At 60.7% G+C, this 57,671-nt stretch carries 50 protein-coding genes and 1 tRNA gene (1 of these 51 running past the window's edge); 24 read left to right on the top strand and 27 right to left on the bottom strand.

Going from position 1 to position 57,671, the window contains the following annotated elements; genetic code table 11:
• Positions 1-463: 463 nt before the first annotated feature.
• Both A6A03_RS00025 and nifJ read right to left on the bottom strand, forming a co-directional pair.
• Positions 464-1,531, bottom strand: a complete 1,068-nt coding sequence (locus A6A03_RS00025; RefSeq protein ID WP_066782345.1) for a dihydroorotate dehydrogenase-like protein — start codon at positions 1,529-1,531, stop codon at positions 464-466.
• A complete protein-coding gene (nifJ, locus tag A6A03_RS00030; protein ID WP_066782347.1) occupies positions 1,528-5,106 on the bottom strand; it encodes a pyruvate:ferredoxin (flavodoxin) oxidoreductase in 3,579 nt (1,192 codons plus the stop codon). Before nifJ ends, A6A03_RS00025 begins: the two co-directional genes overlap by 4 nt.
• 240 nt (positions 5,107-5,346) lie before the next feature.
• Here nifJ and A6A03_RS00035 point away from each other — a divergent pair, with 240 nt between their 5' ends.
• From A6A03_RS00035 to A6A03_RS00080, 11 genes are all read left to right on the top strand, one after another.
• Complete coding sequence (locus A6A03_RS00035) at positions 5,347-5,904, top strand: DUF2064 domain-containing protein (RefSeq protein ID WP_066782348.1); 558 nt, start codon at positions 5,347-5,349, stop codon at positions 5,902-5,904.
• A gap of 136 nt (positions 5,905-6,040) precedes the next feature.
• Positions 6,041-7,171: a heat-inducible transcriptional repressor HrcA gene (hrcA, locus tag A6A03_RS00040; protein ID WP_066782350.1), complete on the top strand. Its 1,131-nt coding sequence runs from the start codon at positions 6,041-6,043 to the stop codon at positions 7,169-7,171.
• Positions 7,172-7,196: 25 nt separating this feature from the next.
• A complete protein-coding gene (gene grpE, locus A6A03_RS00045; RefSeq protein WP_066782352.1) occupies positions 7,197-7,772 on the top strand; it encodes a nucleotide exchange factor GrpE in 576 nt (191 codons plus the stop codon).
• A 182-nt stretch (positions 7,773-7,954) separates the two neighbouring features.
• Entirely contained in the window at positions 7,955-9,796 is a 1,842-nt protein-coding gene (dnaK, locus tag A6A03_RS00050; RefSeq protein WP_066782354.1) for a molecular chaperone DnaK, read from the top strand.
• Between the two features lie 63 nt (positions 9,797-9,859).
• Positions 9,860-10,978 carry a molecular chaperone DnaJ gene (gene dnaJ / locus A6A03_RS00055; protein WP_066782356.1) on the top strand — a complete coding sequence of 373 codons (1,119 nt, stop codon included), beginning with the start codon at positions 9,860-9,862 and terminating at the stop codon, positions 10,976-10,978.
• A gap of 58 nt (positions 10,979-11,036) precedes the next feature.
• Entirely contained in the window at positions 11,037-11,798 is a 762-nt protein-coding gene (gene rlmB, locus A6A03_RS00060) for a 23S rRNA (guanosine(2251)-2'-O)-methyltransferase RlmB (RefSeq protein ID WP_066782358.1), read from the top strand.
• Between the two features lie 84 nt (positions 11,799-11,882).
• Positions 11,883-12,035 carry a hypothetical protein gene (locus tag A6A03_RS20555; RefSeq protein ID WP_172812265.1) on the top strand — a complete coding sequence of 51 codons (153 nt, stop codon included), beginning with the start codon at positions 11,883-11,885 and terminating at the stop codon, positions 12,033-12,035.
• Between the two features lie 12 nt (positions 12,036-12,047).
• Positions 12,048-12,698: a GNAT family N-acetyltransferase gene (locus A6A03_RS00065; RefSeq protein WP_066782360.1), complete on the top strand. Its 651-nt coding sequence runs from the start codon at positions 12,048-12,050 to the stop codon at positions 12,696-12,698.
• 44 nt (positions 12,699-12,742) lie between these two features.
• Complete coding sequence (locus tag A6A03_RS00070) at positions 12,743-14,008, top strand: Glu/Leu/Phe/Val family dehydrogenase (RefSeq protein WP_066782361.1); 1,266 nt, start codon at positions 12,743-12,745, stop codon at positions 14,006-14,008.
• A 109-nt stretch (positions 14,009-14,117) separates the two neighbouring features.
• On the top strand, positions 14,118-14,486 hold the full coding sequence (locus A6A03_RS00075) for a response regulator (RefSeq protein WP_066782362.1): 369 nt from the start codon (positions 14,118-14,120) through the stop codon (positions 14,484-14,486).
• Positions 14,487-14,509: 23 nt separating this feature from the next.
• A complete protein-coding gene (locus tag A6A03_RS00080; protein ID WP_066782363.1) occupies positions 14,510-15,196 on the top strand; it encodes an HAD family hydrolase in 687 nt (228 codons plus the stop codon).
• Between the two features lie 85 nt (positions 15,197-15,281).
• Here the strand turns inward: A6A03_RS00080 and A6A03_RS00085 are convergent, their stop codons facing one another.
• The 4 genes from A6A03_RS00085 to A6A03_RS00100 all read right to left on the bottom strand — a co-directional run bounded on the left by A6A03_RS00085 (position 15,282) and on the right by A6A03_RS00100 (position 21,072).
• Positions 15,282-15,611 carry a hypothetical protein gene (locus tag A6A03_RS00085; RefSeq protein WP_245668734.1) on the bottom strand — a complete coding sequence of 110 codons (330 nt, stop codon included), beginning with the start codon at positions 15,609-15,611 and terminating at the stop codon, positions 15,282-15,284.
• Between the two features lie 56 nt (positions 15,612-15,667).
• Complete coding sequence (gene trxB / locus A6A03_RS00090) at positions 15,668-16,624, bottom strand: thioredoxin-disulfide reductase (RefSeq protein ID WP_066782366.1); 957 nt, start codon at positions 16,622-16,624, stop codon at positions 15,668-15,670.
• A 1,520-nt stretch (positions 16,625-18,144) separates the two neighbouring features.
• Positions 18,145-19,320, bottom strand: coding sequence for a DUF58 domain-containing protein (locus tag A6A03_RS00095; protein ID WP_066782367.1), 1,176 nt, complete (start codon positions 19,318-19,320; stop codon positions 18,145-18,147).
• A gap of 171 nt (positions 19,321-19,491) precedes the next feature.
• A complete protein-coding gene (locus A6A03_RS00100) occupies positions 19,492-21,072 on the bottom strand; it encodes an ATP-binding protein (RefSeq protein WP_245668736.1) in 1,581 nt (526 codons plus the stop codon).
• 635 nt (positions 21,073-21,707) lie between these two features.
• Here A6A03_RS00100 and A6A03_RS00105 point away from each other — a divergent pair.
• The 8 genes from A6A03_RS00105 (at position 21,708) to A6A03_RS00140 (ending at position 29,017) form a co-directional block, all read left to right on the top strand.
• Positions 21,708-21,998, top strand: a complete 291-nt coding sequence (locus tag A6A03_RS00105) for a helix-turn-helix domain-containing protein (protein WP_066782369.1) — start codon at positions 21,708-21,710, stop codon at positions 21,996-21,998.
• A gap of 88 nt (positions 21,999-22,086) precedes the next feature.
• Positions 22,087-22,452 carry a roadblock/LC7 domain-containing protein gene (locus A6A03_RS00110; protein ID WP_066782371.1) on the top strand — a complete coding sequence of 122 codons (366 nt, stop codon included), beginning with the start codon at positions 22,087-22,089 and terminating at the stop codon, positions 22,450-22,452.
• 72 nt (positions 22,453-22,524) lie between these two features.
• Entirely contained in the window at positions 22,525-23,019 is a 495-nt protein-coding gene (locus tag A6A03_RS00115; RefSeq protein ID WP_066782372.1) for a roadblock/LC7 domain-containing protein, read from the top strand.
• Between the two features lie 66 nt (positions 23,020-23,085).
• The gene (locus A6A03_RS00120) at positions 23,086-23,673 is read left to right on the top strand and encodes a GTP-binding protein (RefSeq protein ID WP_066782374.1); all 588 of its coding nucleotides are present in this window, start codon (positions 23,086-23,088) and stop codon (positions 23,671-23,673) included.
• Positions 23,674-23,721: 48 nt separating this feature from the next.
• Complete coding sequence (locus tag A6A03_RS00125; RefSeq protein WP_066782376.1) at positions 23,722-24,522, top strand: DUF4388 domain-containing protein; 801 nt, start codon at positions 23,722-23,724, stop codon at positions 24,520-24,522.
• Between the two features lie 91 nt (positions 24,523-24,613).
• Positions 24,614-26,131, top strand: coding sequence for a bifunctional phosphoribosylaminoimidazolecarboxamide formyltransferase/IMP cyclohydrolase (gene purH / locus A6A03_RS00130; protein ID WP_066782378.1), 1,518 nt, complete (start codon positions 24,614-24,616; stop codon positions 26,129-26,131).
• Positions 26,132-26,373: 242 nt separating this feature from the next.
• Entirely contained in the window at positions 26,374-26,991 is a 618-nt protein-coding gene (hisIE, locus tag A6A03_RS00135; protein WP_066782379.1) for a bifunctional phosphoribosyl-AMP cyclohydrolase/phosphoribosyl-ATP diphosphatase HisIE, read from the top strand.
• 25 nt (positions 26,992-27,016) lie between these two features.
• Positions 27,017-29,017, top strand: coding sequence for a hybrid sensor histidine kinase/response regulator (locus tag A6A03_RS00140; protein WP_066782381.1), 2,001 nt, complete (start codon positions 27,017-27,019; stop codon positions 29,015-29,017).
• 7 nt (positions 29,018-29,024) lie between these two features.
• Here the strand turns inward: A6A03_RS00140 and rimM are convergent, their stop codons facing one another.
• The 4 genes from rimM to ffh all read right to left on the bottom strand — a co-directional run bounded on the left by rimM (position 29,025) and on the right by ffh (position 31,576).
• Positions 29,025-29,534: a ribosome maturation factor RimM gene (rimM, locus tag A6A03_RS00145; protein ID WP_066782383.1), complete on the bottom strand. Its 510-nt coding sequence runs from the start codon at positions 29,532-29,534 to the stop codon at positions 29,025-29,027.
• Between the two features lie 62 nt (positions 29,535-29,596).
• The gene (locus A6A03_RS00150) at positions 29,597-29,824 is read right to left on the bottom strand and encodes a KH domain-containing protein (protein WP_066782385.1); all 228 of its coding nucleotides are present in this window, start codon (positions 29,822-29,824) and stop codon (positions 29,597-29,599) included.
• A gap of 21 nt (positions 29,825-29,845) precedes the next feature.
• Positions 29,846-30,115, bottom strand: a complete 270-nt coding sequence (gene rpsP, locus A6A03_RS00155) for a 30S ribosomal protein S16 (RefSeq protein ID WP_066782387.1) — start codon at positions 30,113-30,115, stop codon at positions 29,846-29,848.
• Positions 30,116-30,223: 108 nt separating this feature from the next.
• Positions 30,224-31,576 carry a signal recognition particle protein gene (gene ffh / locus A6A03_RS00160; protein ID WP_066782389.1) on the bottom strand — a complete coding sequence of 451 codons (1,353 nt, stop codon included), beginning with the start codon at positions 31,574-31,576 and terminating at the stop codon, positions 30,224-30,226.
• Between the two features lie 295 nt (positions 31,577-31,871).
• Between ffh and A6A03_RS00165 the strand changes: the two genes are divergently transcribed.
• Genes A6A03_RS00165 through A6A03_RS00175 form a run of 3 tightly spaced genes read left to right on the top strand, consistent with a single transcriptional unit; the run spans position 31,872 to position 36,926 of the window.
• Positions 31,872-33,821 (top strand): PAS domain S-box protein, encoded by a 1,950-nt coding sequence (locus A6A03_RS00165; protein ID WP_082908877.1) that lies wholly within the window; start codon positions 31,872-31,874, stop codon positions 33,819-33,821.
• A 58-nt stretch (positions 33,822-33,879) separates the two neighbouring features.
• Positions 33,880-36,324 (top strand): hypothetical protein, encoded by a 2,445-nt coding sequence (locus tag A6A03_RS00170; RefSeq protein ID WP_066782391.1) that lies wholly within the window; start codon positions 33,880-33,882, stop codon positions 36,322-36,324.
• 41 nt (positions 36,325-36,365) lie between these two features.
• Complete coding sequence (locus tag A6A03_RS00175) at positions 36,366-36,926, top strand: hypothetical protein (protein WP_245668738.1); 561 nt, start codon at positions 36,366-36,368, stop codon at positions 36,924-36,926.
• A gap of 81 nt (positions 36,927-37,007) precedes the next feature.
• On the opposite strand, the gene ftsH is transcribed toward A6A03_RS00175, so the two are convergent.
• The 7 genes from ftsH to A6A03_RS00210 all read right to left on the bottom strand — a co-directional run bounded on the left by ftsH (position 37,008) and on the right by A6A03_RS00210 (position 45,406).
• On the bottom strand, positions 37,008-38,978 hold the full coding sequence (ftsH, locus tag A6A03_RS00180; protein WP_066782394.1) for an ATP-dependent zinc metalloprotease FtsH: 1,971 nt from the start codon (positions 38,976-38,978) through the stop codon (positions 37,008-37,010).
• Between the two features lie 339 nt (positions 38,979-39,317).
• The gene (hpt, locus tag A6A03_RS00185; RefSeq protein WP_066782396.1) at positions 39,318-39,860 is read right to left on the bottom strand and encodes a hypoxanthine phosphoribosyltransferase; all 543 of its coding nucleotides are present in this window, start codon (positions 39,858-39,860) and stop codon (positions 39,318-39,320) included.
• A gap of 2 nt (positions 39,861-39,862) precedes the next feature.
• A complete protein-coding gene (tilS, locus tag A6A03_RS00190) occupies positions 39,863-41,284 on the bottom strand; it encodes a tRNA lysidine(34) synthetase TilS (protein ID WP_066782398.1) in 1,422 nt (473 codons plus the stop codon).
• 130 nt (positions 41,285-41,414) lie between these two features.
• Positions 41,415-41,489, bottom strand: a tRNA-Met gene (locus A6A03_RS00195).
• 71 nt (positions 41,490-41,560) lie between these two features.
• Positions 41,561-42,658 carry an STAS domain-containing protein gene (locus A6A03_RS00200; RefSeq protein WP_066782400.1) on the bottom strand — a complete coding sequence of 366 codons (1,098 nt, stop codon included), beginning with the start codon at positions 42,656-42,658 and terminating at the stop codon, positions 41,561-41,563.
• 120 nt (positions 42,659-42,778) lie between these two features.
• Positions 42,779-44,296, bottom strand: coding sequence for a hypothetical protein (locus A6A03_RS00205; RefSeq protein WP_156525224.1), 1,518 nt, complete (start codon positions 44,294-44,296; stop codon positions 42,779-42,781).
• 81 nt (positions 44,297-44,377) lie between these two features.
• Positions 44,378-45,406 (bottom strand): STAS domain-containing protein, encoded by a 1,029-nt coding sequence (locus A6A03_RS00210; RefSeq protein ID WP_066782405.1) that lies wholly within the window; start codon positions 45,404-45,406, stop codon positions 44,378-44,380.
• A 362-nt stretch (positions 45,407-45,768) separates the two neighbouring features.
• Between A6A03_RS00210 and A6A03_RS00215 the strand changes: the two genes are divergently transcribed.
• Complete coding sequence (locus A6A03_RS00215) at positions 45,769-46,674, top strand: UbiA family prenyltransferase (RefSeq protein WP_066782407.1); 906 nt, start codon at positions 45,769-45,771, stop codon at positions 46,672-46,674.
• A 109-nt stretch (positions 46,675-46,783) separates the two neighbouring features.
• Positions 46,784-47,389, top strand: a complete 606-nt coding sequence (locus tag A6A03_RS00220; RefSeq protein ID WP_066782409.1) for a Uma2 family endonuclease — start codon at positions 46,784-46,786, stop codon at positions 47,387-47,389.
• Positions 47,390-47,450: 61 nt separating this feature from the next.
• On the opposite strand, the gene A6A03_RS00225 is transcribed toward A6A03_RS00220, so the two are convergent.
• The 10 genes from A6A03_RS00225 to A6A03_RS00275 all read right to left on the bottom strand — a co-directional run.
• Complete coding sequence (locus A6A03_RS00225; RefSeq protein WP_066782414.1) at positions 47,451-48,875, bottom strand: glutamine synthetase family protein; 1,425 nt, start codon at positions 48,873-48,875, stop codon at positions 47,451-47,453.
• Positions 48,876-48,985: 110 nt separating this feature from the next.
• Entirely contained in the window at positions 48,986-49,426 is a 441-nt protein-coding gene (locus A6A03_RS00230) for a hypothetical protein (RefSeq protein ID WP_066782416.1), read from the bottom strand.
• Positions 49,427-49,488: 62 nt separating this feature from the next.
• Positions 49,489-49,926, bottom strand: a complete 438-nt coding sequence (locus A6A03_RS00235) for a c-type cytochrome (protein ID WP_066782418.1) — start codon at positions 49,924-49,926, stop codon at positions 49,489-49,491.
• A gap of 84 nt (positions 49,927-50,010) precedes the next feature.
• Positions 50,011-50,394 carry a hypothetical protein gene (locus tag A6A03_RS00240; protein WP_066782420.1) on the bottom strand — a complete coding sequence of 128 codons (384 nt, stop codon included), beginning with the start codon at positions 50,392-50,394 and terminating at the stop codon, positions 50,011-50,013.
• A gap of 1,291 nt (positions 50,395-51,685) precedes the next feature.
• On the bottom strand, positions 51,686-52,060 hold the full coding sequence (locus A6A03_RS00250) for a 2Fe-2S iron-sulfur cluster-binding protein (RefSeq protein WP_066782424.1): 375 nt from the start codon (positions 52,058-52,060) through the stop codon (positions 51,686-51,688).
• A 152-nt stretch (positions 52,061-52,212) separates the two neighbouring features.
• Entirely contained in the window at positions 52,213-53,568 is a 1,356-nt protein-coding gene (locus A6A03_RS00255) for a CheR family methyltransferase (RefSeq protein WP_066782427.1), read from the bottom strand.
• 2 nt (positions 53,569-53,570) lie between these two features.
• Entirely contained in the window at positions 53,571-54,623 is a 1,053-nt protein-coding gene (cheB, locus tag A6A03_RS00260; RefSeq protein WP_066782429.1) for a chemotaxis-specific protein-glutamate methyltransferase CheB, read from the bottom strand.
• Between the two features lie 7 nt (positions 54,624-54,630).
• Complete coding sequence (locus tag A6A03_RS00265) at positions 54,631-55,074, bottom strand: chemotaxis protein CheW (RefSeq protein WP_066782431.1); 444 nt, start codon at positions 55,072-55,074, stop codon at positions 54,631-54,633.
• A 3-nt stretch (positions 55,075-55,077) separates the two neighbouring features.
• Positions 55,078-55,446, bottom strand: coding sequence for a condensation domain-containing protein (locus A6A03_RS00270; RefSeq protein WP_066782433.1), 369 nt, complete (start codon positions 55,444-55,446; stop codon positions 55,078-55,080).
• A gap of 8 nt (positions 55,447-55,454) precedes the next feature.
• Positions 55,455-57,671, bottom strand: the 3' portion of a protein-coding gene (locus A6A03_RS00275; RefSeq protein WP_066782435.1) for a hybrid sensor histidine kinase/response regulator. The gene runs 39 nt beyond the window's last position; only the last 2,217 of its 2,256 coding nucleotides appear in the window; its start codon lies off the right edge, out of view — the gene reads right to left on this strand; it ends in the stop codon at positions 55,455-55,457.

Below are 57,671 nucleotides of genomic sequence, written 5' to 3' on the forward strand. Positions count from 1 at the left end.
GCGAGAACGATACCTGAGAGGAGGGCGCCCGGCCCTGAAGGGCCGGGCTAGGCTTACGAAGCCCGCTGCGCGGGCTGGCCCTCACCCCCCGCCCCCCTCTCCCACCTGACGGTGGGAGAGGGGGAGCTGCGCGATGGCGGGCAAGGCATGGCAGGAGTGGGGGATAGGGGTCTGTCATCGCGAGGGCGCGCAGTGCCCGCAGCAATCTCCTGCGTCAGCGAGAACGATACCTGAGAGGATTGCTTTTCGTCCTCGCAGGAGATTGCTTCGCTACGGGGCAGCGCTGCGCGCTGCCCCTTCGCTCGCAGTGACATACGGGGAGAGCGGGAGAGCGGCGCTGCCCCTTCGCTCGCAATGACATACGGGGAGAGCGGGGATGCACGCTGGCAGAGGGCAAAGACAAGAGCGCAACGCCACGGATAACCTCCGTGGCGTTGCACTCTGCCCGTTTACCGGATCAGCGCTACGACTCATCACCAAGGAAGGGGTACAACATACGCCCGGTCAGGTCGTTATGGCTACCGATGGCGTAGGGTGGCCGGTAATCTTCCAGCACGCGGATGTAGTTCGCCCGCTCGAAGGCTGCCGGTTCGGCGACCGCGCGCTGGCTCATACTGCCGCGCAACTGCTCGATCGATTCGTATTCGTGTTCGGTCAGCCACAACTCCATATCGCGCAGCACGTTGCGCACAATATCGGGAGCGCGCCCACGCAGCAGCGCCGAAGCCATTGTCGCGACGCTTGCCCCCGCCATCAACCCTTTGAGCGCATCAATGGCGCTATGCACGCCGCTGCTGATAGCGAACTCAACCGGAATGCGCCCATAGAGCAGCGCAATCCAGCGCAACGGCAAGCGTAGATCGCCTGAGGTGCTCAGTTGCAGGTTAGGTCGCACCGAAAGCTGTTCGAGATCGAGATCGGGCTGGTAGAAGCGATTGAACAGTACCAGCGCGTTCGCCCCGGCCTCCATCAAGCGCCACGCAAAATTGGGCAGGGCAGTGAAGTAGGGGCCAATCTTCACCGCCAGGGGGATACTGATTTCGGCACGCACGGCGCGCACCAGCTCGACGTAGATGTTTTCGAGTTCGGTGCTGGTGAGATTGGTATCAATCGGCACAAAATAGATATTCAGTTCAATGGCATCAGCCCCGGCGTCTTGGATGAGCCGCGCGTAATGCACCCATCCGCCTGCCGAGACACCGTTGAGACTGCCGATCACCGGAATGCTCAGCGCCTTCTTCAAGGCTGTGACCTGCTCGAGATAGCGTTCAGGGCCAACGCTATATGCGCCGTGTTCGGGCAAATAGCTGAGCGCCTCGGCGAAGCTCTCGGCCCCATGGCTGAGCATGCGATCGAGTTCGAGACTGTTGTGAATGATCTGCTCTTCAAAGAGCGAGTACATCACGATCGCGCCCAACCCAGCCTCTTCAAGCTGGCGGGCCAGCTCGACGTTACGGCTAATGGGTGATGCGGCAGCGACCAGCGGCGATCGGAGCCGCATTCCCAGATACGTGGTACTCAGATCAATCATCGCAGCCCCTCCTTCGTCTCGGCAGTCAGCTCATTGGCCATCCATTGCAAATGCGCCCACTTCAACGCCACTTGCCGGCGCAAGCTATTGAGCAATTGCTCGTAGCGAGCCGGGTTGGCCTGTTGCAGCATCTGGAAGCGACCCTCGCCGCGCACATAGACTTCGGGATCGATGCTAGGGGCTTTCGAGTCGATGGTCAGCGGCGAACCTTCGTGAATCGCCGGGTTGTAGCGATAGAGTGGCCAGATGCCCGATTCAACCGCCAGCCGCTGCTGTTCAAGCCCGCGGCGCAGGTCGTAGCCATGGGCAATGCAGTGGCTATAGGCGATGATCAGCGAAACGCCGGGGTAGGCTTCGGCCTCTTGGAAGGCGCGCAAGGTTTGTACGTCATCGGCCCCGAACGCAACCCGCGCCACGTACACATCACCATAGGTCATCGCGATCTGGGCCAAATCTTTCTTGACCCCGCCTTTGCCGCTGGCGGCAAACTTGGCCACGGCGCCGGTCGGGGTTGATTTGCTGGCCTGACCGCCGGTGTTCGAGTAAACCTCGGTATCAAGTACGAGAATATTGACATCGCGGCCAGAAGCAAACACGTGGTCGAGACCGCCAAAGCCGATGTCGTAGGCCCAGCCGTCGCCACCGACGATCCAGATGCTGCGCTTGATCAGCACATCGGCTAGCGCCAGCAGGTCGCGCATCTGGGCCGCTTCGGGCGGGTTATCGGCCAGCAGTTCACGTAGGCGCTGCTTGAGGATCGCCACCCGCTCGCGCTGCTCGCGAATACCGGCTTCAGTATGTTGATCGGCGCGGAGCAGGTCTTCGACGAATTCAGCGCCGAGGATGGGGCGCAACCGGTTGAGCAGCATCTGGGCATGTTCAAGCTGCTGGTCAATGCTCAGGCGCATCCCCAGACCAAACTCGGCGTTATCCTCGAACAGCGAGTTGCACCACGCCGGCCCGCGCCCATCGGCGTTGGTCGTCCACGGCGTGGTCGGCAAGTTACCGCCGTAGATCGACGAACAACCGGTGGCGTTAGCGATAATCGCCCGGTCGCCAAAGAGCTGGCTGAGCAACTTGAGGTAGGGCGTTTCGCCGCAGCCGGCGCACGCGCCAGAGAATTCCATCAACGGCACGAACAACTGGGTGTGCTTGACGCTGCCCGCCGGGATGAGGGTGCGATCGACATCGGGCAGGCTGAGGAAGAAGTCCCAGTATTCGGCTTCGCGGGCGCGAATGGGCGGTTGCGGCTGCATATTGATCGCCTTGCGCCCCACCGCACGCTTGTCTTTGACCGGGCAAGCCTCAACGCAGAGACCGCAGCCGGTGCAGTCTTCGGGCGCGACTTGCAGCGTATAGCGCTGCTCAGGAAACTCCTTGAAGCGAGCCGGCGCGCTGCGGAAGCCTTCAGGAGCGCCAGCCAGCGCCTCTTCGGGGTAGACCTTGGCCCGGATGGTAGCATGCGGGCAGACAAAGACACACTTATTGCATTGGATGCAGATATTCGGATCCCAGACCGGTATTTCAAGCGCGATATTGCGCTTCTCCCACTTGGTGGTACCGGTGGGGAAGGAGCCATCGAGCGGGATGGCGCTCACCGGCAAATCATCACCGCGACCGGCGATCATCGTGCCGAGCACGTCCCGCACAAACTCCGGCGCGTTGGGCGCAACTGGCGGACGCATCGGCAAGCCGTTGTCTTCGCTCGGCGGCGGAATCGGCACCTCGTAGAGCCGGTCGAGGGTGCGATCGACGGCGGCCCAATTCTGCTTGACCACGGCTTCGCCGCGGCGGCCATACGTCTTCTTGATCGACTGCTTGATCGCCGCAATCGCGTCTTCGCGCGGCAACACGCCGCTGATGGCGAAGAAGCAGGTCTGCATCACGGTATTAATGCGCCCGCGCATGCCAACTTCGTTCGCTACTGCGGTAGCATCGATCACATAGACGCGCAGATTGAGTTCGCGGATCTTGCGCTGCACAACGGTCGGCAACTGATGCCAAACCTGATCGGGGCCATAGGGGCTATTGAGCAAGAAGACGCCATTCGGCGCAGCGTACTGCAAGACATCGAACCGCTCGAGGAAGCTGAAGTGGTGGCAAGCAACAAACTGGGCTTGACCCTTGCCGATCAGGTATGGCGTCGCCAACGGCGACGGGCCGAAACGCAAGTGCGAGATCGTCACCGACCCCGACTTCTTTGAGTCGTACACGAAGTAGCCTTGGGCGTAGCGTTCGGCCTCGCCTTCGCTGCTATCGCCGATAATCTTGATGCTATTCTTGTTCGCGCCGACGGTGCCATCAGCGCCGAGCCCCCAGAAGACACAGCGCACTGTACCGGGAGGATCGATGCAGAGATCGGGATCGTAGCTCAGGCTGCTGTTGGTCACATCATCGTTGATGCCAACGGTAAAGCGCTCTTTGGGATGCTCTTTAGCCAGCTCGGCGAAGACGGCGGCTGCCATGCCCGGCGTAAACTCCTTCGACGACAACCCGTACCGTCCGCCGATAATCGTGATCGGCTGCCCGCGCAGCGCATGCACCACATCAAGGAAGAGCGGCTCGCCGGAAGCGCCGGGTTCTTTGGTGCGATCGAGTACGGCAATCGCCTTCACGCTCGGCGGCAACACGGCGCGGAACGCCTCGACGGCGAAGGGCCGGAAGAGGCGCACCTGCACCACACCCACCTTCTCGCCCTGTTGGTTGAGATAGAAGGCGGTCTCACGCGCGGTTTCGCCGCCCGAACCCATGATCACGATTACCCGCTCGGCATCGGGCGCGCCGAAGTAGTCGAACAGGTGGTAGCGGCGGCCAGTGATTTCGGCGAAGCGATCCATTTGCGCCTGTACCACGCTGGGGAAAGCGTCGATAATCGGCTGGATGCGCTCGCGGGCCTGAAACGCGACATCGGGGTTCTGGGCCGTGCCGCGGATCACCGGATGTTCGGGCGAGAGGGCATGGGCGCGGTGCTCATGCACCCATTCGTCTTTGATCATCGCGCGAATTTCTTCTTCTTCGAGCAGCGTAATCGAGTTGACCTCGTGCGAGGTACGGAAGCCGTCGAAGAAGTGGATCACCGGCAACTTGCCGGCCAGCGAGCTAGCATGGGCAATCAACGCCAAATCTTGCGCCTCTTGCACCGAAGCCGAGGCCAGCATACCAAGGCCAGTTGCGCGGGCCGCCATCACATCCGAGTGATCGCCGAAGATCGACAGACCCTGCGTGGCAAGAGCGCGAGCGGCCACATGAAACACACCGGGGTTCAACTCGGCGGCCATCTTAAACCAGTTCGGAATCATCAACAGCAGCCCTTGCGAGGCGGTAAACGTCGTGATCAGCGCACCCGTCTGCATCGCGCCGTGTAACGCGCCGGCAGCGCCGCCTTCGGACTGCATCTCATATACGGTTGGCACGACTCCCCACAGATTAGTCTTGCCGGCGGCGGCCATCGCATCGGCCTGCTCGCCCATTGGGGTCGAAGGGGTAATCGGATAGATCGCTATCACTTCACTCAGTTGATAGGCAACGTTAGCAACCGCTTCATTGCCATCAAGCGTTACACGCCGTGATCCCATCGCTGCCTCCTTGGCTGTATGCAGGAAAACCACTGCCTGCTCCACTCAGTATAGAAGCAGAGCGGCAGCGCTTCAGATGCAACTCAGGCAACCTTCAGTGATAATTGCTTCATTCTGAGACCATTCCGACCGGAAAAGATTCATCGAATTTTTAACTTCAGGGCGTCGTTTCTGCCGTTCAAACCGATACGACGTTCTATAATAGGTGCAATTTCGCGCACTGCAAAAACGGAGCAGCGCATGCAGCGCACAACCCTGATCCTTGAGCGAACCGCCGCTCTGCGAGAGACATTCGGCATTGAAGCGAGTTGGTGGTCAAGCGCGTTTCTGGCCGATACACAGGCATTAGTGATGCGCATCACTGGCGCTGTCGCCATTGTCACTTCAACCATCCATATCACCGCCGAGAACATTGAGGGGCCATTTGTCATCATCAGCGGCGACACGCCACACATCCCGGAAACGCGGATTCGCGATGCTTTTACCTTGCTCGAGAGCGGATATGATGCGGTGGTCGGGCCATGCGATCGGGGCAGTTGGTACATCTTGGGCCTGCGCCAAGCGAGCTTGGCGGCCTCCATCCCGCTCGGCGGCGGCGGGTTGCTGCCATGGATGGAACAGATGCACCAACGCGATGTGCGCGTGATCCAGTTACCACTCTGGTTCCGGATCATGCACCCAACCGATCTGGCGACGCTCGCGATCGCGTTACGCACGATGCCGGCTTGGTATGCGCCAGCCACCCGCCATCTGCTCGGCGATAACGAGGGGTCGCTGGCACGGGAGTGGGGGGCATAGGGGGGTGACAACCGCCATAACTTATGGTATACTCTTTATCGGCGTGCATCAGATGCACGCCAACCTTTTACGTTACAAGCCTTAGCACTCTCGCCTCACGAGTGCTAACCATCGACCAGCGAGGCAGGACACAGCGATGAGCGGACCTCTGACCGAACGCCGGCAGACGATACTCAAGCTGGTCATTCAGGAGTTTGTTGACACGGCCACGCCGGTCGCATCCGAGACGCTGGTGCGCAAATATCGCCTGCCCGTCTCACCGGCGACGGTGCGCAACGATATGGCCGCGCTCGAGGAATTGGGCTTTCTCACCCACCCGCACACGTCGGGCGGGCGGATCCCGACCGACGCCGGCTATCGCTTTTTTGTCGAAAATCTCATGGAGCGCACGTCGCTGTCACCCGCCGAGCAGCGTATGATCCGCCACCAATTTTATCAAGTGCGCGGCGAGCTGGATCAGTGGGTGCAACTCGCTTGTGCGGTGCTGGCTCGCACCGCGCACAACGCCTCGGTGGCAACTGCGCCGCGGGCCGAGCAGCTCCGCTTCAAGAGCCTTGAGCTGATCGCGATCCACGAGACGATGGCGTTGGCGGTGATGGTCTTCCACGGCGGGATTGTCAAGCAGCAGACGCTGCCGATCGAGCCGGGCCGCACGCCAGAGGATCTGCGCCGCGCCGCCGGCATTGTGAGCGATCTGCTGGCTGACACGACCCTGAGCCGGGCCGAAGAGCTCGCGGCGACGGCAACCTTTAACGGCATTCCGCTCAGCGATTTCGAGCGCGGGCTGGTCGATCTGGTGGTGCGGGCGATGCAGGCGTTTGAAGAGCAAGCGCAAGAGCAAATCTATTCTGACGGCTTGCTCGAAATGCTTAGCCAACCGGAATTTTTGCCGGCGAGCGGGCGTGATGACGCCGAACGCGCGATTGAACGCATGCGCCGCACCCTCGAAATCCTGAAGAGCGGGCGCGGCCTGAGCCCGTTGATCCCGCAGGCGCTGGCGTCAGGCGGGGTACAGGTGATTATCGGCGGCGAGCACGGCGAAGATGCGATGCGCGACTACAGCGTGATCCTTGCCCGCTATGGCGTTGAAGGCGCGATTGCCGGCGTGCTCGGCGTGATTGGCCCCACCCGAATGGCCTATCCGCGCTCGATCTCGACCGTGCGCTATATCGCGTCACTGATGAGCAATTTGTTGGCCGAACTCTATAATGTCAATGCGCGCCCCTCTGAGGTCGAGACCGATCCCAACGGTGATCAGCGCGCGTAACATATTGTCTATGAACGAGGAAATTATGTCGAACCCAGAAGAAGTCAAACCTGACACCACCACCACCACCGGCAACGGCGCTGCTGCGACGACGCCAGACACGGCAACCGTCGAGACGCCGGCTGATCCGGCGGCGGTGATTGCCGATCTGCAAAATCGATTGGCACAGGCTGAGGCGCAGGCGGCTGAATATAAGGATCAGTGGATGCGGGCGGTGGCCGATTATCGTAATTTCAAGCGCCGCACCGATACCGAACGGGCCGAACTGATCCGCAACGCCGGCGCGGCGCTGATTCTCAAGCTGCTGCCGGTGCTCGATGATTTCGAGCGCGCCATCGCCAACATTCCGCCTGAGATCGCCAGCACGCCGTGGTGGCAGGGAACGCAACTGATTGCCCAGAAGTTGCGTACTATTCTCGAAAGTGAAGGGGTGAAGCCGATCGAGGCGTTGGGGCAAGATTTTGACCCCAATCTGCACGAGGCGGTGATCTACGAAGAGGCGGAAGGGCAAGAGGGCAAGGTGATCGCCGAATTGCAGCGCGGCTACCTGCTGCACGATCGCGTCATCCGGCCAAGCATGGTCAAGGTCGGGCGCGGGTAAGGGCAGCATTGGGATGAGCGGGGTGGTATAGCGGTATATAGGTAAGGGCGGGTTTGAAACCCGCCCGTCTATCCCGTCCGTCCAACCATCCGTGCCGGCGGGTTTGAAACACGCCGCTTCCTGTGCGGTAACGAGAATCGCGATAACAGTCTGGGTCATCGCATATTGTCAAAGGTTTTTCCATGCCAAAGGTTATTGGGATTGATTTAGGCACAACCAACTCAGTCGTAGCAGTCGTCGAAGGCGGCGATGTGGTGGTCATCCCCAACGCCGAAGGCGCGCGCCTCACCCCCTCGGTCGTGGCGATCACGAAGTCAGGCGAACGGGTGGTCGGCCAAGTCGCTCGCCGGCAGGCCGTCACCAACCCCGAAAATACGGTCTTCTCGGTCAAGCGCTTTATCGGGCGCAAATTCGCCGAGCCGTCGGTGCAGCGCGATAAAGATCTGGTGCCGTACCAGCTTACCGCGGCGCCGAATGGTGATGTGCGGGTCTTGATGGCAGGCCGCGAGTATGCCCCGCCGGAGATTTCGGCGATGGTGCTGCAAAAACTCAAGGCTGATGCTGAAGCCTATCTTGGCGAGCCGGTCACGCAGGCAGTGATTACGGTACCGGCCTATTTCAACGATAGCCAACGGCAGGCCACCAAAGATGCCGGCAAGATCGCCGGCCTTGAAGTGCTGCGCATTGTCAATGAGCCGACTGCCAGCGCGCTGGCCTACGGCCTTGACAAGAAGGGCCAAGATGAATTGGTGGTCGTCTATGATATGGGTGGCGGCACCTTCGACGTGAGCATTCTTGAACTCAGCGAAGGCGTCGTTGAGGTCAAGGCGACCAGTGGCGATACCCATCTCGGCGGTGATGATTTCGACCAGCGGATTATTGATTGGCTGGCCGAAGGATTTAAAAAAGAGCACGGCATTGATTTGCGCGATGACCGGGTAGCCCTGCAACGTTTGAAAGAAGCGGCTGAGAAGGCAAAGATGGAGCTCAGCTCGCTGATGCAGACTGAGATTAGTTTGCCCTTTATCACCGCCGATTCCAGCGGTCCCAAGCACCTGAGCGCAACCCTGACCCGCGCCAAGCTCGAACAGCTCTGCGCCGATCTGATCGAGCGCAGTATGGGGCCGGTGCGGCAAGCCCTGCGCGATGCCGGTCTGCAACCAAACCAGATCGATGAGATTATTCTGGTCGGCGGCCAAACCCGGATGCCGGCCATTCAGGCGGCGGTGCGCAATTTCTTTGGCAAAGAACCGAACCGCAGTGTCAATCCCGACGAGGTGGTCGCGATTGGCGCGGCCATCCAAGCCGGCGTGCTCGGCGGCGAGGTGAAGGATGTGCTGCTGCTCGATGTCACGCCGCTGACACTCGGCATTGAGACGCTCGGCGGCGTGATGACGCCGATCATCGAGCGCAATACCACCATCCCCACCCGCAAGAGCCAAGTCTTTTCGACTGCCAGCGATAATCAGAGCAGCGTCGAGATTCATGTCTTGCAGGGTGAGCGGGCCGAAGCGCGCTACAACAAGAGCCTTGGTCGCTTTGAGCTGTCAGGCATTCCACCCGCGCCGCGCGGTGTGCCCCAGATCGAGGTGACGTTCGATATCGACGCCAATGGCATCGTGAGCGTGAGCGCGCGCGATAAGGCCACCGGCAAAGAACAGCGGATCACGATCACCGCTTCGTCGGGCCTCTCGCAAGACGAGATCGAGCAGATGGTGCGCGACGCCGAGCTGCACGCCGAAGAGGATCGCCGGCGGCGCGAGTTGATCGCGGCCCGCAATCAGGCCGACAGCGTGTTATACGCTGCCGAAAAAGCCCTGCGTGAAGCCGGCGAAAATCTTGACCCGGCGCTCCGCAGCAATGTGGAAGAGAAGGCGATGGCCTTGCGCAGCGTGCTCGCTGACGATGATGAGCAGGCAATTCGCAATCGGATTGCTGAATTGGCCGTTGCATTGCAACATGTGACGGCCGCCGCACCTAATGGCGCTGCCGGCGTCGTTGATGGCGAAAAGGTCGAAGAATAGGTCCGATGGCGGGCCGGTAGCGATCGGGACACCGGCCGGCAGTGTGCGTAACGAGGAAACCGTATGACAGCGGGAGCCAAACGTGACTACTACGAGGTGCTCGGGGTGAGTCGCAGTGCGACGCCCGACGAGATCAAGAAGGCATTTCGCCGGCTGGCCCGCCAGTATCACCCCGATGTCAATAAATCGCCTGAGGCTGAGGCGAAGTTTAAAGAGATCAACGAAGCCTACGAGGTGCTCTCTGATGAGCAGAAGCGGGCGATGTACGACCGCTTCGGCCACAACCCGCCCGGTTTCGGCGGGATGGGTGGCGACCCATTTAGCGGCGTTGATCCGTTCAGCTCGATCTTCGACGCCTTTTTTGGGGGGGCCAGCGCGGGGCGCAGCACCCGCGGCCCATTGCGCGGCGCCGATCTGCGTTACACGCTGCGCCTGACCTTTGAAGAAGCGGTGTTCGGCGCCGAAAAAGAGATCGAGTTCCGCCGATTGGAAACTTGCAGCGCGTGCCAAGGTTCCGGCGCCGAACCGGGTACCGAGCCGGCGCGCTGCCCGCGCTGCGGCGGCACCGGCGAGATCCGCCAGCGCGCGCCGATTTTCAATATGGTGACGGTGACGACATGCGATACCTGCGGCGGCACCGGCTATGTCATTCCCATTCCCTGCCGCGAATGCCGCGGCGAGGGTCGGGTGCGCAAGTCGCGTAAGATTACCGTCCGTGTACCCGCTGGCGTTGATGGGTCGCAACAGATCCGGATCAGCGGCGAGGGTGAAGCCGGGCCGCGCGGCGGCCCACCCGGCAATCTCTACGTGGCGCTCGATATTCAACCACATCCGATCTTCGAGCGCGACGGCAATGACATTATCTTGCCGTTGACGATCAACGTCGCCCAAGCGGCACTGGGAAGTGATGTCAGCGTTCCCACTCTCGAAGGAACCGAAAAGCTGCGCCTGCCACCCGGCACCCAGCACGGCCAAACCTTCCGCATCCGCGGCAAAGGAGTGCCTTACCTGCGCCAACAGGGTCGCGGCGATCTGATCGTGGTCATCCGGATCGAGGTGCCAACCAAACTCACCGATCAACAGCGCCGCCTGTTCCAAGAACTGGCGCAAACCTTCTCGCCTGATGGCGACCACGGTGACAAAGGGTTGTTCGGCCATATCAAAGACGCGCTAGGGTTGTAGCTGGATGGAAACGACCCAGCCACGGTTGCGACCGTCTGTAACAGCGAGTGAGTAGATTATGACGACCGAGTTGCTCTATGGGCGCAACGCGGTGCGCGAGGCTCTCCGCGCTCGCCGCCGCGCGTTGCGCCGTTTAGTTATCTCGCGCAGCGTGCAAGAGAGCGGCATTATCGCCGATATCATCCGGCTGGCCGAACAGGCCGGCGTGCCGGTGGAGCGGATTGAGCGGCAGGCGCTCGACCGCCAGTTGCGCGACGCGAACCATCAGGGGGTTATGCTCGAAACCGGCCCCTATCCGTATGTCGAACTCGAGGAATGCTTGCAAGCAGCGGCTGACCGGCGCGAGCCTGCGCTCCTCTTGTTGCTGGATCATCTGCAAGACCCGCAAAACATCGGCACCCTGTTACGTACCGCCGAAGCGGTCGGCTGCCACGGTGTCGTCATTCCGGGACGGCGCGCCGCCGACATTACGCCGGCAGTGGTCAATGCTAGCAGCGGCGCAGTAGAACATCTGCGGGTGGCGATGGTGACGAATTTGGCTCAAACGATCGAAGCATTGCAGCGCACCGGCATTTGGGTGGCCGGGCTTGAGCAAGATGAAGCGGCCAAAGATATCGACACGGTCGATCTTGATCTGCCGCTCGCCCTCGTCATTGGCGCCGAGGGAACTGGTATGGCCCGCTTGGTGCGTGAACGGTGCGATTTTCTCGTGCGGTTGCCGATCGTTGGCCAAGTGGGATCGCTCAACGCCGCCGTGGCCGGCAGCATTGCGCTGTACCACGCATGGCGGCAACGCTTCCGTTCAGTGCCGGAAGAATGATAACGTCCACGAACTTCATCGCCGCTTACTTGAAGCATCATTGGGCATGCGCTAGAATACAGTGCGGTAGCGCAAGGAGGAACTATGCGTTGGGTAACACTGGTGGCGCTGTTGGCAGCTCTTGGCTATATCGTCTTTTTGCAGCGAAAGTTGGCCGTCGCCGAGCGGCGCGGTGATATGTACCGTGATATTGCCAGCCGGCTAGAATTGCGCGTGGCCGAGCTGACGGCGCGCTAAGCAGGCGTAGCAATGTACGCCGTCGCAGCTCCTCCAATTGGCGTGCCGGCCGATGATGTGGTGATTCGACCGGCCCGCCTGAGCGACATTGAAGCGATCGTCGCCCTCCACCGCGAAGCATTTGCCGACACCTTCGGCGCAGCGTTTGGCCCGCGCGATCGGGAACGCGGCGCGCAAGCGTTGGCGACCGGCTGGCGGCGGCAAGGGCCAGCGGCGCTGCGCGGCATGCTGGTGGCGGAATACGCCGGCCAGCTCATCGGTACGACCAGCTTGCGCACCCGCGATATGATCGGCGATGGCGGCGGGTTTGCCGAGGCGGCCTTTTTTGAGACATTAGGCGTCTGGGGAGCGTTGCGTTCGCTCTTTGCCCTCTCGCTGCTCGACCATCAGATCGAACGTGGTGAAGGGTTTATCGCCGATGTCGCCGTTGCCCCGGAATGGCGGCGGCGCGGTATCGCACGCGCACTGTTGCAACGCGCCGAAGACGATGCCCGCGCCCGCTCCCTCACCTATTTAGGGTTGTACGTGCGCGAGAGCAATCACGGCGCCCGCGCGCTTTATGAGCGGCTTGGCTTTCAGGCAATGTATATCCGCCGCTCACTGTTCGCCCGGTTGTTCTTCGGTCAGGACGGTTGGATCTATATGCGCAAGGATCTGGCCTGATCGAGAGGAGATACAGCTTGAAGATCAATGAAGAGGGGAAGACAATGACGTCTCACCAGATCAACCCGTTTCACGTCGCTCAACAGCAGTTCGATCAGGCTGCCGATATGTTGCGCCTGCCCGATGATGTGCGGGCGATTCTGCGCGTGCCTCAGCGCGAATTGACGGTTAACTTTCCAGTGCAGATGGACGACGGCTCGACCCGCGTCTTTACCGGCTATCGCGTGCAGCACAATCTCAGCCGGGGGCCGGTGAAGGGCGGCATCCGCTATCACCCCAGCGTTGACATTGACGAAGTGCGCGCGCTGGCGATGTGGATGACATGGAAGTGCGCGCTAGTCAATATTCCCTACGGCGGCGCCAAGGGCGGCGTGATCGTCGATCCCAAGCAACTCTCACCGGGAGAGCTTGAGCGGCTGACACGGCGCTTCGCCACCGAAATCAGCATCCTGCTCGGCCCCGAAAAGGATATTCCCGCGCCCGATGTCGGCACCAACGCCCAAACCATGGCGTGGATTATGGATACCATCTCGATGCATCGCGGCTACACGGTGCCGGCGGTAATCACTGGCAAACCGGTGAACGTCGGCGGATCGCTGGGTCGCGTCGAGGCAACCGGCCGCGGGGTGATGCTGATGGTGCGCGAGATGGCGCGTAAGCTCAATTGGCCGCTGGCGGGGTTGCGCGTCGTGGTGCAAGGGTTCGGCAATGTCGGCAGCACGGCAGCGCATCTGCTCCATCAGCTCGGTTGTACGATCATCGGCGTGGCTGATGCGTCAGGCGGCTACTACTGCGCGCATGGGCTTGATATTCCGGCCATGCGCGCCTATGCCGACCGCCATCCGTTCCACCTGCTGGAAGGCTATAGCGCACCCGGCGTTGAACGGATCAGCGGCAGCGAATTGTTGGAACTCGAATGCGATGTCTTGATTCCGGCGGCGCTGGAAAACCAGCTCACCGGAGCGAACGCTGAACGCATCCGCGCCAAGTTGATTGTCGAAGGCGCTAACGGGCCAACGACGCCGGAAGCGGATGCGATTCTGGGTGAACGCGGCATTCTTATCGTGCCTGATATTCTCGCCAACGCCGGCGGCGTGATCGTCTCGTACTTTGAATGGGTGCAGGGCCTGCAAGAGTTTTTCTGGGACGAACAAGACATCAATGATAAGCTGGAACGCATTATCGTCGGCGCCTTCCAGCAGGTGACAACTATGGCCGAGCAGCGCCGGGTCCCGCTGCGCCTTGCGGCCTATTTGCTGGCCGTGCAGCGGGTGGCCGATGCAAATACGACCCGTGGGGTGTATCCGTGATGAACGCCAAGCCGCCGCGATGCTCAGCGAAGACCGGCGCTGGCGCGCAAAGTCGTTGCTAACGACGCTGAGCATCGTAGCGGAGTGAGCTGATAGCGCAGGAGACCGTATGCACATTGTGCTCGTTGAGGATAATCCGCTGATGCAACAATTGTTTGCGATCTTCCTGCGCGGGCAGGGCTTTGAGGTGACAGTCGCCGCCACCGGTGCGGCTGCATTGGCCGCACCGGTAGCATCACCAGCCCTTTTTCTCATCGATCTGCGGTTGCCCGATTGTGATGGGTTTGATCTCTTGCGCCAATTGCGCGCCCGGCCTGAGCTGCGCCACTGCCCGGCCATCGCGCTCAGCGGCCTTGGCGAAAGCGACCGGCGCTCGGCGCTGGCGGCTGGTTTCGATCGCTTTCTCACCAAACCGACCGATCTCGATGAATTGATCCTGACGATCACCGAGTTGTTGGGAGGCGCGCCGGAACGTTAGGCTGCGCCTCAGCAGGAGTAACGATGAAGCGGTTAGTGTTGTGGGATGTTGATGGCACCTTGCTCTCGACCGACGGGATCGCCGCGAACGCGATGCGCACCGCGTTGCGGCAGTTGGTTGGGCCAGAGGTGCGGATCGAGCGCACCTCGTATGCCGGTAAGACCGATTGGCAAATTGTGCGCGATAGTTTACCTTCGTTGGATGAAGCAACGATTCAAGCCCGGTTGCGCGAGTTTATTGACCTGTACGTCTCCGAACTCAGCGCGCAACGCGAGGCGCTGATCGCGCGTTCGACCGTCTTTGCCGGCGTGATGGCCGCACTCAGCGCGCTGACCGACTATGCGTACCAAGCCCCGCTTACTGGCAACGTCGCCGCCGCGGCCCGGATCAAGCTCGAATGCACCGGCTTATTGCCGTGGCTCGATATCGAAGCCGGCGCGTATGGCGATGACCACTTCGACCGGCTGGCCTTGCCGCCCATCGCAGCGCGCCGCGCCGAATCCCGCTACCGGCGCGCCTTTACCCCCGCTGAAGTGGTGATTATCGGCGATACGCCGCGCGATATCGCCTGCGGCAAGGCGTTTGGCGCGCGCACAGTCGCAGTAGCCACCGGCCCCTTCTCGATGGCCGAATTGGCCGATCACCGTCCTGACGCGCTCTTGCCCGACCTCAGCAATACTGACGCCGTGTTAGCGGCGGTGTTGGGCTGAGGGCATAGGGTTGGCGGTAAAACACGAAGGGAGGGCGTTAATAGCAAACGTGCCCTCCCTTTCGCTGCGGACCGGCAATCACACCTTACAATGCGCGCGGCCCGCCATGGAGTTCCTCAACCAGATGCGCGCGCGCCTCGACCGTGGCCATCTGGGTCGAAGCGTAAAGTGAAGCGGCGCGCATGATCTCTTTCGCCTGCTCTGCTGGCATAGCACGCACTTGCTCGAGCGTAAGCCCTTGGCTGCGCAGATACTCCAGAATGTAGGCTTGCTCGAGGTGTTCGTAGCTTTCACGAGCACCGGTATCGGTCAGTTCAGGATTTGTGGGGGCGTCGTTGCCATAGCGCACCTCCTCGGTGTGGGTTGATGTCTTTACTATAACATGCTGGTGCGCTACGTTTAGAAAAAAGTTCACAACTATCTGTAAAGTAACGGCGGGTTTGAAACCCGCCGTTACTAGCTACCCGCTCGTTAGGCCGTGGCGGTTGCAGTCGCCTTGGCGCGGGCATGCTCCTGCTCGGCAAGGTACCACGTCGCTTCCATCGCAGCGCGGCAACCATCGCCGGCAGCGGTGATCGCCTGCCGGTAAATGTGATCGGCCACATCGCCGGCGGCAAAGATGCCGGGGATATTGGTGCGGGTGCGCCCGTCGGTCACAATATAGCCGCCCTCGTCAAGCTCAAGGATCCCGCGGAACAGCTCAGTGTTCGGCACGTGGCCAATGTACGGGAAGACGCCATCAACCGCCAGCTCGCTAATCTCGCCGGTTTGCAGGTTGCGCAGCGTCACCGACTCGACCTTGTCTTTGCCGTTGATCGCCACAACCACCGAATTCCAGATGAAGCGCACCTTGGGGTTACTGAAGGCGCGCTCTTGCAAGACCGGATCGGCCCGCAAACTGTCGCGGCGATGCACGATGAACAGCTCATCAACGTAGCGGGTGAGGAACAGACCCTCATCGAGCGCGCTGTTGCCGCCGCCGACGACCACCACCTTCTTGCCACGGAAGAAGAAGCCGTCACAGGTGGCGCAGTAGCTGACGCCACGATTAGCCAGCTCTTCCTCGCCGGGAACACCTAGCTTGCGCGGCGACGCGCCGGTGCTGACGATAATGGTATCAGCCGTGATGGTCTGGCCGCTGTCGGTATGGATCACGAAGGGGCGTTGATCAACCTCAACCTTCGTCACCATCGTTTCTAGATATTGAGCGCCGAAACGGGCAGCTTGCTTCTCCATCGCCTCGGCCAGCTCAAAGCCGCCAATCCCTTCGGGAAAGCCGGGGTAGTTCTCGACTTCGCTCGTGGTCGCAATCAAACCACCGGGTTGCATCCCACGGATCACCAGCGGCTCAAGGTTGGCGCGCGCCGCGTAGAGGGCAGCCGTCAGACCGGCTGGACCCGAACCGATAATAACAACTTTGTGATGCATAATGAATAATCTCCTCGCCTTTGCGCAATCACACACAGATCAAACCGGCGGCGCGGCAGGCGTCGCGTCGCTCATAGCAGGGAGTATACCATACCCCGGTACCGTTTGTCTGTAATCTAGATTACCCCCCGGGGGTATGGGGGTTCAAGGGTAGAAAGAACCCATGAGGGTACATGTAGTTGATGGCTTTGAGATGTGCCGGTGTGCCATCTAGCCCCGCTCCCGTTGATGTGGGTTCAAGGGTGGACAGACCACCTGATCCGGCGCCCGGCCCTGAAGGGCCGCTAGCGGTACGAAGCCTGCGCAGCGGGCTAATGGCCCCCACCCCTTGCCCCTCCCCCGCTGGGGGAGGGGTGATGGGGAACGCAGCGCGAGACTTTACGGCATCGCACAGCGATCAGATCAAACGTTCTGTCCGCCCCTCAATCCCAGCGGGGAAGGGCTGGAGTAGGGGCTGTGCGCGCCCCCCGGCTGTCATTGCGAGCCGCCGCAGGCGGCGAAGCAATCCCCCACGAGCATGGGATCAACCCGTTCAGGCATCCTTTCCTGTGAATCGCTCCCCCAGCGAGTTCACGGGCAGACAGCCCGCCTGATCCGGCACCCGGCCCTGAAGGGCCGCTAGCGGTACGAAGCCTGCGCAGCGGGCTAATGGCCCCCACCCCTTGCCCCTCCCCCGCTGGGGGAGGGGTGATGGGGAACGCAGCGCGAGACTTTACGGCATCGCACAGCGATCAGATCAAACGTTCTGTCCGCCCCTCAATCCCAGCGGGGAAGGGCTGGAGTAGGGGCTGTGCGCGCCCCCCGGCTGTCATTGCGAGCCGCCGCAGGCGGCGAAGCAATCCCCCACGAGCATGGGATCAACCCGTTCAGGCATCCTTTCCTGTGAATCGCTCCCCCAGCGAGTTCACGGGCAGACAGCCCGCCTGATCCGGCACCCGGCCCTGAAGGGCCGCGAGCGGTACGAAGCCTGCGCAGCGGGCTGCTGCCCCACCCCTTGCCCCTCCCCCGCTGGGGGAGGGGTGATGGGGAACGCAGCGCGAGACTTTACGGCATTGCACAGCGATCAATCAAATGTTCTTTCCGCCCCTCAATCCCAGCGGGAGAGGGCTGGAGTGGGGGCTGTGCGCACCTCCCGGCTGTCATTGCGAGCCGCCGCAGGCGGCGAAGCAATCCCCCACGAGCACGGGAGCAAACCGCTCAGGCATCCTTCCCTGTGAGTCGCTCCCCTAGCGAGTTCACGGGCGAGCAGCCCACCTGATCCGGCGCTCGGCCCTGAAGATCTGGGCTAGCGGTACGAAGCCCGCCGCGCGGGCTGATGCCCCCACCCCTTGCGGGTGATGAGGAGCGCAGCGCGAGACTTTACGGCATTGCACAGCGATCAACGATTGCGAGCGTTCAAACGTTCTATCAACCCTTCAAAGGTGTGGGGGGTGAAATAGGACAAGGACACCCACAGATTTCACGAATTGGCACGGGTGCCCGATCCGGGTTCATCCGTCGCACCCGTGCCAATCCGTATCCTATGACTCGTCACCCTTCCGTGGCGTCCAATGCGTCTGCACGCCGGGCACTGCCGGCGGCGGCGTGGCGCCGCAGTAGATCCACACCACCCGGAAGCCCAATTCCCGCAAGCGCAGGAGCGTCGCGCGGATCGGCTCGGCGGCCACCGCGCCGATCAACACAATCGTCGCGCCGGGGTGGAGTTCGGGGGTAATCAGGCGGAGCAAGCGCGCGCCGGGTAACACCGAGTAGGCCGTCAGCCGGGCGAGCGTTTCCATGATCTGGCTCAGTTGGTTAGGGCTGCGACCGGGTGGCAGCCGGACGAGATGTTCATCGGCGGCGGGCGCACCGTTGGCGTAGAGACCAACCGCGTGACCGGCGGCAAGGCTGCTGCGGGCCAGCGTTGCCGTCACGCTGATCAGATGCTCCACCAGTTCGGGATCGATGCCTTGAAAATAGAACTCGAAGGTGTCGAGATCAAGCACAAGGGCCAGCGTATGCGATGTCGTCGGCTCGTAGACACGAGTCTGCAACGTGCCGGTGCGCGCCGTCGCCGCCCAATGCACATCCTTGAGCGGATCAGAGGGTGCGTAGTCGCGCACGCCAACTACCCGCAGCGGGTCACGCAACAACGCTGGCGCGCGCATCAACCCTAGCGGATCGCGGGCCGGCAGACCGAGATCGGCCAGCGCCAACAGGCGCGGATAGACGAGCAGCGTCGCATCGGCTGGGAAGGTTGCGTCGCTGCGATAAAGGCCAAACGGATCACCACTCTGGGCTTGGGCCGGCCCCAAGTGAAACGCGCCGCGCCGCTCGCATCGCAACCGGTAGCGCCAGATCACCCGTTCGTACCAGCGCAGGCCGGTGCTGCGACGGAGCAGGCTGGTCTGGCGGCTGCCGCTGAAGATGACCGGGGCATCAAGCGCGCGCAAGCCGTTGGGAAGAGCGTCGAAGATTTGGATTTGGGCGAGCGGTAATGGCTTACGGTTCGTGATGGTGATGGTCAGCGTCACCTCATCGCCGGGAAAGGCGCGGGTCTGGCTCAGCTCACGGCGGTAGTCAACCCGGCGCAATGCCCACCGCTGCCAAAGGCGGGCCGCGCCGAGGCTAGTTAACAAGGTGATGGCCAGCAGCGCCAAGGCCGCTTGGCGCGCGAGCACAGCGAGGATCAGAATAGCGAAGAGGGCAGGGATCATGGTGCGACAACATCATTGCGCGGCTGCGCAGGCAGAGCATAGGACACGGATAAACATGGGTACGACGGATTGGCACGGATCGGGCAAAAAAGAAGGCCTCCGTCCTATCACCACTCCCAGACCGTGCGCATCCGTTGCATCCGCGGGTATCCGTCTCCCATTCCCCATCCGTCACTCTCCCGGCAGACGGCGCCGGCTGAGCGGCAAGGTAAAGAAGAAGCGCGAACCGCGCCCGACTTGGCTTTCCACCCAGATCCGGCCACCGTGGGCCTCGACAATAGCGCGGGTAATAAAAAGACCCAACCCGCTGCCCGGCTGATCACGGCGCAGGCGGGTATCAACGCGGTAAAACCGCTCGAAGATCAACTCCTGTTCTTCGGGCGGAATCCCGATCCCCTGATCAGACACATAGACAATCGCCATCTCACCCTCAGCGCGAGCGCCGATCCGGATCGTGCCGCCGTTGGGGCTATACTTGACCGCATTCTCAATCAAATTGGTGAACACTTGCCGCAGCCGCTCGTAATCGGCATACACCGGCGGCAGATCATCAGACACCCGGATCTCAAACTCAATCCGTTCGCCAACCTGCGCGGCAAAGCGGCGCACCACCTCTTCGACCAGCAAGCGCAGCGACACATCACTCCGTTCGAGACGCAAGCCGCCGGCGGCAATCCGTGACACATCAAGCAAGTCTTGAATTTGGCGGGCGAGCCGGTCGGCTTCTTCGCCAATCACCTGCAACGCCTCGCGGTACTGTTCAATCGTAAACTGGCCATCAGGGCGCAGCATCGTCTCGGCAAAGCCCTTGATAATGCTCACCGGCGTGCGCAACTCGTGCGAAATCACCGAAATAAAGGTATTCTGGCGCTCCTCCTCAACCTTCTGGGCCGTAATATCGCGCACATTCGCGATCGCGCTGAGCAAAGAGCCATGCGCGCTGCGCTGCGGCGCGTAGCGGTTTTGAATAAACAGCTCGCGCCCGTCGCGGGTGGTGATGCGGCCCTCGACCACAGGGTTCGTCAGTTCGGGGTAGCGTTGCAACGGGCACTCATTGAGACAAATATTCACCCCTTGGGCATTGCGAATCCCAAGCACCTCGGCGCAGGGGCGACCAATCGCCTCTTCACGCGACCAGCCGGTCAGTTGTTCCATCGTATGGTTAAAGGTCGTAATCCGCCAGCGGCCATCAATAATCATTACCCCATCGGCAGACTGCTCGATCAGCGCATTGAGATGCTGCTTCTCGCGCAACACACTCTGAAAGAGGCGAGCATTGCCGACCGCAATCGCTGCCTGATCGGCGAAATCTTGCAAGATCTGGCGATCATCAGCCGAAAACGCGACATTGAGCGCGGCGCGGAAGACATAAATCACACCCAGCGGCGTCTCGCGCACCGTCAGCGGCAGCGCAATCATTTGACGGAGGGGGATGCCAGTGTCGAGCGAGATTTCGCGTAGCGCCTGCGGGCCGAAGCGGCTAAGATCAGCGATGGGGATGCGCAACAACGGGGTGAAGGCCGGCCAATTCTCGCGCGGCAGTTGCGCAGAAGCCCGGATGCGCAACATCCCATCTTCTTCGTCGAACAGGGCAATAAAACCGAGGGTGCCGGCCAGCAGCTCGACCGCGTAGGTGATGACCAGATTGAGCACGCTGCCCAGATCGAGCTGAGCCGTCAGCGCGCGGCTAATCTGCAACAGATATTCGCGTTGGCGCAGGCGGAGATCAGTCATCGCTGGGTATTGTACCACAGCCGGCATCGGTAGCCGACAGACCATCTGATCCGGAACCCGGCTCTGAAGGGCCGGGCGAGGGATACAAAGCCCGCTGCGCGGGCTGATGCCCCCACCCCTTGCCCCTCCCCCGCTGGGGGAAGGGTGATGGGGGGCGCAGCACCGGGATTTCAGGCATCGCACAGCGATCAACGGTTGTAATCAAGTACATATTCTGTCTCCCCTCAACCGGGGCCATCACCGCTCAGTGTAAACTTTTACACTCATCAGCATGCATGTTCGTGCTAGCTGTCAAGGATTACTCAAGATCGATCAAGCGCAAATCACCTCAAACAGATCAGCGAGCTTGATCTCATGCGCTATCCCAACGCGAAGACTGCGCCGGCGGAGCAAGATGACATTGTTACTATTTACACACCGACTCGACAATCCTAGTTATGCATGATATGATAATAAAAAATTACACCCCAGTATGGAAACTTGGTTTCGCACACAGTTCGTTGATAGGACGAACAACGCCAAGCGATCGGGAACCACAGCAGGCGATTGCCTACCCCATCGCTATAGCAATAGGGCAACCCGTACCAAGCTGAGCTGAATCCGGTGGCGATGCCGCGAAACGGGCGCCATCGCCTAGCACGAGGAGAGGCGGCATGAAGTTGGACCTGAGCGGCAAGCGCGCACAGAAGCTGATTCGCGAACACAATCTCACCCCTGAGGAGATCCAGCAGATTGTGGCGGCTGCCCGGATCAACCTCGCCACCTTTGATCCCGGCTACCGGGCGAATGTGACCCAGATCGCCGACGAATTGCGCAAGAGCCGTCCGACGATTTACGGCTGGGCCGATCGGGCGCTGGCTGCAACCATCGACTCGTTGCGCAACATTCGCACTGGCCGGCCACCCAAAGATCGCGAGCGCACAAGCCCGCTCAGCGAGTCGTAGGGCAGTTTGGAAATGGTATGGTTCCACGACAGTGTATAATAGGCATTGATGCGCAGAGGGGGGAGTCCCGGCGCGAGAGTGAGGCAGCATGAGCAGTGGGCTGAAAGAGCTTCTCACCCGGTTCCGGGCGGTCGAGAGCGTAGAAGCAGCCGCCGTGGTCGCTACCGACGGGTTATTGATCGAAAGCGTGGCCCGTCCCGGCGTCGATATCGATGCCGTTGGCGCCGTGGCGTCCAACGGGCTAGCGATGGCTGATGCGTTGGGGCGTGAAGTGGCTAAAGGCAGCACCGTGCAGGCCGTGTTGGAATACGATGACGGGTTGGTCTTGATTGAGCCGATCAGCGATGATGCTATGCTCTTGTTGCTGACGAACTCGCGCGATGATCTTGGCTTGCTCCGGTTTCTCGCCGCCAAACATCGCGACGAGATGATCGATGCGCTGAGCGCAATCTGACAAGGGGTATGCTATAATTTTGAAAAGCGACGCATCGACTCTCGCCACTCTCAGACGTGAAGGTAGGCTGCGATGGATCCTCAGTTGACAAGTATCATCGTGCCCTCAGAAGAGATCGCTAAGATTGAAGAGTGTCTTGCCCGTTTGGTGGAAGACACCGGCAGCGATTACGCCCTCTTGCTCGACAAAAGCGGCCAAGTCATCTCTTCCAAGGGCGATGGCGACCGGCAAGACATTACCGCGCTCGGCGCGTTGATTGCCGGTGTTTTCGCTTCCTCGCGCGAAGTCGCCAAACTGTTGCGCGAACGCGATTTTCGCGCCTCGTTCCAGCAAGGCGTGCGCGAAAACATCTTTATCGCCCTGATCGAAGAGCAGTGGATTCTGTGCATCATCTTCAATAAAGGGACGCATATTGGTTTGGTGAAGGTCTTGACCAAGAAGGCGACCGATGAGTTGGCCGCCGTGCTCGAGCGGGTGCGCCAGCAGCACAAGGCTCGCGATGAAGTGCTTGGCTCGGCGTTCCGCACATCAATGGAAGACACGATCGATCTGCTGTTCCGCGATTAGCCGCGCTCCTGCCCTGCCGATTGGCCGTGTCGGCGCTCGCGTTCGACCGGCTACGCGAGAGAATGTATGGCTCTGATAAATGTCGCTGCGCGTGAAATACACTGCAAGATCGTCTACTACGGCCCCGGTATGTGCGGCAAGACTACCAACTTGCAGTACATCCACAGCCAAGTGCCGAAAGAAGTGAAAGGCGATCTGCTCTCCATTGCGACTGAAACGGAACGAACGCTCTTCTTTGACTTCTTGCCGCTTGACCTTGGCAAGGTGCGCGGGTTTCAGACCCGTTTTCACCTGTACACGGTGCCGGGGCAAGTGCTCTATGAACGCACCCGCGTCGCAGTGCTGAATGGCGCCGACGGCGTGGTGTTTGTGGCCGATTCGCACAAGGGCAAGATGCAAGAGAATATCAATAGCTTGCGCGAGTTGGCGCAGAATATCACGCGCCAAAATAAGCGATTTGCTGATTTCCCGATCGTATTGCAATACAACAAGCGTGATTTGCCGCCCGATGTGTTGGCTCCGGTGGCGATGATGGATCATTTCCTCGGCGTGAACAAGATGAATTGGCCGCGGATTGAGGCGATCGCAACCAAAGGGGTGGGGGTGTTCGAGACGTTGCGCGCCATCAGCCGGGTAGTGATCAGTAAGCTGTAGCGCTATTCAACGCAGCGTTGCAGCCGGTAGACGAGGTGAGGCGCAGCTATGGCGCTGGCAGGCGATCTGAGCGAGTTCTCGCTCACCGATATTATCCAGTTGCTACAATTGAGCAAAAAGACCGGCGGGGTCGAGATTGATGGCCGCCGTGGCGGGCAAAAGCTGACCGGCTGGATCTTTTTTCGCGATGGCAAGATTGTCGATGCGAAACTGCCCGGTCTCGAGCCGCTCGAAGCAGTCTATGCCTTCTTTACGGTCACGAGCGGCCCCTTCCGCTTCCACGAAGGGGTGACGTCGCCGCAAGTCACCATTACCGCGAGCAACGAGTCGATCATTATGGAGGGGGTGCATCGCCAAGAGACTTGGTCTCAGCAACAAGAGGCGGGGCCAACGCTGGCGATGGTGCCCCGGCTCGTGCCGAACCCGGCCTCCGGCAGCGTCGAGATTAGCCTCGGCGCGGAAGAGTGGCGTGTGCTGACGATGATCAACGGCAAGCAGACGGTTGGCCAAATCGCCCAGCGCAGCGGCCTCGGCGAAGTGCGCACGTGCGAGATTATCGCCAAACTGATGCAGAGCGGGCTCATCGAGCGGCGCGAGACCGCTGCCGGTGAGTCGTTGGCGCCGGAGTTTGAGCAGATTGCTGCCGGCTACCTCGGCGCCGGCGCGAATGTGCTGTTGCAAGAAGCGTACCGGATTGCTGGCGTGACTGACCCCTCGCGCGCTTCGGCTGCCGAGATGCTCGCCGCCGCCGATGCGTTTGAAGCTGAAGCGCGCCGGTTGATCGGCGCTGATCGGGCAGGGCAAGCCGCTGCCCAACTCCGTGAGCGCGCTCGTGAGCTGCTCGTTTGATCTATGGTACAATGGCAAGGCGCGACCCTGCCCGTCGCTTCGGGCAGGTTTTTGATTCTGGGTGCCGCAGTTGTGTATTGAGGAGCGTATCGTGCGCGCATTAATGAGCGTCTACGATAAGTCAGGCATCGTTGCGTTTGCGCAGGCGTTACACGCATTGGGTGTTGAGATCATCTCTACTGGCCAAACGCAGCGTGTGCTCCGCGAAGCCGGCATTCCGGCGCTCGCGGTCAGCGAGGTCACTGGTTTCCCCGAAATTCTCGATGGTCGCGTCAAGACGCTGCATCCGGCCATCCACGCCGGCCTGCTCGCCCGCCGTGATCTGCCGGCGCATATCGACGAACTGGCTGCTCACGGCCTTAAACCAATTGATTTGGTGGTGGTCAATCTCTACCCGTTCGCGGCAACGATCGCCCGGCCCGGCGTCACGATGGCCGAAGCCCAAGAGCAGATCGATATCGGCGGCGTCGCGTTGTTGCGGGCAGCCGCCAAGAATTTCCCCGCGGTGCTGGTGCTGGTCGATCCGGCTGATTATGACGCTGTCTTGGCCGGGTTGCGCGCCGGCGAGGTGCCATTGGCTGAACGGCAACGGCTAGCGGCCAAAGCGTTTGCCCACACCGCCGAGTACGATGCCACCATTGCTGCGTACCTCCGCACCGAACCGTTGCCCGACGTGCTGCCGCTGGCATGGCGCAAATACCAGCCGCTCCGCTACGGCGAGAATCCGCATCAGGCAGCCGCGCTCTACGGCGATTTCGGCGCCTTCTTCCAACAGTTGCACGGCAAAGAGCTGAGCTACAACAACATTCTTGATACCGCCGCAGCCCAAGAATTGATCGAAGAGTTTCCCGCTGCCGAAGGCGCAGCCGTGGCGATTATCAAGCATACTAACCCGTGCGGCGTGGCCGTGAGCCACGATCTGCGCAGCGCATGGGAAGCAGCGTTTGCCACCGACCGCGAAGCGCCATTCGGTGGGATTATCGCCGTGAACCGCCCGGTTGACCTTGCCTTCGCTGAGGCGGTGAATGAGATCTTCTCGGAAATTATTATTGCGCCGGATTTTCTGCCTGATGCACTCGAACTGTTGCAGCGCAAGAAGAACCGGCGTTTGTTACGTAGCCTACGCCCTGTCACCAGCGCCGGGAACTGGCAGATCCGCAGCGTGCCCGGCGGGGTGCTGGTGCAAGAACCGGATCACGCGCCGCTCGCTCAGGAGGAGTGGCGGGTTGTGACCAAGCGCGCGCCGACCGATGCTGAAGCAGCGGCGTTGCGCTTTGGCTGGCGGGTGGTGAAGCACGTGAAATCGAACGCGATCGTTTATGCCGCCGCCGATCGCACCCTAGGCATCGGCGCAGGCCAGATGAGCCGGGTCGATAGCTCACGCTTGGCAGTGTGGAAGGCGCAACAGGCTGGTCTCGATTTGCGCGGCAGCGTGGTGGCAAGCGATGCCCTCTTCCCCTTTGCCGATGGGGTCGAAGCAGCGATTGCCGCCGGTGCAACCGCCATCATCCAACCCGGTGGTTCCGTGCGCGACGAAGAGGTCATTGCCGCCGCCGACGCCGCCGGCGCCGCGATGGTCTTTACTGGCCGTCGCCATTTCCGCCACTAGTAGGGCCGCACGGCGGTGCGGCCCCACCAGCACGGCGGTGCGCCCCACCGGCACGGCGGTGCGCCCCACCGGCACGGCGGTGCGCCCCACCGGCACGGCGGTGCGCCCCACCGGCACGGCGGTGCGGCCAACACCTACGGCAGTGTGCCCACTGGCACAGCGTACCCGCCCCACCCACCCGGCGGTGCGCCCGCCTACACGAGCGGATCATCCGCCACACTATGGAGGATTGCGACTCTATCATGGTACAGATGCGCGACAACGAACTCTTACCGGTCATCGTCCAACATGCCCGCAGCGGCGAAGTATTGATGCTCGGCTATATGAACGCGGAAGCGCTGGTCGCAACGCGCGAAAGCGGCTTCGTCACCTTCTACAGCCGGTCGCGCCAGCGCCTGTGGCGCAAAGGGGAAACCAGCGGCAACACCCTTCGCGTCGTCGAAATGCGGCAAGATTGTGACGGTGACGCGCTCTTAGTGTTGGCAGAACCGGCCGGCCCAACATGCCATACGGGCCGGCCAAGTTGTTTCTTCCGCGATCTCGCCGAAACTGAAGTCGCTGGCCCAGTACCGCCGGTTGCTATCGTGGCCCGGTTGGCCGACCGTATCCACGACCGCCGTGACGCGGCCCCGACCGAGTCGTATACGGCAAAGCTGTTGCACGGCGGCGTTGACCGGATCGGCAAAAAGATTGGTGAAGAAGCGGCAGAGGTGATTATTGCCGCCAAGAACGGCAATCCGGCTGAAGTCGCGTATGAGCTGGCCGATCTAATTTATCACAGTCTGGTCTTGCTTGAGAACCAAGGCATGACCGCCGAGGCGGTGTGGGCCGAACTGGCCCGCCGCTACGCTTCCTCGTAATCAACGGAGATTGCGGGCTAACGCTATGAATAGTTGGGCAGGGCGAGTATTAGTCGTAGACGATGATCCGCAGTTGCGCGATCTGTGCCGGCAAACGCTGGCGCGGGCCGGGTTTGTCGTCACAACGGCGGCTAATGCGCCAATGGCACTCGAAGCGCTCGATCAGTCGAGCTTCGATCTTGTCATGGTGGATCTCGCCATGCCAGAGGTGAATGGGCTGCAACTCCTCGAGCAGATCCGGTTGCGTGACATTAGCGTGCCGATTTTGATCGCCAGCGGGGTAGCCTCGGTTGAACAGATCGCCTATGCGATGCGGCTTGGCGCGCGCGGTCTGCTCATCAAGCCCTTCCGTCCGCACGAGCTAGCCGAGATTGCCCGCGAGCTGGTGGCGAAACGGCAAGCAGTGCGGGTGAGCGACCGGGTTGCCGCCCTGCGCCCCGTCTTGCAGATCAGCCAGCACCTGTTGGCCGAATTGGATCTGGCCCGGCTCTATGCTTTGATCATCGAGACGGTGCGGGTGGAGATCAGCGCCGAGCGCGCCTCATTGATGTTGCTGGAGCCTGATGAACAGGCGTTACGAATTGTCGCTTGCACCGGTTTGCCTGACACCGTGGGCATGGGCACGCTCGTGCCCGTTGCGCACAGCGTATCAGGATGGGTGATTCAGCATCGCCAGCCATTGCTGATCGATGCGCAAGTCGCAGCATCACCATGGTTTGCTGATCTCCGCCAACGCTTGCTCGCGCCGGAATTGACCACGGCGCTGTCAGTGCCGATTATGGCCGGCGAGCGGGCGCTTGGGGTGCTGAATGCCGCCAAAGCCACCCCGCACGCCGCCTTTACTATCGCCGATCAGGAACTGTTGCAGCTTTTGGCCGGCCAAGCGGCGGTCGCACTGGAAAATGTGCGCCTCTATAGCAAAGTATCGCGTTCAGAGGCGCGCTACCGCGCCCTCTTGCGCCATGCCAACGATGCGGTGCTCTTGCTCGATGCCACCGGCACGACGGTGCTCGACGCCAATTTGGCACTGGCTCGTCTGTCAGGGTATAGCAGTGACGAGTTGTTGGCGCTCGATCCGCGCCGTTTCTTGCCAACCTTGCCCCAATTGCTGGCCACTGCCGTCAATGGCCGGAGCGAGCAGAGTGAAATCGAAACGATGCTCTGTACTGCGGCCGGCCACGAGACAGCAGTCGCCGTAAGCGTGAGCGTCGTCCCTGATGGCGATCAACGGCTGTTTTTGGTGATCGCACGCGACATTAGCGAACGCCAACGCATGGCGCGCGAGCTGGCCCAAGCCGAAAAACTGGCCGCCATCGGGCGCTTGTCAGCCTCAATGGCGCATGAGATCAACAACCCGCTCCAAGCCCTCTCGAATACGGTGCGGTTGTTGCGCAATCATGATCTGCCCCCCGATCGCCGTGATCTCTACCTGACCAAAGCGGCTGCCGAACTCGATGGTCTGATCCACCGCGTGCAGCGCATTCTCGACCTTTCACGTCCCAATCTCGACGGGCGGCGGCCAGTCGATCTCAATCAGGTGGTGAATGATGTGATTGCCTCCTATCGCGCCACTATGACGGCCCGCGGCATCAAGTATATCGGTGAATTAACGTCAGCACTACCGTGGGTGACCGCCGTGATCGGGCATCTCAAACAGGTTTGCCAAACGCTGGTGCAAAATGCGATTGAGGCCATGCCCGACGGCGGGACGCTGCGCATCCGCACCTACCTGCGGCCGCCTGACGGCGAGCCGGATCGGGCGCTCTTTTGGCGAGCCGGCGGCGGAGCGCGCCAGCCCCTACCCGATCCGGCCGTCGTTCTTGAGATCAGTGATACCGGTGTGGGCATTGCGCAAGAAGAGGTGCCAAAGATCTTTGAACCCTTCTACTCAACGCGGTTCGACGGGCTTGGGCTAGGGTTGCCGCTCTGCTATAGCATCGTTGACTTTCACGGCGGCGAGTTGCTGGTGCATTCCCAACCGGATCAAGGCACCACCTTCCGGGTGGTGCTGCCGGTAGCGCAATAGGATGGCTTTAGTCAAGCAAGCCGTCAATCGGGCGAATGACGAGCTGGCGGCCAACGAGGTCAATCGCGATGATAAAATCGCGCACCATGGGCACGAGGGCATCAGGACGACCATTGCGCGCAATCACGGCAATCTCGCCCGCGCCGGTTTCGAGAATCTCGCGCACCTCACCGATCGCATCGCCGGTCTCAGTCACCGCTTGCAGCCCAATCAGATCGTGGTAAAAGAACTCATCCGCCGCCAGCGGCGCGGCATCGGCAGCGGCGATGTAGACTTCGGCGCCGCGCAGATCGGCGGCTGCATCGCGATCGGTAACGCTCTGCAATTGGATGATCAGCAACCCCGGTTTGTGCAAAAAGAGGCGCGTTACCTGATGCGGGATGCGCTTGGGGCCGATGAAGACGGTGCGCAGATGGCGAATCAGGTATTCGGGATGGCTCGAAATCGAATGGAGTTTAATCTGGCCGCGAACGCCAAACGGAGCGCCGAGCGCACCAATGTACAGAAGATCATCCATATTTCGACATGCCAAAACAGCCGGCCGGTCGCTTGCGCCGGCCGGCTGCCTGCTAAGTACCGTTATTCAATATCAACGTGAACCCGCTTCTTCTGGCGAGCCGCCGCCACACCCATCAAGTCGCGGATCGCCTTGGCCACCCGCCCGTTGCGCCCGATCACCTTGCCGGTTTCCGAGGGAGCGACGGTCAATTGGTAGGTGACAGTAAAACGACCAGTACGCTCTTTGATGCGCACGGCTTCGGGGGTATCAACCAGATTACGGGCAATATATTCGAGGAGCGCCTTCATCGAGCCCTCTCCCGCAAACGATTAGGCTTCCGCCGTAACCTTGCCCTGCTCATCAAGCAGGTTGACGCGCTGGAACAGCTTGACCACCACCTCGGTCGGCTGCGCGCCGACACCGAGCCAGTAGCGAGCGCGGTCGGTATTTACCTCTAGCACCTTGGGCTGGCGCGTCGGCAGGTAATAGCCAATGGTCTCAATAAACTTCCCATCGCGCGGCGAACGCGAATCGGCGACGACAATGCGATAGCTGGGCTGCTTGGTTTTACCAGTGCGGCGCAGACGAATTTTAACCATAGATCGTATCGTTCCTCATTCGTAGACCAATATCACACACTAGCCACATAGTATAGCATAAATTGGCGCGAGCGTTGCAAACAGGCGCGCAGGCAAAACCGAGATCCCTTAGCGCAACCGGCGCAGCAGCTCGTTGGGATCGATGCCGCCACGGCCCTTGCCGGCTTTGCCGGCGATCTGCTTCATCATGCGCTGCATCTGTTGGAACTGCTTGACGAGCTGGCTCACTTCTTCTTCCGACGTGCCGCTGCCGCGGGCAATCCGCTTGCGCCGGCTGCCCTTGATAATTTCCGGACGGCGCCGTTCTTCCGGCGTCATCGAGAAGATGATCGCCTCGACCCGCTTGACATGCCGCTCATCGAGCAATTCTTCGTTGCGGGCCAACTGGTTCAGGCCGGGGATCATCGCAATAATCTGTTGCAACGGCCCCAACTTGCGCATCTGATGGAGCGAGGTGAGGAAGTCTTCAAAATCGAACTCACCCTTGCTCAGCCGTTTCTGCATCTTCTTGGCCTGCTCGGCATCGTAGAGCTGTTCGGCCCGTTCGATCAGCGAGAGCACATCACCCATGCCGAGGATGCGTGATGCCAACCGGTCGGGGTGGAAAACCTCCAGCGTATTGCCGTCAACCTTCTCGCCGGTGGAGAGAAACTTGATCGGCACGCCAGTCACGGCGCGCACCGACAAGGCCGCACCGCCGCGAGCGTCGCCGTCCATCTTGGTCATCACCACACCGGTCAGCTTGACGCGCTGATTAAACGTCTCGGCGACGCGCACCGCCTCTTGACCGGTCATCGCATCGACCACCAGCAACCGCTCGATCGGATGGACGCGATTCTCGATCTGCTCCAGCTCTTGCATGAGCGGTTCATCGATCTGCAACCGGCCAGCGGTGTCGATAATCACCACATTAAACAGCTCTTTGCGAGCATGTTCGAGCGCATGTTCCGCAATATCAGGCGGGCTGGCCTGCGTGCCTTCGCTATAAACCGGGATGTTGAGCTGGCGGCCCAACGCTTGCAATTGGGTAATTGCCGCTGGACGATACACGTCGGCGGCAACCAGCAACACGCGCTTGCCCTTCTTGCGCAGATGCAGCGCCAGCTTCGCAGCGAGGGTGGTCTTACCGGTGCCTTGCAAACCGACCAGCATAATCACCGTCGGGCCGGGGCGCGCCTCTTGCAAGGGCACGTTTTCGGCGCCTAACAGGTTGATCAGCTCTTGATGGACAATCTTGATTACCTGCTGGTGCGGGGTAAGGCTCTTCGTTACTTCTTCGCCAATCGCCTGCTCGGTCACTTTGGCGACAAAATCCTTGACCACGCGGAAGTTGACGTCGGCTTCGAGCAGGGCCAAGCGTACCTGCTTCATCGCCTCGCGCACATCTTCCTCGGTAAGGATGCCTTTGCTGCCTAGTTTTTGAAAAACGGCTTGCAATCGATCGGAAAGGCTCTCAAACATAGTTCATGCTCGTTTCGTGATAGCCGCTAGTTATGCTGCTTGCATTGTACGAGCGAGCGGCGCTGGCGTCAATGGCAGGCGAGAGCGGGACTGCATAATGACTAGCGGAGGCAGCCATAAGCAGCGCTACCGCAAGCGCTCGAACCCATCATACTTTTGACGTACAGTATACCCTCTGCTATACTTAGCTATATCTTCGGCCATGCTTGCCGGTCATTCTTTGCTGCTTCTTTCCCCGCCACGTCGCGTCCATTTGCTCTCCGCCGCCCAACCCCCACCTGACAGGAGTGTCGTCATGGCGTCAATCGATCTTACCACGTTGCAGGCTGAAAACGAGCATTTACGCGAGCGGGTGGCGCAGCTCGCGCGTTTTCAACGCATCGTCGAGACGACCGACCAGCTCATCACCGAAGTAGACGCGCAAGGAATGTTTACGTATGTCAATCCGGCGGCGGCTTTTTATTTTGGCTACCCGCCCGAAGAGATAATTGGCCGGCAATCGCTCGATTTTATCCACCCCGATGATCGCGAACGAGCGCAGCAATCCTTTGTTGAATGGGCGCAACGCGGGCAACGCACCGCCACCATCGAAAACCGCATTTTGCACCGTGATGGCCGGGTGTTTTTCAAACAATGGGCCATCACCTTGCACTACGATGAGCAAGGGCAGGTCTGCGGCGCCACGTCGATTTCGTTCGACATCGGCGAATTGCAAGAGGCCCGCCGGTCGATAGCGGAGAGCCGGGCAATGCTCCAACTGGTCATCGACAACCTCCCGCAGGCGGTGTTTTGGAAAGACCGCGAGGGCCGGTTTCTCGGCTGCAACCGGCGCTTTCTCGATGATGGCGGGTTGCAGACGGTCGAAGAGCTGATCGGGCGCACCGATTTTGAGATGCCATGGCGCGATCGGGCAGCCGAGTATCGAGCTGACGATCAGTTGGTGATGGAGCACGGCCCCAAGTTGAACATCGAGGAACCGCTGCGGCGGAGCGACGGCTCGGTGATCTGGCTGCGCACCGGCAAAATGCCGTTACGACGCGATGGCGACGTGATCGGGATGATCGGCTTTTACGAAGATATTACCGAACTCAAGCGCCAAGAAGAGGAGCTGCGCACCTTTAAACTCTTGGTTGAGAGTGCGCCGGACGGGATTGCGATTGCTGATACGAACACGGTTATTACGTATGCCAATCCGGCATTGTGCAGCATGCTCGGGCACGAAACGCTCGTCGGGCGCACTGTCGGCGAACTATTGTACCCGGACGATCTGAGCATTCTGGCCGGGATCGTCGAGCAGGTCGAGCAAGGGTCAGCAGCGCGCGAAACGGTGCGCTACGTGCGCAGCGACGGAGGATTAGTGACCGCGCAAGCTTCCGCATTGGCCTTGCACGATCGCCACGGCAATCTGACCGGCTACGCTTCGATTAATCGCGACATTACCGAGCAATTAGCCGCTGAAGAAGAGCTACGCGCCAGCGAGCGGCGCAATCGGGCTTTGCTTGAGGCGATGCCCGATTTGATGTTCTTGCTCAGCGCCGATGGCGTCTTTCTCGATTACAAAGCTGATCGCAGCGGCACCCTCATCGTGCCGCCAGAAGTGTTCTTGGGCCGGCGCGTCAGCGAGGTGTTACCGCCAGAACTGGCCGAACAGGTGCTCTACCATATCGAGCAACTGCGCCGCACCGGCGAGATGCAATCGTACAGTTATCACATCCAATTGGGCGATCAGCTTGAAGAATATGAAGCGCGCATGGTTGCGAGCAACGATGATGTGCTGGTGCTGGCGCGCAATGTGACCGAACAGCGCCGGATTGAACGCGAGCGGGAAGCGATGCAAGAGCAGGTGATCGCGGCCCAGCAGGCGGCATTGCGTGAACTGAGCACACCACTGATGCCGATTGCCGCTGGCGTGGTGGCTATGCCGCTGATCGGCGCCATCGACAGCGCGCGCGCCCAACAGATCATGGAGACGCTGCTCTATGGGGTGGCCGAACATCACGCCTATGTCGCGATTATTGATATTACCGGCGTGAAAGTGGTTGACACCCAAGTCGCCGGCGCGTTGATGCGAGCAGCGCAGGCAGCACGTATGCTGGGAGCGCAAGTCATCTTGACCGGCATTAGCCCGGAAATCGCCCAGACCTTGGTGCATATCGGCGCCGAATTGCGCGAGGTGATCACCAAAGCCACGCTGCAAGAAGGAATCGATTATGCGTTGAAACGGCGCATGCTGGCGGCACGCTAACCCATAGTATGAGAAAAACCGGCAGCGGTGGCGTATCTTCTGGTATAATCGCCATGGTATGCAACCGCTTGAGCTACAAACAGGCCAGCGCGTCGCGGTGGCCGGCACGATCCTCCATAATAGCGCGCGGACACTGGTCGTCACTCCCGCGCCGCACCAGCCCGTGGCAATCACCCGCGGGCAATTGTTGGTGTTGTGCGAACCGGTGGGGCCAGCCGAACGCGCCGAACATGCCTGCCGGATTGTCACCAAGGCCATCCGCCAGACCTTCTACGAAAGCGACGCCACCAGCGCCGCATCGGCGCTGCGACTGGCGATTGTCGCCGCCAATAAGGCGTTGTATCAAGACAATATGCGCGCTGCGCCAGACCGCCGGATCACCGTAGGCGTGACAGCGGCGGCGTTGTTAGGCAACGATCTCTTTATTGCCCAAGTGCAGCCGGCCCAGCTCTTCTTGCGCACCGGCAACAAATTGCGCGCTATTCCAACCCATCCGAGTTGGGATCCGGCCCAAGTGAATGTAGCGCACGTGGCGCTGACCGGCGCGCTCGGCGCCAGCTTGTTTGTCGAACCGGAGTTCTTCCGGGCCGTGGTGCAAGCGGGAGACGCGCTGTTATTGAGCAGCAGTGCGTTAGTAAACCGGTTTGACCCGCCAACGATGGCAGCCTTATTAGCCAGTGGCGACCCAGCGGCAATCCTAGACGCTGCTTACGAGCGGGCCAGCGAACTGGCGGCGATTGAACTTCTCGCGTTAACCGTCCAGACGCCACAGCCGCAACCGGTTGCCCCACCACCAGCGCCCGCACGCCGGTCAATGAGCTGGTTCCGGCATGCGCCCGCTCTGCCAGTCCGCCAACCTGCACCGGAGCCTGATCCGCTGGCAGCGCCACCGCCACAACCTACTTTTTCACCCAACCCGTTGCCACGTCCGGCCCCAATTGATCTTGGCGAGCCGCTCGCTGAACGGATTGCCCAACGGGCAGCACCCTTGCCACCCTCAAGCATGCTCGGCGAAGACCCGCCACCGCCGCCGATCGATCTTGGTGATACCTTCACTGATGCCCGCCCGTATGGCTTACGCCATCCCTTGCGCCCGCCATCGGCCATGACATGGCGCGAGCGATTGGCATGGCCATGGTTTACGCTCAGCGACATGGTGCGCGAATGGCGGCGCGAACGCCAACTACGCCGGAAATCGCTCACGGTCAGCAGTTACATTCCCCGTGGACGAGGTCTCACTTACCGGCGCACAGCACCGCCCTTCCCATGGCAATTGTTGCTGATAACGGTGTTAGTGGTGGCTGGGGCCGTGCTCTACGGAATGAATCTGTCGCAACGCAATAATCTGCAATTAGCCACTGAATATCTGGTAGCCGCGGAAGAACGAGTGGCGGCAGTGCGCACTGCACCCGATGAAGCCGCAGCGCGTGAGGCATTGCAAATAGCCCAACAGGCGATCGAAGCGGCCCGCGCGAGCTCTGAGATAACGGTCACTAATCCGGGGTTATGGCTGCGCTTTAGCGAACTTGAACGCGAGTATGAACGATTGCTGGCCGCCGTGGATCGAGTGTCGTTCCTTGAACCGGTTGTGTTAGCGCGACACCCGTTACCGAACGGTGTGTTTACCACGGTGATTGTACCGCCAGCGCTCAGTGGCGTGACTGATCCCAACCGGCTCGAAGTTGTGCGCTACCTCTACGCGCTCGATAGCGATCGCGATGCGGCGCGCTTGTACCGGATTCCCCGCGATGGCGGCACGCCAGAACCGTATCTCGAACCCGGCCAACCGGTTGGCGCCGCAATTGTCGGGTCGCTGCGGGCGGCGCTCTGGCGGATCGATCAAGTGGTGGCGATCGATCAAGCGCCAAACGGGTTCGGCTACTATTTCCGCCAAAATGACACGTGGAACTACTCGAAGTTGGGGAGTTCGGAAATCTGGCCGACCCCAGAGCGGCTAGATGTGGAAGAGTACGCCGGCAACCTCTATGTATGGGGGGCGCAAGCAGGTGAGGTGTTGAAGTTTGCTTCCGGCCGTTACGGCGACACCCCGGAATTTTGGCTCAATCCCGGCGTCACCCGCGATGCTGCCGTGTTATCAGCGATTGATATGGCCGTGGATGGCAGTATTTATCTGTTGCAAACCAATGGGACAGTATTGGTCTTTAGTTTCGGGCAACTAGTTGGCCAGATTGTGCCAGCCAACGTCTCACCACCCATCGCGGAAGTGACCCGCTTTGTGATCACTGGCCCACCCGATGCTGGCTTTATCTTTATGCTGGAACCGGCCAACGAGCGTATTTTACAGCTTGATAAACGTACTGGAGCGCTGATCCAACAACTCCGCGTGCGGGCTGAGGGTGAGATTAACCTGAGCCAACTCACCGCGTTGAGCGTAGACACGAGCGGCGCGCGGCCAGTGATCTACTTTGCCAGCGGCAATGTGATTGCGCGCGCGGAATTGCCGCCGCCACCGCGAAGTTTTCGTGACGAAGCGCAGCCATAAGCTGAACGCACCGGCGCGCAGCGGTAATGGGGTTCAATCGGATGAAACAGAGCAACCTTTGGCGCAAGACAGCCGGCATGGCAATGGTGCTCTGGCTAGCGCTTGGGCTATTGCTCGGCGGTTGCGGTGCGGCGGCGCTCGAGGAGAATGTTGGGCTAGGCGGCGTGACCCCCGAAGCAGTGGTTGAAAGTTTTCTTGAAGATATTAATGCTGCACTGGCTGACCCCGCACTCAACGAGACAGCGACGCGACAGATGTGGGCCAACCGGCTCGCCAGTTATTTTGCTCCCGGTGAGCGCGCCGATCAACGGCAGGCGATGCGCGAGATGCTGGATGGGTTTGCCAGTGCGAACACCCGTCCGGCGCGCGGCAGCCGGGCCGAGGTAACGATCAGCTATGATCGCACACGGGTGCTGCGTGCTGATGAGCGAACCGCACTGGTAGAGATCGTGAATGCCGTTATGACGGTGCGTTGGCGTGATAACGAGGGGAACCTGCTGCTTGAGCGCAGCGGCGCCTTATTGCGGCTCATCGGGCGAGAAGAAAGCGGCTTGCCGGTCATCCGGGTGGATGGTCGCTGGTATCTGACTGAGGCGGGATGAGATGGTTAGTCCTAGAGAGAGCAGTAAGGGCGGGTTTGAAACCCGCCCTTACGATTCCCTGCTCTTACATAAGAGGGTGCATCACGCCGGCAACGGATTGGGGCCGCCCAAGCCCATCTGCGGCGCATCAGGCTGGGCCGAGCGCTCGTCGCTGCGACCGTTTGGCGTGGCGCCGCCGGTCTTGCTCAGATCGAGCGCCAGCGGCTTCACCCGCCGGATCAGCTCTTCGAGCTGTTCGCCATCGAGCGTCTCGTACTCGATCAGGGCATTGGCCATATCATCGAGCACGGCCCGATTCTGGAGCAGGATCTGCTGCGCCGTCTCGTAGGCTTCGCTGACGATTGCATGCACCTCTTCGTCAATCTGGCGGGCCACCTCATCGCCGTAATTGCGCTGCTCGCTGATCTCGCGGCCAAGGAAGATCAACTCTTCCTTCTCGCCGAAGACAATCGGGCCAAGGCGCTGGCTCATACCGTAGCGCGTCACCATCGCGCGAGCGATACGGGTCACCTGCACCAGATCGCCGGAAGCGCCGGTCGTCACCTCTTCATTCCCGAAGACGATCTCTTCGGCGACCCGGCCACCCAACGAGACGGCCAGCCGCGCCTTGAATTGCGAGACGGTGCGCAGGCTGAGGCTATCTTCATCGGGCAGGAAGAGGGTATAGCCACCAGCCTGCCCACGCGGGATGATCGTCACCTTTTGCACCTTATCGGCCTTCGGCATCGCCGCGCCGACAATCGCATGACCGGCCTCGTGATAAGCCACCACCAGCTTCTGGCGGTCGGTCATCACCCGCGAGCGGCGCTCAGGGCCACCGATCGCAACGCGCTCAACCGCGTCTTGGAATTCGGCCATGCTAATCTTGCGCTTCGAGCGGCGCGCAGCCAAAATCGCCGCCTCATTCACCACGTTCATCAGATCAGCGCCAGAGAAGCCGGGGGTCTGGCGAGCGATCACTTCGAGGTTGACATCCTCGGCCAGCGGCTTACCCTTGACGTGAACCTTCAGAATCTCGATCCGGCCGCGCACATCGGGCGCATCGAGCACAACCTGCCGGTCGAAGCGGCCGGGGCGCACCAACGCTGGGTCGAGCACGTCGGGCCGGTTGGTGGCGGCAATCACGATCACATTGGTATTGGTATCGAAGCCGTCCATCTCAACCAGAATTTGGTTGAGCGTCTGCTCACGCTCATCGTGCGAACCGCCCAAGCCAGCGCCGCGCTGGCGGCCAACGGCGTCAATTTCGTCAATGAAGACGATGCAGGGAGCGTTGCGCTTTGCCTGATCGAATAGGTCACGGACGCGAGAAGCGCCAACGCCGACGAACATCTCGACAAACTCCGAGCCAGAGATGCTAAAGAAGGGCACCCCTGCCTCGCCAGCCACTGCGCGCGAGAGCAACGTCTTACCGGTGCCGGGCGGGCCGACCATCAGCACGCCGCGCGGAATGCGCGCACCGAGAGCGGCGAACTTATCCGGGAACTTGAGAAACTCGACCACCTCGGCCAAATCTTGCTTCGCCTCTTCTTGGCCGGCAACATCGGCGAACGTGATCGTCGGCTTATCGCCGGCAAACATCCGCGCCCGGCTCTTGCCGAACGACATCGCCTGATTATTGCTGCCCTGCGCTTGGCGCATAAAGAAGACAAAGAAACCGATCAACAGCAGGGTTGGCAAGAGAATGGTAAAGATGCTCAATAAGCCGCCCCACGCCGGCGCCGGCTGCACAATAACGTTAATCGTGCGCTGGCCCTGATCGTTCCGCAGCGGCACGCCGTAATCGGCCAGCAACCGCATCACACTGTCAGCCGACTCAAGGCGCGAGCGGTACTTCTTGCCATCGTTATACGTCACCACAATCTGCTCATCGCCGGCTTGAGCTTGAATTTCGCGCACCAGACCGGCCTGAGCATCGGCAATCACATCAGCAATGCCTTTTTCTTCAGTCTGGCTCGCGCCCGGCCCTAAATACTGGAAGAAGAGCGCCAGCGCAGCGACCAGAATGATGAGGTAGACAAAGCTATTCTTCAACCAACGGTTATCTCCCATACGTCATCTTTCTAGAGGGGTTGCCTCAGTACCCGATTCTGATGCCATGCTGGATCAGCCGATGCAGAGGGGCATGCCCCGACTACGAGGAATTTTAGGTTGCACGTGACAACATGGCGTTACGCATGCCATCCGTATTGGAATTATAGCATCAGCCGATCGGCAGAGGCAAGGGAACAGATCACAGTCAGAATGTGATCTGGATCACATGCCTACGGATGCGCGGCCCGGTTGGTGAACAAACGTGTTCCGTCATCAGGAGACGCACGGCCGAATTGCGGCGGTTTACGATAGGAGCCGCACAGCCGTGCGGCTCTACAGTTTGGATATTGCGGCGGTTTACGATAGGTACACTTCGGGGCGCAGAACGCCGATGAACGGCAAATTGCGATACCGTTCGGCATAATCAAGGCCATAGCCAACCACAAAGGCATTGGGAATATTGAAACCGACGTAATCAACCGGCACATCGGCGGTGCGGCGTTCGGGTTTATTGAGCAAGGTGCAGATGCGCAGGCTAGCCGGGTTCCGGCGCAACAATTGGCCGCGCAGGTAGGCAAGGGTCAGACCGCTATCGATAATATCTTCGACGATCAACACATGGCGATTAGTAATATCGGTGTCAAGGTCTTTGATCAGGCGCACGACGCCAGAGGATTCGGTGCTGGCGCCATAGCTGGCAACAGCGATAAAGTCGATGGCTAAGGGCAGATCGATCGCGCGAGCGAGATCAACCATAAACATCGCACACCCCTTCAACACGCCAACCAAGAGCAGGTCATGGAGCGGGCGATAAGCGGCGGTGATTTCGGCGGCAAGCTCGGCGACGCGCTGCTTAATCTGTTCCTCGGTAATCAATACGTAGTCAATGTCTTGGCGCATACTTACTCCTGTTGAGTGGCGGGGGCAACCATTCCGATCCACATTGTAGCCTGATTCGGCTCACCTGCGGCAATCCCGGCAGCGACTCGCAACCCGGCCAGCCAGAGGATCTGGCCGTCGGCGGCGACCAGCAACGGCCAACCATCACGCAACGCACGCGGCACGTGCAGATCGACGAAGATATCTTGCAGGCGCCGGCTGCCGGGCGCGCCAGCGGGGCGCATGCGGTCACCGGCGCGGCGCGGGCGCAGGGCGAGCGGGCCAGCCGGAGGGCGGGCCAACCCCAACCACCAGCGATCGGGGTGAGCGGGAGGATGATCTTGCACGATACACTGCCAGCCGTTGGCCAACGGCACGCTACCGTGATCGGGCAGCGACACAGGTTCAGCGATCTGCGGCACAGAAAACGGTTCGGCGGTAGGCAAGCGCAGCGTTACCGTCTGCTGATCACAGACCAGCGTCACTTGCGGGGTCAGTCGCATCTGGCTGCCAGCCTGCCCGGCCACCAGATACAGAGCCGCATCAATTTGGGCAAGGCTTGGCTCTTCGTCGCCGAGTTCGGCGATCGCGCGGCGCAGGGCATAGCGGCGCAATGAGGGATGCAACGCGCGCAAGGCAGCGCGGTCGAATACGATGCGATCGCGCCGCTGTTCGGCGATGAGCAGCGGCCACTGCGCCGCCAGCGCCTGCTGGATAAACTCGTAGTCTTCGGCGCAGATGCGGGCGGTGCGGCCAAGCGCAGCGGTAAGGTGCGGGTTTTCGACAGCCAGTTGCGGCAAGAGCTGGTGGCGAATCCGGGAGCGGATGTAGCGGAGGTCATCGTTGGTCGGATCGTGACGTGGGTCAAGGCTGTGTTCAGCGCAATAGGCTGCAAGCGCGGCCCGGCTGATCGTAAGCAGGGGGCGGAGCAACGGCGGGCCGTGGGGCGGCGCTTGGCCCGCAGCGATAGCTGGCGCTGCCCATTCCGGCCACTCGACCCGCGGGCGCATGCCGCGCAAGCCGGCCGGCCCCGCCCCACGCAGGAGGTGCATCAACACCGTTTCGGCCTGATCATCGGCCTGATGGGCAACCAGCACCGCATCGACCTGCTCGGCAAGGGCAGTGCGGGCAAGGAAGGCATAGCGGGCGGCGCGGGCCGCCGCCGGGGTTGTACCCGGCGGTAGATGAGCTGTCTCGACAATGGCGCGCAACCCCCATGCCGCGGCCGTTTCGGCCACAAACGCCGCCTCAGCCGCCGATTCGGCCCCACGCAACCCGTGATCGAGATGGGCGACGATTGGCAACGGCCCGCCGGTCGTGTGGAGGGTGGCGAGCAGATGCAACAGCGCCAGCGAATCACCGCCGCCGGAAACAGCAACCAGCAGACGGGCGGTTGGTTGACCAACTCCTTCGGCGAGCAGAAACTGGCGCAGATGGTTGAGCATAGGGCGTTGGCAGGGAGTAGGGAGTAGAGAACAGGGAATAGGGTGACAATCTTGCACCAAACGACGTTTCGTGAGCGCAACAACAGCGTGATGTGAATGGAAACGCCGGTGAGCATGGCTCACCGGCGAGTGGTGCCGGAGGCGGGATTCGAACCCGCGACCTAACGATTATGAGCCGTTTGCTCTACCACTGAGCTACCCCGGCACGGCATTCAAGTGTACCACTGAACCAGAGATTCGTCAAGATACGATGCGCTGCCTCGGCGCAACCCGGCACTACGTAGCGGAAAGCATCTGCGGCTGCAACCTAAGCGCCGCTTGCAAGGTTGAGGCTGTATGGATAGAAGACAAATCGATCCCCAAGCTCACCAATGTTTGCGCAACTTCGGGGCGAATCCCAGCTAGCGTCGTCGTGACTCCCATCAACCGGGCGGCTTGGGCAACTTGGAGCAAGGCCGCCGCCGCATACGTATCGATGACCGCCACCCCCGTCACATCGATCACCAGCAGGCGGGCGCCGGCCCGCTCGATCGCTGGCAAGACGTTCTCAAACAATCGTTGCACCCGATGGCTATCCAGTCCGCCGACTAACGGCACTACCAGCGTATCATCACGCACCGGAATAATCGGCACATCGAGTTCAAGAATCAGTTGGTTCAACTCCTGTTGTGAGCGAAGCGACTCTGCCAACTGAGACATCGTGGCGCGTTGTTCATCGGCGAGGCGTTGCAATGCTTCAGTTCGTTCAGCGATCCGCGCTTCCAAACCTGCATTCACCTGAACCAAGCGCTGATTCGCTTCTTCGGCTTGCCGGCGCAGCTCACGAGCCTCGGCGAGCGCAGCGGCTAAACTACGCGCGCCAATAAACGTGATCAATGCCGTCACCGTGAGTAAAACGGAGACATGCGCAGCCGCATAGTCGAGCAGAATAGCTGACCGCGTAGCCACAGGCACGGTTACAACAACCACGGCAAGCGCAGCGAGACAACCGGCTAACACGATCCAAATCTGATTTGGTTTGAGCAAGATGCTCGACAATAAGACGCAAATAAGCAGGTAGATGATATTGAACGGGGAGTCGGGATTAAAAAACAGGCCACTCAGCGAGCCAATCCCGGCGACAATGATCAGAATGTATGAACCCGCACTCACAAAGCCTTGGCGACCGAGGAAAGCAGCCGTAGAAAAGACGAGGGTAGCGAGGCCAAGATTAATGAAGCGTCCAATGGTTGGTTGGAGCATCGTCAACAACAAGCCGGCCGTGAGCAGAATCACGACCACCCCGGCCGATAACGTCACCAGAAGCTGGCCCCGGCGCTGCTGGTCAGGATTGGAAGCCTTGACATGGACAAAGTGAGCGATGAGCTTCCACATATCGTTTTCCATTGAGCAAGAGCGGAACTTTGCCAATTTTCCATGATTTCACCTAGAAGTCAAGGTATCTTTGTTCATTTGTAGTAGCCTATCCTGCCAAAGTGACACCTCACGACACCTTTACGCACGTGGCAGTGGACGCAAGAACCCGATGACCGCCGCCAGCGGCAGCGCCGTGCGGGGTAGAAAGCCATTGCGCCAGAGACCGCCGTGGTTAGCGTTGGCGGTCAGTAGTTCAAGCGGATGATCGAGGGGAACGTCAGGATTGGCGGCGCAATCACGGCAACGCAGGTCATGCACCCAGAGCGCCGCCATCAGCGCGCCGGTCGTTTCAGGGGCAAAGATCTCGACCCCGAACAGGCTGGCCCCGTTGTAGCCAGCGCGGAGGGCTGGATTCTTGATCACCGACTGAGTCATCGTCGCCGGCGCCACATTAATCGAGACGCGCTGGCCGCCAGCGCGAGCAATAATGGCGCGCCACTGTTGCAAGCGTTTGGCGAGGGCATAGTTCGGCCCCTGCTCAAGGAACAGGCAATCGACGATCCCGTAGCGCTTGCCATTGGCGCTGGCGATCAACTCGCGCACATGCGGTTGCAGCAACCTCCCGCCGCTGAGGGTACGCACAATCGCCGCCGTCCTCTCACCGAGCGGGGAGGCTTTGGCCGCATTGCGCATCGCCGCCAGCGCCGTCTCTTCATTCACGGCGAACATATCAGTGGGGGTTGCCATCGTCATCAGGGTCGTATCGGGGCGAGCGGCGCTGACGGTCGCCACGATCGCATCCATCGCCAAAGCGACGCGCAGGTGACGTTCGCCGTCGAGATAGGCGAGCGTGGCGATATCGAGCGGACGCTCGAAGGAGAGCAGCCACGTCACGATTTCGGGCGCGTGTCTGAGCAAATCAACCCCGGCGACCGGCAACCACTCATCGGGATCGGCTTCAGGCGCAACTGGCTGCAACGATGGCGCGAACAAGCGCGCATTGCCGGCGCGCACCACTGCGGCGATTCGCTGCCAGCGCGCCGGATCGGGCACATCAACCGCAATCAGATTCGCGCGCCAGCGGGCAAGGGTTGCCAGCGGCCCGGCTTCCGAACCGGCGCCTAAGAGCACGAGGGTGCGATCGGAAAGGTCGAGCCATTCCGGATGATCCAGCACCCGTAGCAAAGCGCGGGCGCAACCGGGTTCGATAATCCCGGTCGCTTCCCAATGGGCAATCTGGGCATGCAGCGCCGCGCCGGAGAGACGCTGGCCGCGATACGGGATTGAGAAGGGTTCGATCAGGTGAGAGCCGCGACCGTGCAACCCCGCAGTATACACCGCATGGCGCTGTGGCCAGCGCATCGCCTCGGCAAGGGGGGCAGCCGTGCCGTCGCGCAGCCATTCAACTTGCTGCCAAGCAGCGGTTAATCCGGCAGTCGCCATTGTAAGCGCCTGCGCCGGATCAGCCGCAGCAGCTTCCGTCAGCGCGCGCACATAGCGCGGATACCGGCGACGCCAGTTGGTTTCTTGGCGCAGCGCCGTCACAGCAGCGGGATCGATGCCGGTCAGCGCGGCGCTGCAAATGGCGAGATTGGCATGCGTTGAACTCCGCCTGCCATCAGGCGCGGGGACAAACTGCAACCCTTCCTCGTGCATCGAGCGCATCTCCTTGCTATCAAGCGATGCTCAGATTATAGCAAAGAGTGTGCAGTTGCACGCACTATGACGTTCCGCGCATCAAGCCGCAACTGAACGGCGGGCCAAGGCAAGGGCCGCTTCGGGGTTCGGCGCGGTGACAATCTCATCTAAACCGGCGTTGAGATGCACCAGCGTTTGAGCAACTGCGGGCCGAATGCCGCTAATAATCGTGCGCGCACCGAGGAGACGAATGGCGGCGGCGGTGTCGATCAAGGCTCTCGCCACCGCGGTATCGATTAGCGTAATGCCAGTGATGTCAATAATCACGGTATGGGCGCGCTTGGCGGCGACCATTTCCAGAATCCGGCTCCGCAATTGCTCGGCGCGCCGGCTATCGAGATTGCCTACGAGCGGGGCCAACAAGACATGATCATCAATCGGCAAGATCGGCAATTCCAGCTCAGCGACGAGATCAAGCAGCCGTTGCTGCTCGGCGGCGCGTCGCTCGATCTCAACCCGGGCCGTTTCGGCAGTCTGGCGGGCGTTTTCGGCCTCTTGGGTGCGCTGATCGGCGAGCTGCAACGCTCGCATCTGGGCAGACATAACTTGGTCAAGAAACGCCCACACTGCAATGAGCAGAGCAGCCAGACTACTGGCTTGCAAGAAACGCAGAAGGTGGATAGGGATCACAGAGGTCTCAGATTCTGGCCCGAGCGCAACAATCGCGATGACTACCACAATACAGGCCACCATCGCGCCGATAGTAAACGTGCGCTGGCCATTCAAACCAGCCAGCAAGATCACCACCGCGAGGAATGGCGCAGTCGCCAGACGCAATTCGGGGAGCCAAACGGCAATCGCGATTTCGCAGACGATGATGGCTATGCCAAACGGCAAGATTGCCTGCCAAAACGGACGTTTGTCTGCTAAGAGCACCAGCGTCAAGCCACAACCAAGACTGGTCGCAAAGGCGATCGCCATCGTTACGCCGGTAAAGAGGTTAGCCGTTACCAAAAAAACTACCGACGTCAACCCAAAGGAGATCAGAGCGAGGACGAGCGTACCCAAAGCGATGGCCCGTACAATCTGGCGGTACAAGAGATCGAGGAAGGTGCGCGAAGCACTCATAGAGATCCTCCGATCGAGGTGAACTGATAATGAATAGCGCCCGCTGGTTTGATGACAAAATTGTCAACAGCTTCGTACAACCGCTTAACGATACCACATGAGCGGCGGGTTGCGCCAGCAACGTTTGATCATCTTTGCGCGATGCCGCGTTACGCAATCCTCGTGCCAATGAGGGCACACAACAGCAATTGAGCGTCTCACTACCTAGTAAGGAACCTCGCTAGAAATGATGCCCTGAAAAAAGATCATAGACCTCATTATACGATTCTCGGATCGCGAGAAGTTGAAAATTTGTTAATAACCAGCTACAATACGACCGTGCGCCATCGTTGATCGGCATTGCGTTCTAGCAGGAGCACCCAATGCATATCCCGACAAGCTTCCCTGCCGTTCGCCTCCCCCACTGGCTCAGTGCCATCCTATCGGAAGCCCACCTCTACTGGCGCTTTACCCGGTACGACATTTCGGCCACCGTGATTCCCGGTCTCCTATTTACGCTCGCGGCATGGCATAGCGCCCAACCTGATTGGGACGCGCTGCCGGGCCTGCTCGGATGGGGAACGATCTACTTCGGGCTTTATTGCCTCACGTTTTGTATTTCAAACCAGTTAGCTGGTGAAGCGGAAGATCGGCACAACAAGCCGGATCGCCCCCTCCCCAGCGGTTTCGTGACACGGCACGGCGCATGGCTGCGCTGGATCGTGTCGATGGCACTCTTTACACTGGTGGGTTGGCAGTTGGGCGTCTTGGAATGGACGCTGCTGTGGCAGGTGACGCTCACCTTGCACAATCTGGCTGGATTTGCCCGCCACTACTGGCTGAAAAACCTGTCGATGACCTTTGGCGCGATCGCGCAGTTAGCGGCGGCATGGCAGATGGTGCGGCCATTGACGCCGGCAGCGTGGCTGTGGATTCTTGTTCCGGCGATAACCCTGTTGTCGAACGCATCGCTGCAAGACCTGCGCGATATTGAGGGAGACCGGCTCAATCAGCGCCGCACGCTGCCGATTGTCTTCGGCGTGAATTTTACGCGGTGGTTTGTGGCGGTTGCTTTTGTGCTGCTAGCCCTTCTTTCCCATTTTGCGCTGTTTCTGCCCGCCGGCTTGAACGCTGGCGTTCTTTTGCTCGATCTCTTTTTGGCCGGACTGTGTCTCGTGATCGCCGGACGAGTGCTGCTGCTGCGGACAACCGCTGCCGATCACGTCTCGTATATGCTCTATACCTACTGGTATTGCTTCGTACTGGCAGCGGCGATCGTGACGCTATAAGGAGCCGCCAGCGTGAACGCCGGAGGTGATGGTCAAGCGACCATGATCTCTGGCGTTCGCGTGCTATACTGCTGATACATCATGGTTTCCAAGGCATCACGGAGGCGCAATGACAACGGATATCTTGCCGGTGGCCGCTCCGGCGCCCCACGTGCCGGCCCCACCCAGCGGCCAGTGGACGGTGGCCGATTACGAGCAATTACCACCTGAAGCAGGCCGTTTTGAGATCATCAATGGAGTACTACGGATGGCGCCGGCGCCGAGCCCACAACATCAAGCTGCTTCATTACGTTTTGCCTATTACCTGTTCTTAGCGGTAGAGGTAGCCGGACGCGGGAGAGTATTCACAGCGCCGATCGATGTCGAACTCGACACGACGACGGTGGTGCAGCCGGATGTGGTCGTGATGTTGCATGGCGGCAAGGCCCAGATTACGGCCCAACGGATCGTTGGCCCGCCCGATCTCATTGTGGAGGTGGTATCACCGGGTACAGCCAGCTATGACCGGCGCGAGAAGCGCGATCGCTATGCGGCTGCCGGGGTGCGCGAGTATTGGATCGCCGACCCCGGCCATCGGGTGGTGGAATTACTCACGCTGGAAGGCAGCGACTACCGCGCCGAGCATGTCTACCGCGGCAAGGCCATCATTCCTAGTATCGTGCTGCCTGAGTGGCAAACGCCGACCGAGTTATTGTTCGGCGACATAGCGGCGTAGGGGCGGCGTAGAGGCAGCGTAGGGGCACAGCGACGCTGTGCCCCTACGCCGCCGCCCAACATTAGAAACGGCTCCACAAGTACTGGTTGGTCACCTCGTGGTGGAACTGCACCTCGGCCCGCTTGATGAGGGTACCGAGTTTGCGCGGGCAGCGGTCGGCCACCGTCGCCTTGAGATCGGCAAAGCGGGTGTGGACATCTTCACCCAAAATCTGGGCCATGAAGGCGCTCTGGCGGAAGTTGGCAATCGCGTCGTAGATGTTATCGGGCAGAGTCGCGGTACCACTGCGCACATCAGTGGTGGGCAGCGGCCCTTCGAGGCCAGTGCGCAGCAAGGCGTAGATAGCCAGATAGGGGTTAGCATCAGGCGCGATCGAGCGCACCTCGATGCGGGCCGAACGGGCATTGCCAATCGGAATGCGGATCATCGAACCGCGGTCGGTCGGCGACGCCTTGATCTGATTAGGCGCCTCGAAGTGCGGGTCAAGCCGGCGATACGCATTGACGCTCGAATTCAAAATCAGGCAGAGGTCTTGACCACTGTTGAGAATGCGGTCGATAAAGCTCCACGCCAGCTCTGACAACCGTTCGGGGCCGTTGGCGTCGTAGAAGAGATTGACCCCTTGCCGCGCCAGCGAGATGTTGGTATGCATGCCATTGCCGTTCACGCCGGTGACCGGTTTGGGCAAGAAGCTCGCGGTCATATCGAGCTTGCTGGCAATCTGGCGGCAGATCAGCTTGTAGAGCAAAATCTGGTCAGCGGCGATTGTCGCCTCGGTGTAGCTATAGTTCATCTCGAACTGCGAGGGCGCGACTTCGGGGTGATCCTTCTCGTTCTCAAACCCCATGGCCCGTTGCGCTTCCGCCGCCATATCGATAAATTGGCGGAGCGGATCACCCGGCAGCGAGTGATAGTAACCACCGGTGCTGACCATGGTAAACTCACCGGTCTCGCGGAAGCGCTGCTCGGCATTGCGCCCTTTGAAAAGGAACCCTTCGATCTCGGTGGCAACATTGCAGGTAATGCCGTCGCGCTGGTAGAGTTCGTTCACATAGCGGTGCAGCCGGCCACGCATATCGGCCTCATAGGGCGAACCGTCTTGGTTCAACACATAGCCAAAGACCAGCACCTTGCCGGGGCCAAAGACATCAGCCGGCAGCCAATAAAAGGCCGACCAGTCAATGGCAAGGCGCAGATCCGACTCGGCCTGCACCGAGAAGCCGCGCACCGACGAGCCGTCGAAGGTCAGGTTATCGGCGGAAGCAAGGAGAAACTTTTTGTCGTAATCGAGCATGTGCAGGCGGCCTTCAAGGTCGGTAAAGCAGACCGTCACTGCCTTGATCCGGCGCTCGTCGGTGAGGTAGCGCATCCGCTCTTCGCGCATCACATCCGGCGAGACGCGAGCCAAACGCTGGCGCTTCACGCTCAGGTTCAACTCTTCCAGTTGCTCATAGGGAATTTCGAGGAAGTCGCGCAACTCGGTCATGGAAGTTCCTTTTCACTAGACAACGTCATGGTTGTTAGCGCGTATTATACTCCGAAGAGCAACAGCCGCCGTTACCGGCGGCTGTGAGCAAGAGTCATTCCGTTCGCGTGCTAGACGGGCGGGCGAATTTCACTAACTTGCCAACCCAACACCGTAAAGGTAACGATCACATCGAGCCTGCTTTCACCGTGGGGGCAAGCGAAGCGGAGCGGAATAGCAAGTTGGGCGCCGGGCGCCGGCCAATCAGGCAGGCGGTACGGGCCCAACACGAAACTAGCCGGGCGATGAGCATGCTGCCACGCTGCGATCAGCAGGTTGAGTGATCCCGGACTCTCCATCTGCGCGGCGAAAGCCGCCAACTCGAGCGGATCGTTCTGGTCAACCGCAGCGATCACATTCCGGATGATCGTTGTTGGCAAGTGGAACGATTGCGGGAAGATCGGCCCGTGACGGACGCGATGATCGGGAATGGCGCGAACGGCCGGAAAGATAGCGATGCTGCTGAGCAAGCCGAGCAAACAGCAAATCCAGTTAACGCAAACGATGCGCATAGCGTATCCTGTGCCATACGGCGCCGGCAGCGGTCATTGTTCCGCTGCCGGCACGAGCTTGATTACTTCAACGTGCGCAGGTACGCCAACAGGTCAGCCATCTCTTGATCGGTCAGGTTATGGGTTGGCATATACCCAATGCGACCAGTGCCGCCGGTGCGAATCCACTCGGCAACATTCGCCTCACTGCGCTCTTTGCCGTTGGGCAACATGCCGTTGTAATCAACTCCGTTCGGCAGTACTGGCCCCTTGACGCTGAACAGACCAGCCAATCCCGGCCCGGTCATCATTTCCTTGGAAGTGGCGTGGCAAGCGGCACACGGCCCAAACAGTTCTTTGCCGCGCTTGGGATCACCCTTCGATGAGATCGAGGTATCGGCCAGCGCCGCCGGCAATTGTTCGGCAGCAGGCTGGTTGGACGTATTCTGTTTACTGCCGCCACATGCCGTCAAAAGTGCGATCAATAGGAGCGTGAACATCCACGCGATGGTGCGATTCATGACTTCCTCCTTGAGCAAGGTAGACTCACTACCGCTGCATCGGTGATGCAGCGTTCACGATTCTCACTGGCATGGCCCGAATGACTAGCCCAAGGAGCAAGCGCGCGGCGGCGGAGTTGGCGGCGGGAGAGGGCAAACGCGGAGAAGGGCAGGACAAGGTAACGCCAAGAGCAGGATCAGCGGCACAACCAGCACGGCGGCAACGACCAACGGCGGCAGGGCCTCGTACATGGCGCGCGGATGCACCCGGGCAAGATGCACGGCATCTTCCGTGATCATCCCATCAAGGTGCAGATCGCAAAAGAAGAAATTGGGTGTGGCGCGCTCGGCCATCCATTGCTGGATCAGGCAGTGCAGCACGCAACCAAGCGGGCTAAGCACACCCAATTCCAGCGCCACGACGATGGCTACGACGTGCGTACCCCAATGCTTCAGGATATGCAATTGCCGGTGCAACTGGTTTAGCATGAAACTTGTGCCGTTTTTCACGGCTTGATCGTAGCGTTAGGCAGGAAAGCTGTCAAGGGGGGAAACGAAGGCTATGTCGTAGTTTGTGCGTTGATCTTCAGCAACCGGGTTGCGATTGAGCAACGAAGGGTAGGTAGCCCCACCCCCGGCCTCTCCCGCTAGGGTTCAAGGGCGGACAGCACATCTGTCTGGCGCCCGGCCCTAAAGGGCCGGGCTAGGGTTACGAAGCCCGCTGCGCGGGCTGATGCCCCCACCCTTGCCCCTCCCCCGCTGGGGGAGCTTTCGGGGGTAGGGGGTGACGGCACTGCGCCAAATAGCCACAAAGAGACACAAAAGGCGCAAAACGATCACGCTATTGTGCGTTATGCGTCTTTTCGCGGCTGTTCCACCTGCGCAGCGGGCTTCGTCACTGTCGGGGCGGTGGCAAGGCACCCCACCCCCCGGCTCTGCGACCCGCTGGGAGTTTAGGGCGGACAGCCCATCTGTCTGGCGCCCGGCCCTAAAGGGCCGGGCTAGGGTTACGAAGCCCGCTGCGCGGGCTGATGCCCCCACCCTTGCCCCTCCCCCGCTGGGGGAGCTTTCGGGGGTAGGGGGTGACGGCACTGCGCCAAATAGCCGCAAAGAGACACAAAAGGCGCAAAACGATCACGCTGGTGTGCTTTTTGCGGCTTTGCGCGGCTATGCCACCTGCGCCGCAGGCTTCGTCACTGTCGGGGCGGTGGCAAGGCACCCTCACCCCCGGCCCTTCGACCCGCTGGGATTTAAGGGCGGACAGCCCATCTGTCTGGCGCCCGGCCCTGAAGGGCCGGGCTAGGGTTACGAAGCCCGCTGCGCGGGCTGATGCCCCCACCCCTGGCGGGGGTGGGGGGAACTGTTTACCGCCGAGGGCGCAGAGGACGCGGAGGGTGATCAACATTTCCAACATCTTTGCATCCTCCGCGTTCTTGGCGTCTTTGCGTTTTACTGCTCTGCGGCTTGGCTCGCTTTGCGCCTTGGAGTGATGTCCCCACCCCACGCCCCGCAGGTGCCCCCACCCCTTGCCCCTCCCCCGCTGGGGGAGGGGGGAATTGTTTACCGCCGAGGGCACATGAGGATGCGGAGGGTGAGACTCACCCTAAACCTCTTTGCGCCCTCTGCGGCCTTGGCGATTTTGCGTTTGAACCCTTTGCGGCTTTGCGGAGCCGGACAGCCGTCCGGCGCTACCGCGCCTTTGCGTTTGAACCCTTTGCGGCTGTGCGGAGCCGGACAGCCGTCCGGCGCTACCGCGCACCGGTTGCCCTCGCTGGCGGGTTTAGCCCTGCGCTAACGTCGCCCGCGGGTGGGTCGCCGGATCAGGGGTAACGGTTGGCTCCGGCGCCGGGCCGGTATCAGTCCAGCCTTGGCTCGCAAGGGTCATCGGCACTTCGGCAATGACCATATCACGGTCGCACACGATCTGGCACGAGAGCCGGTATTGGCCAAGCAGACCACGCTCGCTGAGCTTGGCGTACTCGGCGGCGGTCATCTCATCAGGTTCACCGGCGGCAAACGCTACCCGGCAGGTCGTGCAGCGGGCATAGCCGCCACAGCGATGGCCAATCGCAATCCCGGCTTGCTCGATCGCTAACACTAAACGAGTGCCGGGTTCGACAGTGATGGTACGGTCGCCAATCGTGACAGTGGGCATGCTCCCTCCGTAAGCAAGGCACGTAACAATAGCAGGATATATTCAAACTACCATCAGTTTGGCATGGCGTCAATGCCGGCGTGTGATTGATCACGCCAGCTATGCTCTTGCTTGGTAGTGATGTCACACGAGGGTATGCCCACAAACGCCGTTCATCCACCGATTTGCTGCAACAAGAGGTTGAGATACGAACGCACCTCAGCGGCAGTGCCATCGTGGAACGGATCAACGATATGATCAGCGGGAAGCTGATCGAGGATCGCCGCTGCCTGTCGCAACGCGCGGCGGGCCGGGTCAGGTTGGCTCTGCCGCGCGAAGATCCCGGCCATGCCAATCAAGCCCATCACAAAGTGCGGATCGAGGTAGACACTCCGGCGATAATCGGCCAACGCCTCGTCGAGGGCGCCGTGATGTTCGGCGATTTGGGCTTGCAGGTAGTAGGCCGGGGCAAAGAGCGGATACGCTTTCAGCAATGCTTGCACGTGGGTTTGGGCAGTGGGCCAATCACCACGATCGGCAGCGGCGCGAGCCTGCTTTAACAACTCATCAGACGATGGCGGTGGCGGCGCCGGTGCTGGTTTCGTGGCCGGGAGCACCGGGCGAGACGGGGCCGGCAAGGGTGGCGGAGCGGGTTTGGATGCAACTGGCGGCACAACAGTGGTAGCCGGCGTAAATGGCGGCGCATGCAACGGTTTGCGATAGAGCACGGCGCCGGGTGCATTGTGGGTTTCAAACTGGCGGTAGAGTTCGATATTCGGTTCGGCATGGCCAACGACCAGCCAGCCGCCGGGAGTCAGGGCATCGTACAGACGCTGGACGATCTGTTGAGTGGTAGGTTCGTCGAAATAGATCAACACATTGCGGCAGAAGATGATATCAAAGGCAATGATGCCCAACTGCGGCGAAGGGTAGCTCGGCTCGACGAGGTTGAGGTGAGCGAAGACGACATCGCGCTTAATCTCATCGCGCAAGCGCCAGCGCCCGCTTTCGGGAATAAAGTAACGCTCGCGCACCCCATCAGGCGTCTCGCGAAACGACCAATTGCCGTAGAGCGCCTCGCGGGCGCGTTCGAGAAAGCGGAAGTTGATATCGGTCGCTAAAATGCTGATCTGCCACGGCGGATCGGCAGGCAACGCCTCGCGGAGCGTAATGGCCAACGAATACGGTTCCTCACCAGTCGCACAGCCGGCACTCCACAACCGCACATACCGCACCATACTGCGCCGCTGGATCAGATCGGGCAGGATGACCTCGCGCAAGGCGGCAAACTGAGCGGCATTGCGAAAAAAGTAGGTTTCGCCAATCGTGAGTTCGGCGATCACTTCGTTCCATGCGGCAGGCGAGCGTTCGATCAACGCCAGCAATTGGCCCAGATCAACCACACCGAGCTGTTGGGCAGCGCGTTGCAAGCCGTAGGCCAGATCGGCCCGGCGCTGCGGCGGGTAGTACAGACCGGCTCGCTCGCGCACAAGGGAGGCAAAGCGTTGGTAGAGATCGTCGCTCAGCATGGTCAATCCTTATTCTGAGCTGGAGCGAGCAGCGCGGCAATCGAGAGGCCCAACCGCTCAAGCGGCAATTCGTGGCGCACCGCACCTAAGGCCTTGGCCGCTTTCGGCATCCCGTACACGACGCACGATGCCTCATCTTGGCCGAAGGTAATGCCGCCGGCAGCGGCTAATTCAGCCAACCCACGCGCGCCATCCTCACCCATCCCGGTCATGATCACGCCAATCGCCCGGCTCCCATAGTGGCGGGCAACACTCGCAAACAGATAATCGCCGCTCGGGCAGTAACGATCGTCATCACTACTAGGCAGCACACTGACCTTGCCCGGCTGGCTAATCACCAAATGCAGGTTATCAGCCGGCAGATAGATATGGCTGGGGGTTAGCGACAGCTCTTCGCTAACCACATGCACCGGTTGCGGCACTACACTGCCCAGCCAGCCGGCGAGGGCCTGCGCGAAACCAATCGCCACGTGCTGGGCAATAACAACCGGCACCGGCAACCGTGGCCCAAGGTCGGTGAGCAAGGTTTGCAAAGCGGCTGGGCCGCCGGTTGAGGAGGCAATTGCGACCAGTTCAACATTGGCAGTGGGAGTACGTGGCACGCGCACCGGTGTCGGGCGGGGCGGATGGCGAGTGACCACCTTCACCCCAGCCATAAGGCGCAGGGTGCGAATAAAATGTTCGCGGTCGGTGATGCTGGCCGGATCAGCCGGCCCAGCCGGTTTGCGCACCACAGCCAACGCGCCGGCAGCCAACGCTGCCATTGCCCGCTGTTCGGCATTGCCGGCACTCGAGCTAAACAACACGATCGGGGTTGGCTGATGCTGCATAATCTGGCGCGTCGCCTCATAGCCATCAAACACCGGCAAATGAATATCCATCGCCACAATATTGGGGCGGAGGCGCAACGTCGATTGCACCGCTTCTTGGCCATTGGTTGCCGTACCGACCACCACGAGATCCGGCGTAGCCTCAAGATAGGCCCGGAGCAACTGCAACTGGCTCGGCGAATCTTCGACGAGCAACACCCGAATCGGCGCAGCATGTGATTTCATAACGCTCCTACGCAACCCGTGCCGGTGCGGCAACTGCCTGCGCATACATCGCTAATGACTCTGGATCAAGTACCGGTATGATACCATCATGAGTGCGAAGCGATGCTGCCAGCACGTGACTGCCGAGCGCCAGCGGGATGAGATCGGCAGGCTGCGCTTGATAGACCCCAAACACCTCATCAACCAGCAAGCCGAGTTGCGGTTGATCCACATCGACTCCCAGAATCATCACCATACTGTTCAGATGGATATTCACCGGCTGTTCAAGCAGATAATGCCCGATCAACACCGGAATCAGCCGGCCGTGGAAATCGAGCAGACCAGCAATAGCCGGCGGCGCACCGGCAACCGGGGTGATGGCCGGCAACCGCACCACCTGTTGCACCACGCTCAGAGCGAGCGCAAATATCTGATTGCCGGCGCGGAAGGTGACAAAGGTATGTGACATCATAAGCTACCCTGCGCGAATCTTCATCGCCAGATGGCAACCAATCGGCGACTGTTGCACCTTCACTTCATCAACCAGCGAATAGGCCGTTTGCACGGCAGCTTGGCGAGCCACCCGGTGATACGCCTCAATCTCTGTATCGCATTCGACCACCAGTGCGTGGCGCCGATCGCCATCATCGCAGTGAATGGTAATCGTGGTACTACTAAATTGATGAATCAACGCGCGCACGACTTCGCTCACCGCGGCGGTCACGCGCGCCTGCTGCGACGGCGTGAGCGCCATCGTCCGCGCACATTGGCGCAACATCTGGCGGAGGAGGATAAGGTCAGCATCGCTGCTGACGGTGATTTGTTGCTCTTGGACGTGGTTCATAGCTTATCTCAGAGCAAGCGCGCGATGGTTGCCAGTAGCGCCTGTTGGTCAAAGGCGCGCTTGACAATATACGCATCGGCGCCTGCCGCCAGCCCGCGTTCCCGGTCGGTTGGGCTATCGAGCGACGTCACCAACACCACCGGCAAGTGGCGGAGTTGCGGATCCAAACGAATGCGCTCAGTTAATTCAAACCCGTTGAGGCGCGGCATATCAACATCGCTCAACACCAATTGGCAGCCGCCGTTGGCCTGTGCTGCGCGCAGTTGGTCAAGCGCTTCTTGGCCGTTGGTGGCTAACAGCACCCGATAGCCGGCGGCCTCAAGAATGTTCTTTTCCAGTGTGCGCGTCGTGATAGAGTCGTCAACCACAAGGATGGCCGGCGCTTGCGCTGAAGCGACCGTTTTGTCGGGCAATGCCACGGCGAGGCGAGCCGCCATCGCTGCCCGGATCATATCAACCGGATCCAGAATCGGGGCCACACTGCCGTCGGCAAGGATCGCCGCGCCACTCACGAACTGTACCCGCTGTAACGGGGCTGGCAAGCGATGAACAACTAATTCCAGCTCTTCACTGATTGCGTCCACAAGGCAAGCAATTTGCCGCTCGTTCACACCGAGGATCAGCACCGGCTTGGCTTCATCCAGATCAATCGCGCTCTCGCTCGTCATCCCCAACAACTGACCCAGTGGAATCAGCGGTAAGGGCCGTCCTTCCATTAACAACACTGCGCGCCCTTCCAACATCCGCACCCGTTCGCGGGTGGCCGGTACGATCCGTTGTAAACTATCCAGCGGGATAGCAAAGGTATGCCGCGCGACGTGGATCAGCAGACCATGGGAACGTTGCAAGGTCAACGGCAAGCTGAGCATAAACGTGGTGCCTTGACCAAGCGTAGTCTCAACCCGAATCTGCCCACCCATCCGTTCAACGCTCGTGCGCACCACATCCAGCCCCACCCCGCGCCCTGACAATGCGCTGACGCTGCTCTTGGTCGAAAAACCGGGGACGAAGATCAGGTCGAGCAAAACGGTTTGATCCACCGTCTCTTGCTCACGAGTTAACAAGCCGCTGGCGATAGCTTGCTGGCGCACCCGTTCTAGATCAATCCCGGCGCCATCATCACTCAGCGTAATGACCATCCGGTCACCAGTTGTAGCCGCGATGAGCTTCACCAAACCGGTGGGAGACTTGCCCTGCGCCTGCCGCACGTCAGGCGGCTCGATACCGTGATCGACAGCATTCCGCAGCAGGTGCAAACAAATCTCTCGCACCTGTTCGAGGACTTGCCGATCCGCTTCGGCGCCGCCGTCATCGATCACAAATTCAACCTCTTTGCCGGCGCTGCGGGCCAACTCGCGCACATGCAAGCGCAACGGCCCGACAATCCCGCTGAGCGGCGCCATCCGGGTTTGTTGGACATAGGCTTGCAACCGGCCACTGATCGCACTCAGGCGGTCATGGTCTTCGCGGGCGCGGGCAGCGGCCCGACTGATCGCTGAGTTGAGCGCATCGATGAGCGCATTGGCCTGCTCCAATGTCGTTATGAGGGATTGGGTGTCTTCGCCATCGGTTTTGCCAGAGGCGTGAGGAGCAGCGCGGCGCTGCATACGGCGCACTACGGGCGCTGCGCGCCGCCACGTGCGCCGCCACCGTTCAAATTGGGGTGCTAACGCTTGCAGATCACGCGCCAACTGCCGTGAGCGCAACGTGCTGGTCAGCAATTCACCGACTTCGTGCATCAGGTTGTCGAGAATGGCAACATCGACTCTGATGCTCGTTTCCGCCGGAGTAGCCGGCGCCGCAACGGCGCGCACAGGCGTTACCGGCGCCGGTTCGGGAACCGGCGGCGTATCTGGATCAGCACGCGTGATGGCGGCTAATTGGGCTAACAATTCGGCAAATGCCGATTCGTCAGCCACCGCGCCGGGCACGGCCTGATCCATCAATGCCCCGATCAGATCGAGCGCATGGTAGATTACATCGCAAATCTCAGCCGTCAAGGTCAAGCGTTGTTGGCGAAGCGCCGCAAAAACATTTTCAATCTGATGGGCAATCTGCTCAACCGAGCGCACCCCAGCAGCGCGCGCGCCGCCCTTCAAGCTGTGCGCGGCCCGGAACAGTTGGTCGATCTGTTCCCGTTGCGGCGACTGTTCCGGCGCGCGCTCAAGGTCGAGTAAGATGTCAGCAATGGTCTGGCGGTGTTCGGCCTGCTCGGCGCGAAAGAC

Source organism: Chloroflexus islandicus, assembly GCF_001650695.1.
Taxonomy (GTDB): domain Bacteria; phylum Chloroflexota; class Chloroflexia; order Chloroflexales; family Chloroflexaceae; genus Chloroflexus; species Chloroflexus islandicus.

Excerpts from the sequence above, each read along its gene's own strand:
- A6A03_RS00035 (WP_066782348.1), top strand. The coding sequence starts at position 5,347 with ATGCAGCGCACAACCCTGATCCTTGAGCGAACCGCCGCTCTGCGAGAG.
- A6A03_RS00205 (WP_156525224.1), bottom strand. The coding sequence starts at position 44,296 with ATGCACGAGGAAGGGTTGCAGTTTGTCCCCGCGCCTGATGGCAGGCGG.
- A6A03_RS00075 (WP_066782362.1), top strand. The coding sequence starts at position 14,118 with ATGCACATTGTGCTCGTTGAGGATAATCCGCTGATGCAACAATTGTTT.
- nifJ (WP_066782347.1), bottom strand. The coding sequence starts at position 5,106 with ATGGGATCACGGCGTGTAACGCTTGATGGCAATGAAGCGGTTGCTAAC.
- A6A03_RS00125 (WP_066782376.1), top strand. The coding sequence starts at position 23,722 with ATGGCGCTGGCAGGCGATCTGAGCGAGTTCTCGCTCACCGATATTATC.
- A6A03_RS00250 (WP_066782424.1), bottom strand. The coding sequence starts at position 52,060 with ATGCCCACTGTCACGATTGGCGACCGTACCATCACTGTCGAACCCGGC.
- A6A03_RS00095 (WP_066782367.1), bottom strand. The coding sequence starts at position 19,320 with ATGATCCCTGCCCTCTTCGCTATTCTGATCCTCGCTGTGCTCGCGCGC.
- A6A03_RS00270 (WP_066782433.1), bottom strand. The coding sequence starts at position 55,446 with ATGAACCACGTCCAAGAGCAACAAATCACCGTCAGCAGCGATGCTGAC.
- A6A03_RS00070 (WP_066782361.1), top strand. The coding sequence starts at position 12,743 with ATGACGTCTCACCAGATCAACCCGTTTCACGTCGCTCAACAGCAGTTC.
- A6A03_RS00225 (WP_066782414.1), bottom strand. The coding sequence starts at position 48,875 with ATGACCGAGTTGCGCGACTTCCTCGAAATTCCCTATGAGCAACTGGAA.
- A6A03_RS00215 (WP_066782407.1), top strand. The coding sequence starts at position 45,769 with ATGCATATCCCGACAAGCTTCCCTGCCGTTCGCCTCCCCCACTGGCTC.
- A6A03_RS00120 (WP_066782374.1), top strand. The coding sequence starts at position 23,086 with ATGGCTCTGATAAATGTCGCTGCGCGTGAAATACACTGCAAGATCGTC.
- A6A03_RS00220 (WP_066782409.1), top strand. The coding sequence starts at position 46,784 with ATGACAACGGATATCTTGCCGGTGGCCGCTCCGGCGCCCCACGTGCCG.
- dnaK (WP_066782354.1), top strand. The coding sequence starts at position 7,955 with ATGCCAAAGGTTATTGGGATTGATTTAGGCACAACCAACTCAGTCGTA.
- A6A03_RS00150 (WP_066782385.1), bottom strand. The coding sequence starts at position 29,824 with ATGAAGGCGCTCCTCGAATATATTGCCCGTAATCTGGTTGATACCCCC.
- trxB (WP_066782366.1), bottom strand. The coding sequence starts at position 16,624 with ATGCATCACAAAGTTGTTATTATCGGTTCGGGTCCAGCCGGTCTGACG.
- cheB (WP_066782429.1), bottom strand. The coding sequence starts at position 54,623 with ATGAAATCACATGCTGCGCCGATTCGGGTGTTGCTCGTCGAAGATTCG.
- A6A03_RS00235 (WP_066782418.1), bottom strand. The coding sequence starts at position 49,926 with ATGAATCGCACCATCGCGTGGATGTTCACGCTCCTATTGATCGCACTT.
- A6A03_RS20555 (WP_172812265.1), top strand. The coding sequence starts at position 11,883 with ATGCGTTGGGTAACACTGGTGGCGCTGTTGGCAGCTCTTGGCTATATC.
- A6A03_RS00140 (WP_066782381.1), top strand. The coding sequence starts at position 27,017 with ATGAATAGTTGGGCAGGGCGAGTATTAGTCGTAGACGATGATCCGCAG.
- A6A03_RS00210 (WP_066782405.1), bottom strand. The coding sequence starts at position 45,406 with ATGAGTGCTTCGCGCACCTTCCTCGATCTCTTGTACCGCCAGATTGTA.
- dnaJ (WP_066782356.1), top strand. The coding sequence starts at position 9,860 with ATGACAGCGGGAGCCAAACGTGACTACTACGAGGTGCTCGGGGTGAGT.
- A6A03_RS00200 (WP_066782400.1), bottom strand. The coding sequence starts at position 42,658 with ATGTGGAAGCTCATCGCTCACTTTGTCCATGTCAAGGCTTCCAATCCT.
- A6A03_RS00105 (WP_066782369.1), top strand. The coding sequence starts at position 21,708 with ATGAAGTTGGACCTGAGCGGCAAGCGCGCACAGAAGCTGATTCGCGAA.
- A6A03_RS00230 (WP_066782416.1), bottom strand. The coding sequence starts at position 49,426 with ATGCGCATCGTTTGCGTTAACTGGATTTGCTGTTTGCTCGGCTTGCTC.
- A6A03_RS00080 (WP_066782363.1), top strand. The coding sequence starts at position 14,510 with ATGAAGCGGTTAGTGTTGTGGGATGTTGATGGCACCTTGCTCTCGACC.
- A6A03_RS00170 (WP_066782391.1), top strand. The coding sequence starts at position 33,880 with ATGCAACCGCTTGAGCTACAAACAGGCCAGCGCGTCGCGGTGGCCGGC.
- tilS (WP_066782398.1), bottom strand. The coding sequence starts at position 41,284 with ATGCTCAACCATCTGCGCCAGTTTCTGCTCGCCGAAGGAGTTGGTCAA.
- A6A03_RS00065 (WP_066782360.1), top strand. The coding sequence starts at position 12,048 with ATGTACGCCGTCGCAGCTCCTCCAATTGGCGTGCCGGCCGATGATGTG.
- A6A03_RS00025 (WP_066782345.1), bottom strand. The coding sequence starts at position 1,531 with ATGATTGATCTGAGTACCACGTATCTGGGAATGCGGCTCCGATCGCCG.
- rimM (WP_066782383.1), bottom strand. The coding sequence starts at position 29,534 with ATGGATGATCTTCTGTACATTGGTGCGCTCGGCGCTCCGTTTGGCGTT.
- hisIE (WP_066782379.1), top strand. The coding sequence starts at position 26,374 with ATGGTACAGATGCGCGACAACGAACTCTTACCGGTCATCGTCCAACAT.
- ffh (WP_066782389.1), bottom strand. The coding sequence starts at position 31,576 with ATGTTTGAGAGCCTTTCCGATCGATTGCAAGCCGTTTTTCAAAAACTA.
- rlmB (WP_066782358.1), top strand. The coding sequence starts at position 11,037 with ATGACGACCGAGTTGCTCTATGGGCGCAACGCGGTGCGCGAGGCTCTC.
- A6A03_RS00255 (WP_066782427.1), bottom strand. The coding sequence starts at position 53,568 with ATGCTGAGCGACGATCTCTACCAACGCTTTGCCTCCCTTGTGCGCGAG.
- A6A03_RS00175 (WP_245668738.1), top strand. The coding sequence starts at position 36,366 with ATGAAACAGAGCAACCTTTGGCGCAAGACAGCCGGCATGGCAATGGTG.
- A6A03_RS00240 (WP_066782420.1), bottom strand. The coding sequence starts at position 50,394 with ATGCTAAACCAGTTGCACCGGCAATTGCATATCCTGAAGCATTGGGGT.
- A6A03_RS00265 (WP_066782431.1), bottom strand. The coding sequence starts at position 55,074 with ATGATGTCACATACCTTTGTCACCTTCCGCGCCGGCAATCAGATATTT.
- grpE (WP_066782352.1), top strand. The coding sequence starts at position 7,197 with ATGTCGAACCCAGAAGAAGTCAAACCTGACACCACCACCACCACCGGC.
- rpsP (WP_066782387.1), bottom strand. The coding sequence starts at position 30,115 with ATGGTTAAAATTCGTCTGCGCCGCACTGGTAAAACCAAGCAGCCCAGC.
- A6A03_RS00115 (WP_066782372.1), top strand. The coding sequence starts at position 22,525 with ATGGATCCTCAGTTGACAAGTATCATCGTGCCCTCAGAAGAGATCGCT.
- ftsH (WP_066782394.1), bottom strand. The coding sequence starts at position 38,978 with ATGGGAGATAACCGTTGGTTGAAGAATAGCTTTGTCTACCTCATCATT.
- hrcA (WP_066782350.1), top strand. The coding sequence starts at position 6,041 with ATGAGCGGACCTCTGACCGAACGCCGGCAGACGATACTCAAGCTGGTC.
- A6A03_RS00110 (WP_066782371.1), top strand. The coding sequence starts at position 22,087 with ATGAGCAGTGGGCTGAAAGAGCTTCTCACCCGGTTCCGGGCGGTCGAG.
- A6A03_RS00165 (WP_082908877.1), top strand. The coding sequence starts at position 31,872 with ATGGCGTCAATCGATCTTACCACGTTGCAGGCTGAAAACGAGCATTTA.
- hpt (WP_066782396.1), bottom strand. The coding sequence starts at position 39,860 with ATGCGCCAAGACATTGACTACGTATTGATTACCGAGGAACAGATTAAG.